We start from the raw sequence: 57,671 nt of genomic DNA on the forward strand, positions 1-57,671 counted from the left end.
TTTCCGTTGGAATGCGTAAATTATCTGCTAGTGATTCTGTCGAACGTGCCTTAAAAGTTTTACGCGGAAAAGCACGCGTTAAACGGACCATGTGGTCACGTCGTGCACAAGAATATGATGCTAAAATCAACTCAGGAGATCTTATTTGTATCGCCGAAGTAGTCCGTGATCTTTTCCGCTCTAATCTACAGCCTGAACAATCTTACTCTGAGCGCCAACTTTATACAGCTGCTCTTGAAAGAATGGCCCGCGAAATTGCGGTTATTAATAGTCTTTCTGAAACAGAAGCTATCAATCTCATAGAGATGCATCTCTCCAACAAGCCGGAACGCGAGTTTAAAACTGAGAGAGAAGAAACAGATGAAAACAGTAAAGCTGTCTACGCTGCATAATACACTCTTTCATCATAATGATGATATTTCGATAAAACCAGCGAAAAGCTGGTTTTATTTTTTAACATCCTCTCTACCCTTAAGGACAAAGTTTCTTAACCAGCGCCAATCTATAAACAATCTAACTTTTCGACAAATTCCTCCTCCTTATTTTCTTTCTTCATAGATAACAAACTGATTAATCATCATAATCTAGCATTATTCATATTAAATTAGAATCTTGAATATGGTAAGATTTCTCATTTCAAATTTCTCTCATGTTGAATTAATCAAATCACTTGCTTGTCAATCACAAGCGGAGCTGATCTGTGGGTAAAAACTGTACAAAAAGAGCGAGACACTGTCTCAAGCACCAAAGGATATACCAACATTGGAATCTGGCAAGATGTGTAAGGGCGGGGCTTGCTTTTTTATTTAAGCGTAAAGATCATAGTGCCGTTTATACACTACACCGAAACTTTACCATTTATTCCCTTCTACAAAACCATTGTAACATTCAAAAACACCGTCATAAAATGGATGCCACAAATATTGAAAAATATTGCTTTAAAAAAATGCGTGACGGTACAACATAAGATATTTTGTCTTGGGCGCTCTATTTTGCATGAGAAGCATTCCCCATTAAAGAACGCGATAAAAAAAGCATGAACTAAAACCATCATCTCCATTCTGTAAAAGGCATTCCAAATACTTTTGAAAGCTGTAAAACTAACTTAAAAAATCACAATAAAAATGAACGTTGGCATTGCCCTTCCAATTTCATATTTTTCCCAAATGAGGTTTCTTATTTCAGAGGAGATATACGCAATATTCTTACTCCAATCGAACACAAAAAATCTAGAATGATTCATAGAACTCTTAAAAGTCTTAATCTCTGTTTCAAACAGACTGCTAAAGATTGGATATTCTCAGCAGGAATTGTCCAGTTATCATCTTCAATCTGATCTTCACGAATATGACGCAAAGGATTAGTACGAACGCCTATCAGGACAAGCAAACGCAAAGCCAGTTATGTTATGTTTTACAGAGTAACTGATAAAAGGCAAAAACATCTCTCCAATCCATTGCTGGTCTATGAGTGGTTTTATGACGTTGTTTGCCTAAGAGCGCGCGTACTTTTGCACTGCTTGTAAATCAACATCCACACCCAATGCAACCGCATGTTTAAGACAAAGATTAAGACGCTTCAGTGCTGTCTGAGCTGTTCCAGCTTTTGCATGCCAAATAGAGGCAAGGGTATTGCGTATCTCTGTTTGCGTAATCTCTGAAACAGGCAGACAGCCTAATTTGGGGAGAATATAAAGGTGTAAGGGTGAAAACCAATCACAAGCCTCACCATCATTTTTTAATTCAGCTTTACGGCTTTCAAAAGCATCCAACACGATATCTTTTAAATAATGGAGATTGCGCATTGCCTCACGCTTTTGTTTCTCACGTTCTTTAATGGGATCACGCCCCTCACGTAAAACAGCCTACCACCCAGTTGCCAATTCACGGGCTTGTTTAAAAAAAACATCTCGCAAGGCACCCAAGCCCATTTCACGGCGCCGACCATGAATGGTATAACGATAAAGCCATTGAGCACCACCATCTTTACGTTTGTGAAGAAGCAAGCCGGCACCATCATTATATTTGCTAGCCCCCAATGTTGTGACAACCCTTGGCTCTTAAGACTCTTCATAAGAACCATTTTTAGTTCTTTCTTATACAAATTTTATCCACACACTCATCCCACGTGTGACGTGCAAACGAGTGGTTTGGATTGATTCTAGATAGAGAGATTTGAAATGAGTGAATCTTACGTTATTCGGGGTTCTAATTCAATATGAAAAACAATGAATTATATATATAAATCAATATGTTGTCTAGTGATGAACAGATAACAAAAAAAATCATAAACTTAGGTAAGCAACACTATAAAATCATTCATAAACCAGCTATGAACTGGAGAATCGTACCGGCTTTGATAAAATACTTTGCTCACCCCCACACATAACATATCTGGTTTTAAGTTTACTTATTTTTACAAGCTGTTCGCAACAAATCCCTTATATTCACAAAAATAAGAAAAATATATAGACAATTCTTAGTTCAAAAACATGAAAATACAGCGTGATATTCATAGAAAAGTCTCATGCACTTTTATCATAAAAAGTACTAAAGATTATTGAATGTGTACACCTTCTGTCTTGTAACGGTTTTCTCTTTTCTGCTCATAAGAAAGCGCGCTGGCATCAGCATACACTTAACCCCAATGTTACAACAATTCTTACATTTGAAAATATTCATTATAAACATTTTTCCTTTTTTATAGAGTTTTCACCCACATGCCAGCCCCACTTGTGACCGAAAAGCAAGTGATTATCATTGATTCAACATAGGGAAAAATTTGAAATGAGAAAATCCTACGATAGACCTTCCATTCAAGGCGCAAAACAACAAATGATCTTTATAAATCAATATGATGTCGATCTCTATTTTTTTTTTAAGGAGAATCACATGTCACAATATAAGCCTATAGACAAACCATTGCCTTAAATATTCTCATAAAAAACACCGGAAAACACCGATATGCTTAAATCCTTACATAGATCAACCGCCTTAAACGATGATATTTTACGGTCTAATAGGATTCTCTCTATAGTCAATAAAGATTAAGTGCGATACAAAATGATTCTATTACTGAGCTAACTTATATCAATACCCAAGCTCTTAACGAAGTCATCATAAAAGACACTGATACAAGTAGCCCTTTATAGCCTCTCAAGAAAACAAGAAAATCATCTCCCACAATAGAATCATTTCTCTACAGCACAACTTTATCCCACACATGTTCTCAAGAAAAAGTGAAAAACGCATCTTACCCAATGCATTCATTAATGAAACAAAAGAAGTTCACCACTAGAAAAGAAAGAAAACGCTAAAGTTTTAACCACTAAAACAGAACGTCCACGATACATTCCCTGTTCCACATCGATAGAAGACGATGCAAGAGAACCTCAACATTCATCTTAAAGCGAAAATGCACGCCCCAAGCGTGCATTGATCGATGCAATAAAAGAAGTTCACCTCTGGAAAAGAAAGAAAACGCTAAAGTTTTAACCACTAAAACGGAACGCCCACGATACATTCCCTTTTCTATATCAATAGAGGGCGACGCAAGGGAACCCCAACATTGATCTTAAAGCGAAAATGCACGCCCCAAGCGTGCATTGATCGACGAAATAAAAGAAGTTCACCACTGGAAAAGAAAGAAAACGCTCAGTCTTTAACCACTAAAACGGAACGCCCACGATACATTCCCGTTTTCAAATCAATGTGATGAGGACGACGTAATTCACCAGAATTTTTATCTTCGATATAAGTCGGCGCCTTCAGAGCATCAGCCGAACGGCGCATGCCCCTCTTCGCTGGAGAGGTTTTTCGTTTAGGTACAGCCATAAAAAGACACTCCAAATCCATTAAAACAGAAAAAGCAATGTCAAAAATGACAATGCTTCATTTAAAACACCATAAAATTTGAGGATATTATACACTGATAAAAAAGAAGAGGCAATGTCAAAATGATCCTCCTCTTACCAAAAATGACCTTCCTGTTATCAAAAATGGTGTCACAATAATCAAATGAATATCAAAAACACTGCAAAATTTAAGAATTTTATACACCAATGAAAGCTTTTTTATAAGCCCTTCATTCAATTTTTATTTGGTTTAAAAAGGGATTTGCGCATACAGTAGAGATACGGATAAAAAGAGAAGTTGATTTTTAATAAAAAACGACGCCAATTTATGAAAACAAGAAAAAGCGACAACCTTTCTCTTTAAACTTCATAATTTCATTTTTGTAAAAACAAAGGAAGCAAGAATGCACGAATTTACCACCCTTCTTGCAAAACATAGAGACACCGTTGAAAAACGGCTTGATACCCTGTTAAGTGATCAAATCCAAAATGGTGAAATTTCACGCCCTAAAAACTTAATCAAAGCCATGCGCTATGGTGTGCTGAACGGTGGAAAACGCTTGCGTCCTTTTCTTGTAATTCAAAGTGCTGCACTTTTTGACGTCCCTGTAGAACATTCTCTTGATGTTGCATGTGCCTTAGAATGTATCCATTGTTATTCGCTCATTCATGATGATCTTCCCGCTATGGATAACGATATACTCCGGCGTGGGAAACCCACTGTCCATGTAGCATTTGATGAAGCAACAGCAATTCTAGCAGGCAATGCCCTCTTAACATTTGCCTTTGAAATCATTGCCCATAAAGCTAGTAATCTATCTACAGATATTAGAATCAAGCTGATCACGTCTCTTGCACAATCGGCAGGACTTGGCGGTATGTTAGGTGGACAAATGCTGGACCTTGAAGCTGAAAAAAGACCGCAAGAAAGTACTGACATCATCACTCTACAACACATGAAAACAGCAGCCCTGATAAGCTTTGCTTGCCAAGCAGGTGCCATCATTGGCAATGCATCTAAAGAATTAACCGAAAAGCTTACTGATTTTGGTACCTATCTTGGTTTAGCCTTTCAATTAACCGATGACCTTCTTGATGTCACCGCCAACACGCAAACCCTAGGAAAAACGGCTGGGAAAGATGAAACGGCACAAAAAGCCACTTTTGTTCATCTTTACGGCATTAAAGAAACCCAAAAAAAGCGAGATATACTCATCAGTAAAGCAGAAGCATTCTTACATCCTTTTGGCGCTAAAGCACTCCCCCTCCAACAAGCAGCACACTTTAGTGCAATACGCCAAAATTAAACTTCATCCACCCTATTGTACATAGTGTACACCGTTATATTTATTGAATGCATAATAGACTTTTCCAAGAAACGTTACTATTAATCTCCATTATAGTCCTTATCATGAAATGGGTACGACAAATCTTGAGAGGAATTTCATTAAAACAAGCCGCGTGAATTTATAACACAAATGCATTCTGGGTATCCTATTTTGCATGAAAAATGCCTTCCATTAAAGACTAAAAGAAACAAAATGTAAAAATGCGTAATCACCATGTTTTAAAAGATATTACAGTGGATGCTTTAAAGCCGAATAAAAAACAACCGGAAAGAGGAAAACTCGTTTTCTCCTTTATGTCTTTAATCTTCTAACGATAAGGCAAAAATAAACAGAATAAGTATACAACAAGGCATTTTATAAACCCGCAAAAAACAATAAAAATGCCGATTGGCTTTGTAGCCTTATCAAAGTCATCTGTTGTTTATTGCCAACCCTAGGAGTACACTGCCCTCAGTAAAGAGTCGTAATTTTTATGCCTTTCCACGCTATCTTGTTGTAAAAGATCAAATATGGTTACATTCTGTAAATTCAGTCGTGTATTGCTTGCTCTCTAAAAACACTTTTACAAAAATGCTCGTTGTTTAGTTTAAGCATTATTTTTTTGAAGCTCGTATTTAAAATATCAGAAAAAAATGAACATAATGGCTATTTTGATTTTTATGCCACCCTCAAAGAACAAAGTCTTTTAATACAATCTGCTCTGTAAACAGTCTAGTATCCTACCGAGTAGGTTTCTCTCGCTTTCCACACATGCGATTCACTTAAACTAAAGACGCGATAAGCAAGACTTAAGAATATTCACCATGTACTTCTTAAAATACTTAATGTATCAAACAGGATACCTTCACCACCCCTCAAATGACAGTATATTATAGCATAACAGGATAAATAAAACCACTAATTTCAATAGAACGAAAGACCAAAGCAGTATTATTACCGATCTCTCTTCTCTTAAACTGGAAAGATATAACACATTGATTTATAATGATAATTTGCGGTTATTCAACTTGAATAAGAACCCTGAATACCGTAAGATTCTCTCATTTCAAATCTGTGTATATTGAATCAATCAAAATCACTTGCTTGCACCTCAAAAACAGAGAGAGCCGCGTAGGGCAAAACATCAAAGAAAAGACTAAAAAAATGCCTCTTATGAACCGTCTTAAAAGCCAAGGGCTGTCGCAACATTAGGGGCTAGCAAAGTGAATGATTATGTCGGCATGCTCCTTCAAAAGCAGAAACATTTTTATTTACAAAAGTGTGTAATAACTTCAATTTAATAATAATCATGATCACTGTACAACTTTAATTCATCACGCTCTTTATCTCGTTTATTCAATTCATCACACAAAAAGAGAATTGATAAGATTAAACAGAGAATGATCTTTGCAACAGAAAGATAAAAAAGTCCTTATTATTATATATAATAGCGCAATCTAATTTGTGATAAGTCGTTTTTTCAATCCAAGTGCAAATTTCCTCCTTTAAGTGCAATTTTCTTATTAAGATGAAAAGCATCATTGTAAGTGAACCTATGCCTGTTGCCAACGCTGGAAAATATGGCCACCTTTTGAAGCCATAATAAAAAAACAAGCAACATGGCCAAGAAAATGCCGCAATTATCAAGAGTATTATAGCCATTTAATACCCTTCGAGAGAATTTTTCTCATTACCCATTCAATATCATTTGTAAATTCCTCTTGGTTTCATCATATCATATATCGTGTGGAGTTCTCTGCAAAAACGCGCTATTTGTTTAGTATTGTCATCATGACCAGCTCTCATACTAGACACAAGGTCAATAATTTGTGTTGTTGGGCTAATACCATTTCCACTTGAAGAATTAAGAAATTTTTTCGCATAATCAATCATGGGGTCGGTAGAATTCATAGACATATTATAAGCCCAGATAAAATCGCTTTCTCTCCAATTATAGTCATAACGCAAACTGCTTATGACATTGGGTAGCATTGCCCATGACATCTCCTCATTATAATCACTGCGTAATAAATTAACAAAGCGTCCACATAAAACAATAAGTATGTGTCGATGCCATATAATATCAAATTTGGGCGCTATATTTTGATAACCACGGCTATAGACGAAATTTCTTGCTTGTTCCTGCTTTTGAAAATGTTCAAAAGCCTCGTATTTTTCACTTATATATTCTTCGTAAAGTTTATTGTACTGCTCTAAACTATCTACACGCGTACATCCCAACAATACCAATACAGAAAAAAGAGTTATAAATGTTACAACACACGTTATGGATAACGATTTCATCGCTTTACCTTTATAATAACCATAATTTGTACGGCTTAACAGATTCCTATCAAATATATCAATATGTGCTGGTTTCTTGTGGCTTATTTGTAGCAAATTGTACTCAACAATATTTCTGTACTTGGTTTTATTCCCTCTCAAAGAGGGGGGATGTCATTCAAAGTTTCCATAGATAAGTTTATTATCTGGATCAGAAATTTTCTAACATCAGAAAATACAGAGCTAACGCCACAATCAAAGAGAAAATACTCAAAAATGAGAATGTACAACGTAAAAAATTATCTCAACAAGATAATTGATATTTTAAAGAAAACAGCAATAAAACGCGTTAAATATATCAACAATAAAATCAGTCATGAGGAAAGCCTATTTGAACAGGCTATAAATTGTCCGACTGCTTAAATTAGCTCTAATGAGATAAAGTGTTACCAGTAAGGAACCAATGAAAATGAGAAAACTGCTCCATCACCATTCCTTAATAAGTATATAATCCGGCACAATCATTTTCTTTATCAGCGTCCAATCTTGTCAGCAACCCTTTGTGTAATATTCATGAGCAGCATTTTTATTTCTTTTGTAATGATTGTTATGCCATTTTAATGATTATTATGCCAAGCCCACTTATAACGTACAAGCAGATGACTTTGATTGCTTCAACATACATAGATTTTAAATAAGAATAACTGACACTATTCAGCTTTCTCATTCAACATGCAAAAACAACGATGCGCCTTAATAAATCAAAGCTTTGCCCCACTATGAAACCCTATAAAACACGTATCGTAATAAGTTAATATTTTCACTGAACTTTTTTGAGAGTTCCTTCTAAAAAAAGTACTGCCAACAAGTAAATCAATAAATAAATAGCAAAAATATAAACGAGTGAGAAAAAGCCAAATATATTGACCATATACGCACTCATGTAAAAAAATACCAATAAGCTAAATCTCCCAACGGTTGACAAGAAAGATTCATATGTAGCCCTGAAATGATCACTAATACTATCATGCAAAACAACTTCTACACGAAGATATGTATACTTAATGAGATAAAAAATCATACAAACTAAAATGACAGCCATTTCTTTTCTTGGTTCAAAGAAAGCAACGGTAAAAATCAGTGAAGCCGAAAGAAACAGTAGTAAAATAAAATTCACTCTTTCACTTAGTTTTGTAAAGAGAAAACTAGCCAAGAGCTGAGAGAACAATATCAGTGAAAATGTCACACCAAGATCAAAATAAGTGACATTAATATCATAATCTTTAAATATCCACTGCCAATACTGCGAGAATATATTGAAAAAGATCAATGAAAAATAAAAGCATAAAGAGATATAAGGAACTTTAATAAAAATAGACAATATCTCCTTAGCTTCACAAATGAGAGAATTCGCTTTATTTGGTTTTTTCTCCCCCTTCAAGTCATCAAGAAAAAACAAACCAAATAGTGTCGTCATAAACATTAAAAACGCCGCGATATACCATATATATTGGCTAGAATAATCAGCAAAATATGCGCCGATTAAACTGAATATAAACATGCCGATATAATTATATTGAGAGCTGGAACCAAGCACTTTTTTAGTAGATGTCAATTTTGCTTTTGCATATTGAACAAGTAAAGCATTATAGGATCCAGCAATTAATGTCAGCGATAAGGCATTAAAAGTTTCTGCCAAAAGAAAACCATAAAAGCTTGTAGAAAATCCCATGAGAAAGAGCCATGTGGCAGCAAAAGCCGCTGCCAAAACGATCGATATTTTATAACTTTTTCGATCAGCAAAATATCCCAGAGGAATATCGGTAACCATCATAATAAAAGCCTGAAACGACTTAATGACACCTATATCAATAAGCGTTAAGCCTTTTTCAAGCATATAAAAGACAATAAAGGCGCCGGTTAAAATCCTTATACCGTTAAATAAAAAGCCAAACGCTAATATACTTGTCATGCACTCCCCCAATAACGCCAAAAAAGGCACCCGTATACATCATTTTATATCAATATAAAAGCTTACATTTTACGACAAATAGGACTATAATCGCTATAAGGATTTCCAATCCTATCAATTTGATACCCCAAAAAATGCTGGGAAAATGCCTGAAAAATCAATAAACAATGTTCTTTCTATAATTTGATATTTGAAGAATCCGTTAAATATTTTACTGTCTCAAGAGCAGCCAAAAAACCAGCAACAACATTTACGGATCTATTAAAGTATTCATATCGTTTTGCTTAATAGTCTTAACACACTCAAACTCATTAATATCTTTCATAAGCTTCTGATTCTAAAACAGGCATATCATCTGGTTTTACCTAAAATAATAAGCAACCAACAACAGTATTGACCATAGCTAAAGCAGCAGCATACAACAGCGCCATCTTCACATTGAAGACAGCTTGTTAAAAAAAACGACACACCATTTTTACTTCAACCTTATGCGATTTTTACCTCAACCTTGCCCAAAGCGTGTATGAATATAATCACTCAAAAGTGCTTCAAATTCTTCAGCAATGTGATCACCCCGCAAAGTTTTTACCTTTTGTCCCTCAATAAAAACAGGTGCCGCAGGACTTTCCCCCACTCCAGGCAAAGATATTCCAATATCCGCATGCTTTGATTCCCCCGGTCCATTGACGATACATCCCATCACAGCAACCTTCAAACTTTCAACGCCAGGGTATTTTTTACGCCAAACAGGCATATTTTTGTATAAATCTGCTTCAATTTTTTGCGCCAATTGTTGAAAGACCGTTGAGGTTGTGCGCCCACAACCAGGACAAGCCGCAACAACAGGCAAAAATTGCCGAAAACCCATCACTTGCAAAAGTTCTTGCCCCACCTTTACTTCTCGTGTCCGATCACCACCAGGTTTTGGTGTTAAGGAAATTCGTATCGTATCGCCAATCCCTTGCTGTAATAAAATACCCAAAGCCACCGAAGAAGCAACAATGCCCTTTGTTCCCATCCCAGCTTCCGTTAACCCCAAATGAAGAGCATAATCACAACGCGCCGCCAAGGTGGTATAAACAGCAATAAGATCTTGGACATCACTCACTTTAGCAGAAAGAATAATTTTATCACGCCCCAACCCTAACTCTTCTGCTAAAGTAGCCGAAAGCAAAGCCGACTGCACAACAGTTTCCCGCATCACTTCAGCAACCGATAAAGGATTTTCTTGCTGTGCATTTTCATTCATAAGCCGTGTTAACAACGCATTATCAAGAGAGCCCCAATTCACGCCAATGCGAATAGGTTTATGATACCGACAAGCAATCTCAATAATTTCTGCAAATTGACGATCTTTTTTTGCGCCAAAACCAACATTTCCAGGATTGATGCGATATTTTGCAAGCGCTTCAGCACACGCAGGATGCTCAGATAAAAGCTTATGACCAATATAATGAAAATCCCCAACCAATGGTACAAAAAATCCTAACCTCTCCAATCGCTCCCGTATTTTTGGTACAGCCGCCGCCGCTTCATCGCGATCAACAGTAATTCGAACCAATTGTGAGCCAGCTTGCCAAAGAGCAGCTACTTGAGAAACAGTTGCATCAACATCAGCGGTATCTGTATTGGTCATCGACTGTACAACTATCGGGCTCTGCCCCCCAATGATCACATCACCAACAGCAACACCAACAGATCGACGACGCTCAAGTGGTTTAGATAAAAAATAGGTCGTACTCATCAAGTCCTCAAATTTTTAAAACCTGCGCTATCAATCATTATTTACATTGATTTCCTCCGCGCTTCAAAGGACGAAAATTACACCGCCCACCAATCTTAACAGATTGCTCTCAAAAGGTTCGACCTACTAACACTGATGCAATACAACTCATAGGTGTATTCATTCTATAGACGTACCGGATAAGTTCTACTACTTCTGTTCAAGTTTATACTTCTACACTTGGTTGCTTCAAAAAGAAACTGAAACAAAACAGAGACAATACTGTATTTTTAAGTTGCATGCCGATACCTGACATCAATGTCATCACAAAACAGTGTTTTACAACACAACAAATAACACCCATCAAAGCGCCATTTTTAAAAATGCATGAAAGACATCGCCAAATTAATCCAATATATTGATTTATAATAATCTATTTTTTACAAATTTGAATGGAAAACCCAAATATCATAAGATTTCCTCATTTTAAATCTTCTTAATTGAATCAATCAATACCACTCCCTACAGCCACAAGAGAATAGGTAGATAAAAACTCCTTATAAACTATTTCAAGTGCCAAAAGCTATCCCAACACTTTAAACAAACAAAAAAATGAAGACATCGCCCACCATTTTTATGAATGAATCTTACACCATTTTGTAAAAATTTTTACCTTACATCCTTAACAAACACCATCACGAAATGAACTCGAGTACATTAAGAAATGCCTCATTAAACCCAAACTCTTAACTCTCATCTCACCCACGCACGGCATTATCAATGCAACCTTTCAATTTTCAAGCCGTTATAGCAAAACCCCAAACACAATTCCAACTGTCACACAACAATTTAACACATGAAGGAGTCAATAAATGTGTCTATTTTCACCCCATAGAAAAAATGCTAAAATTAAAAAACGTATAGCACAATTAAAAAGAGAGCTGGTCCCCGTAAATCATTGGAGTTTTCAAAATGATAGCTTTGAAAACATTTCTGAGCTGTTTAATACATGGAAACAAAAAGGCCGTCACGCACTTTATCACCTCAACGAACATGCTACAGAATTAAAGAAAAAAGCGAAAGAAAATCCTAAAAAAACCCTCGCATTAGCAGCAGGAGTCGTTTTAGTAAGCTTCTTGCTGATCCGTAAAAATTAATAACACAACCAATAACCTTCCCTTTTAATGCCCGACTCAAAGCGGGCATTTTTTATGGTTTACAAAATATAAACTTTACGTCTTCCTCCTAACTTTATGCCCTCTCCCAACAGGATAAGTTTCCCACCTATCCGAGCAGTCTATAATCCAGTTTTTTATCTGGCATCCCCCACCCCCATCTTCCAAACATGCGGTGACACCACACCTCAAAGGACAGTGTTGTGCAAAACCACAGGCAAAGCTTCCAATACTCCATCCCCCTACTGAGTTAGTTCAAAAGAAATGGAAGTGAGTAAAGATGCATGCGCTTTAATATTCTAAGGAACATTATTTTACATCATGACATAAAAGTATAAGAAGCCTAAGAGCTTTAAAACATGTAGTATAGCAAACCAAACGAAATCTTCCAACGTAAACAACCACTTGCTATAAGTAAATGACGCAAAAATTAAACTGAAAAAACCCAAAATTTCATCCTCCAGAATCGACTCGCTGCGAAGTATCTACATAGGTAACCACGGACATGCCAGGAATGAGTTTTTCAATCCCTTCCTGCCCAGGATCTAAAGCAATCCGTACTGAAATACGTTGCGCAATTTTGATAAAATTACCAATTGTCGTATCCGTTTTTAACAATGAAAATTCTGAGCCTGTAGCAGGTGCAAAACGAACCACACGCCCTGTTAACTTTTTGTTGTTCAATGCATCAACAGAAAAAACAACCGGTTGTCCCACACGCATCTGAGAAAGTTGCGTTTCCTTATAATTAGCAATAATCCAAATATCATCAGAAATAACAGAGACCAATTGTGTCCCCGGCATAACATATTGCCCTACCCTAGCGCCAACCAATCCAACATAGCCTGTTCTAGGAGATAAAATCTTTGTATGATCGAGATTAAGTTTTGCCAACTCAACACTCACCTTCGCTCCCGAAACTTCTGACTGTAAACTTTGCCGTTCAAGATTTAATTGTTTTTGCAATTGTCGTTTTGTTTCTAGGGCTGCCAAGAGTTGTGAAAGAGGGCGAGAAACAGAAACTGCCGCATCACCAAAGCCTAACTTTTTACTATCAGAAACAACATTAGAGAATGCTCGTGAACGCGCTAATTCCGCTTCTGCAGCATTAACTTCTCCCTGTAAAATCTGAGCTTGCAATTCAATACTTGCCAGTTTTGCATTTTTTGAATCGAGAACAGCCTGTGCCCGTGCAAGCTGCTGACGAAAAAGAGAATCATCAAGCTCAAAGAGCAGCATTCCTTTTTCAACACGTTGATAATCTTGCACATAAATCCGTGCAATCACCCCAGAGATCTGTGAACTCACCAGAGTAACATTACCCTTAATGGAAGCATTATCCGTTATTTGAATGTTATTTACAAAAGGAGGAAGTCTCCAAGCCCACAAAATTAGCAAAACACCCGTAATGCCCGATAGGAATGCAACAATCGTAGCTTTTGACCGTAATGCTTTTATCATTTTTTGCACCCCTCTTCTATAACATCACTCTACTTTTCTAACGCACGCAAAGAGCATGACTTAACAACCATTGTAACAAGAAAAACAACGAATACAGCCATTGAAATATAAAAATAAAGCCGAAAAACGTCATCATAAGCAAAAATATTTGCTGTTAACTTAAATTTCTCTATCAACAGAGAAGTCGCCTGCTCACTTCCAAAGCCATGGGGAACAGAAGCACCATAAGAAGGCGAAAATAAAGTATTTATCTCACCAGAAATAAGCGGATCCGTCACAACAATATTTTGTGTTAAAGACTCAAAGTTCTTATGAGCAAAATAAAACTGTAGAGTGCCAAAAAAAGCCGATCCCATCAATCCCCCTGTCACTTGCGTTAGCAAAAAAACAGCAATAAAACTCAAAACATAACGCGGCCCTCGCTCACCAGCAATCACAAACCCTTTGAAAAGAGCAGGAGGCAAAAAAAGTGCATAACTAAAACTCACCAATCCTTGGCTCAACATCATATCTTGCGGACGCGTTAAATGATTGACACGACTATCTAAATAAGCGCCAAGTGCCAAACAACCCAAAGATAACAAATAAAAATAATCTTCACGCCCCGCCCGTAAAAAAAAGACACAAACAGCCCCCCCTAACAGAATCCCTAATGTCACCGCAAGATACATGGGCGCCATTTCACGATTGAGCAAACCAAAAAGATTAAAAAAACCGACGGGCAAATTGGATCGCTCCAACAAAAAAACATGAAAAATCAATAAAATAAAAACAGATTGTATCATTTCTTTACTGAAAATCCAACGGAGATCAATCAACGGTTTTTCTCTATTAAGCTCAATAATAATAGCAACAGCCAAAGAGAAAATAGCAAGTGCGAGCCCCCAACCAATCCATGGCGCTTCATACCACCAATACAATACACCAACAGACATGATCACAGCATTTAATCCAAGACCAAGAGCAATCAAACCATAGCTTATCCAATCTAATTTTTGAATAACCTTACTACGCACAACAGGAGTAAGAGGTAAAGTATAGATACAGACTAAGCTGATAAGAACCAACCCCATTTCCAGAGCGGAAAGGCTGGAAAAACCACCATTTTCCAGCAAATCAGGAGAAATCAAACGTGATAAAGGTGCTGCTAAAGCTGCATTCATATAATTCAAACTCAGAGCAACAGTAAACTTCTTTGCTGGAGCAAAAGCCTCCATCATATAAAGCAGCGCAAGCGAAGCCAAAGGCGCAGCAGCAATCCCAGCAAAAAAGCGAATAATTAGCGCAGAACGCAAATCCGTAACAAAGAGCTGCAACACACAAACCAAAACAAAGCCAAGGATTGACAGTTCAGCAAAAGCGCGCAGCCCAAATTGATAGCGGATTTTGATCAACATAATCGCTACACTCACATTTGGCGCCATATAAGCCGCTACCAGCCATGTCGTCTCGGCCAAAGTTGCATGAAAATCACCCGTAAGATGGACAATGTTAGACTGAACAATATTAGCCCCTAAACCATAAGCCCATTGCAAAATAAGAGAAGCAAAAATATAAACAAAGCACTTTGGCAAAGGTCCCGCAAAGACACGACCAGGATGAGGAAAAGGTTTTGCACTCCTTTTAGCAGACACAACCGTACTCTTTTTTCCGCTCATGTCATCTTTTCCTGTATACTCTGCTACGCTTCTATCAACACAACACCATCAGCTGACAACTGCTGAAAAAAAGCCTCTATTTTATGATTGTCCTCATCACTTGTCCCTCCTTCTAACGTCGCTTGAATCTGCAAAATCTGCTGTTCTAATACATCAAAAGAAAGATTCTCTACAGCCACAACGTGCTCTACCAATAAAGAGCAACCTGAAAAGGTAATATTTGCAACGCCCCCGCATACAACAAATAATTTTTCACCCAAAGAGGTGCGAACACGAACACTGCCCAACACAATACTTGCCACCAATGGCGCATGATGCGCCATAACTGTCAAATAACCTGAGGCTGAAGGAAGAACAACAGACACTACCTGCTCTGAAAACACAATTTTTTCAGGCGATACAAGCTCAAATAAAAAATGCTCTTCTCTATTGTTTTCCACAAAAGTCTCCACAATACCCGATATAAGGACTCTCCGTTTTCTCCAACGACTCGTCCTTTTTAACGAAAAATACCCATGACAGTTTTCTCTTGAATAAGAAGCTTCTTACTAAGAAGCCTCTGCCATGAGACGCTTTCCTTTTTCAAGTGCTTCATCAATCGAACCAACCATATAAAAAGCAGCTTCTGGCAAATCATCGTAATCGCCAGCACAAAGCCCCTTAAAGCCTTTGATTGTATCTTCCAAAGGAACGAGTTTCCCCGGCGAACCAGTAAAGGCTTCCGCAACATGGAAAGGTTGCGAAAGGAAACGTTCAATTTTACGCGCCCGCCCCACCAGCAATTTGTCATCTTCAGAAAGTTCATCCATTCCAAGAATAGCAATAATATCCTGAAGCGCTCTATAACGTTGTAAAATGGTTTGCACTTGACAAGCAACAGTGTAATGCTCTTCCCCCACAATCAATGGATCCAACATACGCGAGAAAGAGTCAAGCGGATCAACCGCTGGATAAATCCCCTTTTCCGCAATAGAGCGCGAAAGAACAGTTGTTGCATCCAAATGAGCAAAAGACGCTGCCGGCGCCGGATCCGTCAAGTCATCTGCCGGAACATAAATTGCCTGAACGGAAGTAATAGAGCCTGTTTTTGTACTGGTAATACGTTCTTGCAACGCCCCCATATCCGTTGCCAAGGTAGGCTGATACCCAACAGCAGAAGGAATACGCCCTAAAAGAGCAGATACCTCAGCTCCTGCTTGCGTGAAACGGAAAATATTATCCACAAAGAAGAGAACATCTTGTCCTTCATCACGGAAACTTTCCGCAATTGTCAATCCTGAAAGAGCCACACGCGCACGCGCTCCTGGTGGTTCATTCATTTGCCCGTAAACAAGGGCACACTTTGACCCTTCCGTTGAACCATTATTCTCTTTTGGATTCACATTCACGCGGCTTTCGATCATTTCATAATAAAGATCATTTCCTTCACGTGTACGTTCTCCCACACCAGCAAATACAGAATAGCCACCATGTGCCTTTGCAATATTGTTTATAAGCTCCATAATGAGAACGGTTTTTCCAACACCAGCACCACCAAACAAGCCAATTTTACCCCCTTTAGAATAAGGGGCTAACAAATCCACGACTTTAATACCGGTTACGAGAATTTCCGAAACAGTCGATTGCTCAACATATTCAGGTGCCTCTTGGTGAATAGAACGTGTTTTGGTTGAAGCGATTGGTCCCACATTATCCACCGGTTCCCCAATCACATTCATAATACGTCCCAACGTTGCTTCTCCTACAGGAACGCTAATTTGTGTGCCTGTATCCACAACCTTTTGGCCCCGCATCAAACCATCAGTCGTATCCATAGCAATCGTACGCACGGTATTTTCACCCAAATGCTGCGCAACTTCTAATACCAAGCGATTGCCTAAATTCTCTGTTTCCAAAGCGTTGAGAATATTTGGCAATTCACCTTCAAATTGCACATCAACGACAGCACCAATAATCTGCTTGATTTCACCAACAGCGCCTTTTGCATGCTCTTCTTTTTTTGCGGATGTATCTTTTTTTACAGGTGTATCTTTAGCTGCATCACGCGCAGGTACAGAGGAAGCCTTTACATCCACTTGAGATTTCGAAGCGGCTTTTTTCACGCCGGAACGAGCAGCTGGTTTCTTTTTTTCACCTTTTTCTGTTCCTTTGCTTGAGGTTACTGCTTTTACCATCAATCCTTACCTTCTCCATTTAAAGCGCTTCAGCGCCCGCAATAATTTCGATCAATTCTGTCGTAATCTGTGCTTGACGTTGACGATTATAAGCCACCGTCAATTTACTAATCATTTCACCCGCATTGCGCGATGCATTATCCATAGCTGTCATCTTGGCGCCCATTTCACCAGCAACATTTTCTAGCAAAGCCCGAAAGATTTGCACCGAAAGATTACGTGGTACAAGAGCCTCTAAAAGAGACGCAGCATCAGGTTCATATTCATAAACAATCGATTGTGAACCTTTGTTATGATCGGTTTGCTCCACAATATCTATTGCCCCAACAGCTGCTTTTGGAGCAACCATTGGAATCAAATCCAAAGCTGTTGGACGCTGATTAATTACGGAAACAAATTCAGAATAAAACAGCGTACAAACATCAAAAGCACCTTCATTGAATAAATCAACAATCCGTTGACTAATCATCACTGCCTCTGCAAAACCAATTCGCTTTACAGCATGCAAATCGATATGATCAATTATCAAGCCTTTGTAATCACGCGATAAAATATCCGCGCCTTTTTTACCCACAGTGATAATTTTTACTATTTTATCAGCCGCCAACAATGCCTTAATCTGTTCACGTGCACGACGAGCAATTTGCACGTTAAAAGCACCACACAAACCGCGCTCAGCAGTACACACCACCAAAAGATGCACATCATCGCGCCCCGTACCACGCATAAGAGTAGGCGCATCAACACCATCTACATCAGCAGCAACACTGGTCAAAATATCAGCCATTCTCTTCGCATAAGGGCGTGCAGACTGCGCTGCCTCTTGAGCACGATGCAACCTTGCCGCTGCAACCATTTGCATAGCTTTGGTAATCTTTTGTGTTGCTTTAACCGAAGCGATACGGTCTCTAAGATCTTTTAGTGAAGCCATTCAAGCATTCCATCAATTCATCACGAGAAATTTTTCGCATAAGTATTAAGAACAGTTATCAACTTATCTTTCAGCTCATCTGTTATTTGCTTTTGCTCAGCAATTGCCTTTAAGAGATCTTGATAATCACTACGCAAAAGCACCAAAAGTCCCTGCTCAAACCGCGCAACATCAGAAACCGCCAAAGCATCAAGATAGCCATTCACACCCGCGAAAATAACCACCACCTGTTCTTCTGTTTTGAGTGGAGAAAATTGCGGCTGCTTCAACAGCTCTGTCAAGCGCGCACCCCGATTTAACAGACGCTGGGTTGACGCATCCAAATCAGAGCCAAACTGCGCAAAAGCTGCCATTTCACGATATTGCGCCAATTCACCTTTAATCGAGCCAGCAACTTGCTTCATCGCTTTAATTTGTGCGGCAGAACCAACACGCGACACAGAAAGACCAACATTTACAGCAGGACGAATTCCTTGATAAAATAAATTAGTCTCTAGAAAAATTTGCCCATCAGTAATCGAAATCACATTTGTAGGAATATAGGCAGAAACATCATTTGCTTGCGTTTCAATAACCGGCAAAGCTGTCAATGACCCAGATCCATTTTCCGCATTCAACTTCGCAGCCCGCTCTAAAAGACGCGAATGAAGATAGAAAACATCTCCCGGATAAGCTTCACGACCTGGAGGACGACGCAATAAAAGAGACATTTGACGATACGCCACCGCCTGTTTTGACAAGTCATCATAACCAATCAAAGCATGTTGCCCATTATCACGGAAATACTCACCCATAGCACACCCAGCAAGAGGTGCAATAAATTGCAGTGGTGCTGGATCAGAAGCGGTCGCTGCAACAATAATAGAATATTCCAGCGCTCCACGTTCTTCTAAAACTTTAACGAATTGTGCCACCGTCGAACGTTTTTGACCGATAGCCACATAAATACAATAAACTTTGTCTTGCTCTCGTCCAGCCCCTTTTTCATGAAAAGGTTTTTGATTTAAAAATGTATCGAGCAAAATTGCTGTTTTTCCTGTTTGGCGATCACCAATCACCAATTCACGCTGCCCCCGTCCAATAGGAATAAGTGCGTCAATCGCTTTCAATCCGGTCGACATCGGTTCATGCACTGACTGACGCGGAATAATCCCTGGCGCCTTAACATCAACACGACGACGCTCCGTTGCTTTAATGGGACCCTTCCCATCGATAGGGTTTCCCAACGCATCAACCACACGTCCCAGCAAAGCGGGGCCCACAGGAACATCGACGATAGCGCCTAACCGCTTTACACAATCACCTTCACGAATATCACGATCTGAGCCAAAAATGACCACACCAACATTATCAACTTCCAAATTGAGTGCCATACCACGCACACCGTTTGGAAAAGCGACCATTTCCCCTGCTTGGACATTATCCAAACCATAAACGCGAGCAATACCATCCCCTACAGAGAGAACCCAACCAATTTCTGAAACCTCAGCCTTTTGGTCAAAGTTTTTGATTTGCTCTTTTAGAATTTTTGAAATTTCAGATGGTCTAATATCCATCAGCTGACCTCTTTTTTCAATGCAAGCTTAAGTGAAGACAATTTTGTGAGAAGAGACGTATCAATTTGAGACGACCCCACACGAACGATTAATCCACCAAGAATTGTTGGATCCACAATGATGTGCAGCAAGACTTTTCCTCCAACAACACCTTCCAAAGCCTCACACAACTCTTGTCTTTGTTGAGAACTTAAGGGGCGCGCAGAAACAATTTGCGCAGTAACCTGCCTACGAGCGCGTGCAACACAATGCTGGAAAGCACGTAAAATACCAAATACGGCACTAAGCCTACGGTTTGTTGCAATAACGCGTAAAAAATTACCAATGACCTGCCCTGCGTTTTTATCAGCAAATTTGATGTTTGCACAAACAGATTGCATCACCTTAATTTGCTCTTTAACTGAAAAGAATCGACTAAGCACAAAGCGTTTTAAATCCTTATGCTCCAAAACAAGCAAAAGATCCTCTACTGCCTTTTCAACCTTTTCAACGTTCCCAGCTTCTTGAACGCAATCAAAAAGCGCTTGCGCATAGCGTTGATCTACCAACGGCAGCGGTATGAGAGAAAATGAATCCGACACGAAATACCGCCTCTTTCCCTTGAGCGACTCTCTGATAGTTATCAGATGAAATGAAACAGACATTCTCAATCTTAAGAATCTTTTTCTTAAAACCTAGAACAAAAATCACTTGGTTTCTAGCATAGACATAGCCGACTCGCAACACTACAAATCGCTGCTTTTTAAAAATTTTAATAAAATATTCAAAATATTTTTGAAAAGCATTTTTTTTAGATATACAGGATGGCATCACAGTTTTTTTATGCCTCTTTTTGACATTCTCTGAGCGATTTTTTCACTCTCTTTGATTTTTCTTCAAATGCCCTTGCCACCATAATAAAACACTTCTTCTCTAAAAAACACTCCCTTTATCACCACAAGACCTTTAATGAGATGCAGCTGCGATTGAAAAAGTCTATTATTTCAAACTGATAAGAAAGAAAAAAACAATGAATATCCTCCTAAAAATTAAAGAAAACATTGATCTTTTTTCTTCAAATACCCACTCCTTTTAAAAAATTTCACCAAGTAATATTTTCTTGTAAGCACACTCTTTAAATATACAACACATTGATTTATAATGATAATATATCATTTTTCATACCGGATAAGCTTCAAATATCGACAAATTCTCTCTTTTCAAATTTTTTTATCAAAATCACGCCCTTCATTAAGCCCGCGTAGCTTCACTTTATATGGCACTATATTGCACTGATTTTAGAAGAAGCATAGATCAATATTAATTTGAACCCGAATAGAATTGGATACTTTTGGTGTACAGCTAAGCATTTTCAGCCCTTATAAAAAGAATCCGCCTATCAAAAGAATACTGTCCCTAACACAAAAAAGGAGTAAAAGCCGAAATGATAGCGCCCTCAAAGAAGAGAGGCGCTTCTGCTGGTTCTATCACAAAGATATTTTTTCCCGTGGCTCTACTTAATGCAATGTACATATATCATATTTTGCTGCCTGGATGCTTATTCTGAATAATACTAAGAGTTCAAGTAAAGCACCTTAAGCAAAGAGATCTTTACTTTATGCGATACTGGTTTTAGAAAAAACTTTGCGGATCAATATCAATTTGAACCCGAACGGAACTGGGCATTTTGGGTGTACCGCTAAGCATTGCATGTATAAACCCTTGTATATCAAAAGAACGCTGTCCCTGCAACAAAAGCCGAAAACGATAACGCCCCCGAACCAAAGCCAAAGGCGCTTCTGCTGGTCCCATAACCGAGATATTTTTTTCCCGTGGCGCTGCCTGACGCAATGCGCGCGCATAATGTTCTGCTGCTTGGCGCTGTTGTGCAGAAACAATCAAAGAGGCAAGCCGCCCATAGGGGGGCAAATGATAATGCTGACGTGCTGCAATCTCACGTGTGTAAAAATCTTCTGGCTGGCATGCAAGTAAGGCTTTGATGACCGGATGATCTGGTTGATAAGTTTGCAATAATCCTAAACTTTTCAATCCCACACGCCCTGCTCTTCCGGTAACTTGAGAAAGCAGCTGATAGGTACGTTCACTTGCGCGTAAATCGCCATTGGCAAGACCAAGATCAGCATCAATAACACCAACCAGAGAGAGCTTGGGAAAATGATGTCCTTTAGCAACCAACTGTGTTCCAATAATAATGTCCACATCGCCATTGGCAATGGCTTGTAATTCGCTTCGCAACTGCCCAATCCCTCCTTTGAGATCCGTTGAAAGGATCAATGATCGCGCTTGAGGAAAAAGCATTTGTGTTTCTTCTGCAATTCTTTCCACACCCGGTCCACAAGCTACGAGATGATCTAATGTCCCGCATTCAGGACAGGCTTGAGGAAGTGGTTCATGATATCCACAATGATGACATTTCAGTTGCCCTTGCGCACGATGTTCTACCAACCAACTTGAACAATCAGTACAATGAAAACGATGTCCGCAAATTCGGCATAAAGTTAAAGGTGCATAACCACGACGATTAAGAAAAAGAAGAACTTGTTCGCCCTTATCAAGCGTTTGTTTTAAAGCCCTTTCAAGAGCAAAGGAAATAAAGCGCCCCTTTTGCACCCCTCCTTGGCGCATATCAACCACCCGCAACTGTGGAAGTGCTACTTCTTTAAAACGGGAAGGTAAATGTACCTTTTGATAACGCCCTCTTAAAACATTGGCTTGGCTTTCAATCGACGGTGTTGCTGAAGATAAGATAACAGGAAAACGCTCAAAAGAGCCCCGTGCAACAGCCATATCACGCGCATGGTAAAAAATGCGCTCTTCTTGTTTATAAGCGCTATCATGTTCTTCATCGACAACAATCAAGCCAAGCTCATGAAAGGGAAGAAAAAGCGCTGAACGAGCCCCCGCAACGACACGCACCCGCCCTTCTGCAACTTGCCGCCAAACGCGCTCTCTACGACGTGGCGTCAAATCAGAATGCCATTCCGCTGCCGCAGCTCCAAAGCGTGCATAAAAACGATCTAAAAACTGCTGTGTTAAAGCAATTTCCGGCAATAAAATTAAAACCTGCTTGCCCCCTTTGAAGGCTTGAGCGACCGCTTCAAAATAAACCTCTGTCTTTCCTGATCCCGTAACACCATCAAGCAAAAAAACTTGAAACTGAGAAGATAAAACACCTTCCCGCAACATTGTTGCTGCTTCATTTTGCGCTCCCTGCAACTGAGGGGAACAAAAATCAGGATCAGGCATGCCCACAAGATCAGGAGCAGGAACCTTAACATCTTCAAAAATTCCTAGCGCTTTTAAACCTTCAACAACAGAAACCGAAGTTCCAGCCGCATGTGCCAGACCAGAACGTGTCCATATCTTCTCACTGCGCACCAATTCCAAAACCCGTGACCGCGCTGGTGTGAGACGTTCTACATTTCCACCACAATATCGCAAACCCAGCATCTGCGCTTCCGGCTCTAAAGCAGCCGGTACAGACAAAACCAATCGTGCAACAAGACCAAAAGGCGCCATTGTATAGCGACTAACAAAACGCAAAAATGTGATCATTTCTGCCTTTAATGGGGGGCAATCAAAAACATGAAGCAGAGAGCGTAATTTTTCACGCGCCACCAAACCAGACCTTTGCCCATCTGCTGTCTTCTCTCCAACATCCACAACAAAACCGCAAAGCTCACGCCCCATCACCGGAACCCGAACAAAGGAACCAACGTTCACCTCCATAGAAGAGGGAACTTTATAACTATAAGCGTGAGCAACAGGAAGAGGAACCAATACAGATACAATCTCTTCCTCTATCACGTTTGAATGCATCTTTTAAACCAATCTACGACCTCTTGAGCACCAACAGGTCTACACCTTATCTTTAAACACTCTTATAAAATTCATTGCAGGATTCAATCTCTCCCCCCTATCACAACATTTTTCTCACAAAAATTCTTTTTAATACTCATTTCATCACCAAAGTGCCAATAAAAAAACCAATCTCATCGTCTATAATAAAAAACTCTATAGCAAAAAAAACAGCGCCATTCTTCTGTGCAAATAAAGCTCATCACTATAAGCATTCAACATGATATTGTAAGTGCGCTCTTCAACAAAGCTATCCCATAGTGTAACTTCTTCCCAACACACACGTTTATTTTTTTACCGCCTCATATCTCAATTTATCTTCAACAAACTGATTTATAAAGATATAATCATCATTTTACCTATTGTAATAAAACCCTCAATACGATGAATTTTTCTCATTTCAACCCCATCGAGGAACATTTGTAAATCCTTATTAATGAGAGAGTCTCCCATGATTTTAATTACAGGGAGAATAATATCGCAAATGGAACCGTTACAATATTCACCTTGGCTTTGTGCCAAAACGTGGAAACACATGCGTACATCTTTCAGCTTGATTGAGAATCAAGCAACAATACAAGTAGCACAAAAGCGTATTGTTGAAGAATGGGTAACACAGAATAAATCAATGTATTGACCATAAAAAAACACTTCATGTGTAAAATTTACATGCCTTCTTCAATGGTGTTTTACGATAAAATAAATCCATTCGCTTCTATCAAAAATGAGGTTAAATGTCCCCCCCTGAAAAAGGGAGGTATCTTATGATGCTCTCTCAAATATCAAGAGCAATCGCAAATAGGAAATGAGCAAAGTGTTTGATAATGCTAGCTTATTTCCATAAATATAAAAACACCGCTACGCAAAGATGCCAATACGCAAAAATGTTGATACGCAATGAATTCTATGCCTTATCACGAGTAACACTATGAAATGGGTGTGGAAACGATAAATCATATTTCTTTACCGAAAACGGGTACATGATTAACACCATAGCATTCTTGTTCTTTACACAGATATTAATTCTTTCTCTTGCTTTTACAGTCAACAATAGCGCATAACAAAAAATAAGATAAAAGCTAAAAAGAAGAGGTTAGATATGAAGTTTTTTGTGGATAGCGCCAATATCGAAGAAATTCAAGAGTTACAGAATTTAAGCCTTGTTGATGGTGTTACCACCAATCCCTCTCTTATCCTAAAATCAGGACGCAATATTCTTGATGTTACAAAAGAAATTTGTGCTCTCGTTAGCGGACCTGTTTCTGCTGAAGTTGCAGCAACGGAATTTGAAAGCATCATGAAAGAAGCAGCTGTTTTAGCAAAGGTTGCCGACAATATTTGTATCAAGCTTCCTTTAACACTCGATGGATTAAAAGCCTGTAAAGCCCTCACAGCAGCAGGACTAAAAACAAATCTCACACTTTGTTTTTCTGCCAATCAAGCCTTATTAGCCGCCAAAGCAGGTGCAACATTCGTTTCACCTTTTATTGGTAGACTTGATGATTGTGGAAATGATGGAAGTGAACTGCTTCATGAAATTCGCACAATTTATGATAACTATAACTTTAAAACACAAATCTTGGCCGCTTCAATCCGCACCGTTAATCATGTCAAAGAAGCAGCACTCAGAGGTGCTGACGTTGCAACAGTTCCACCAACAATCTTAAAAGCACTGGTCAAACACCCTCTCACCGACAAAGGGTTGCAAATATTCCTCGACGACTGGAAAAAAACAGGACAAAATATTGCTTAATATCTAGAATTTTTATTGGAAAGATCTTTTGAAAGTAACAAAAAGATCTGTTCAGCCAACTCTTCCGCAACACGTTTTTTTGCATCTTCTTCTGCTTGCAGCGTTGCATATTCTTGACGAAGTCGCTCAAAAGATGCATTCATCATTGCTGTTCCTTTTGCAACAAGAGTATTTTTCATATCCTGCAAAGTGTAAGAAGCTCTGCTCATAACAGTTCCAACAGAAGGTCGTCCCTTTCTCTTTTTCTCGAAATCAACCTCTATCTGCATCGATTCTCTTGTAAAGACGGATATCTGCAATGCCAATCGATAAGCAGGTAGAGAAGGTTTACCACCATTTCCATACAAAAGAAACAGCAGATGATTGCGCACCATTTGACCAAAACGATCCGAAGGTTCTTCCACAACAATAGAAGCAAGCTTTTGCGCTAACCCCAAAGAAAATTGTTCAGAAGAGTGCCCAGAAGCAGAATTCATTGTCATTGCACTCTGCAACTCTTGACGGTAAAGCGGTTCAACTTTGCATCCACACAACAGTGTAAAGACACAAGCTAAAACAACAAGCAGAAAACTTTTAAAGAACGACATTCACAATCCTTTTTGGAACAACAATGATTTTTTTCATAGGCTTTTCAAGCAGCTGCGCCTTTACAAAGTCTAAAACCAAAACTGCTTCTTTAATCATCGCCTCATCGGCAGTTGCAGCAATAGTTACCTCACCACGTTTTTTACCATTAATTTGTACCGGCAAAGTATAGCATTCTTCAACAGTTAACGTGGGATCATAAACAGGCCAAGCAAGCGCAGATATTAATTTTTTCCCCCCTAAAGCAGCATGACATTCTTCTGCTAAATGGGGCATCATTGGTGCAATCATAGAAAGAAAAAAATCCATGGCTTGACGTAAAGAAGCTTTCATTTCATCGTCAACACTTTCTATCCTATTTAACAACGGCGCCATAATATTCAAGAATTCATAAAGGCGTGCAATAGCCCGATTAAAAGCGAATTTTTCCAAATCATCTTCTACAGCGCAAAGCGTGCGATGTGCAACCTTTGAGAGTTCCAAAGCTGCTCCCTGATGCCCTGCACAAGGCGCCACATCCTTTAAAATAGAAGCACTCACAGCTACATGGCGCCAAACACGCTGTACAAAGCGATGTGCACCTTCAACACCAGATTCTGTCCAAATGACATCCCGCTCGGGGGGAGAATCTGACAACACAAACCAGCGCACAGTATCAGCGCCATAGGATGCGATAATATCATCAGGATCAACGACATTCTTTTTTGATTTTGACATTTTCTCAATCGAACCAATTGTCACTTCACTTTGATCGGTTAATTTATAAGCACACCGCTTTCCATCTTTTTCAACAATGGAAATATCCGCTGGAGAAACCCACCCTTGATCATCTCGATAGGTTTCATGCACCACCATCCCTTGGGTAAAAAGCCCCTTAAAAGGCTCATCTACCGTCACATGACCGACCAATTTCATAGCACGCATAAAAAAGCGCGCATAAAGAAGATGCAAAATCGCGTGCTCAATTCCACCAATATATTGTTGCACAGGCAACCATTCAGCTGTTGCTTGTTTATCAACAGGTTCCTGCGCAAAAGGAGCCGTAAAGCGTGCATAATACCAAGAAGAGTCAACAAATGTGTCCATGGTATCGGTTTCGCGTTTGGCCGGTTGACCACAGGAAGGACAAGTAACATTTTGCCATGTTTCATGCCGTGCAAGAGGATTTCCTGGTTGATCAAAAGTAACATCATCAGGCAACACAACCGGTAAATTAGCACGTGGAACAGGGACAACCCCACAAGTTGTACAATGGATCATCGGAATGGGGCACCCCCAATAACGTTGACGTGAAATCCCCCAATCACGCAAACGAAATTGCACTGTTTTCTTCCCTTGCGGTTGCCCATTGAGCATTTGTTTTTCAAGCTTTTTAGCAGCTTCTTCAAAAGCTTGTTGGGGTGTTAAACCATCCAAAAAGCTGGAGTTGATCATCACCCCATCACCCGTATAAGGTGTTTCAGTAATAACAAAATCTTCTGCTTGCTCTCCTTTTGGTAAAACCACCGGTTTTATTGGAAGATCATATTTACGCGCAAAATCGAAATCTCTCTGATCATGAGCTGGACAACCAAAAACAACCCCTGTCCCATAGTCCATAAGCACAAAATTCGCGATATAAACAGGAATATGTACTGTTGAATCGAAAGGATGAACAGCCAAAAAGGGCGTGAGAAATCCTTGTTTTTCAGCTGTTTCAAGTGCTGCCGTTGTCGTTCCACCACACCGACAATTTTCAATAAAAGCACTCAACGCTTTGTCTTTTTTTGCCAAAGCTTGTGCAATAGGATGATCGACAGACAGAGCCAAAAAGGAAGCACCCAAAAGTGTATCAGGACGCGTTGAATAACAAACAACCTCATCAAATTTCTCACAAACATCATCAGCATCACCCGTCGACTTTAAAGCCCAACGAATCAGCAAACCTTGTGATTTTCCAATCCAATTTTTTTGCATGGTGCGAACTTTTTCTGGCCATTGGTGCAGCTCTTCAAGCCCTGCCAAGAGATCTTCACTAAAGTCGCTAATTTTGAAAAACCACTGCGTCAACTCACGTTGTTCCACCAACGCACCAGAACGCCATCCCCGCCCATCAACAACCTGTTCATTGGCCAAAACAGTATGATCAACAGGGTCCCAATTCACCTTAGCCACTTTACGTGCTACCAACCCCTTTTGATAGAAATCAAGGAACAACATTTGTTGGCGGTGGTAATATTCCACATCACAAGTTGCAAATTCACGCGCCCAATCTAATGAGAGTCCTAATTGTTTTAATTGCCCGCGCATGACCGCAATATTTTGATAGGTCCAAGTTTTAGGATGCACTTTACTTTGCAGAGCAGCATTTTCAGCCGGCATACCAAAAGCATCCCACCCCATGGGATGAAGCACATTAAATCCCTTTGCTCGTTTATAGCGTGCAACCACATCCCCCATGGCATAATTGCGCACATGCCCCATGTGAATACGGCCAGAAGGATAAGGAAACATTTCTAAAACATAATATTTTTCACGAGCATCTTCTTGAACAGTCTGAAAAATTTTCTTTTCATCCCAAATTTCTTGCCATTTTTTTTCTCTCGCACGTGGATTATAGCGTTCGCCTATATTATAATGTTCAATCGTCATTCCCATTATACTCTTTTAATAAAACAGAACCAAAAACTTGTTTTATTATGCTTGACCATGGATTAACCTCATCGTCAACATTTTCGTGAAATATTTCCCTAAGTATTTTATAAAACTTTTAAAAAAACGACCAACTCTTGAACAAAAACGGTAAAGCACAAAAACATGAATACACAAACGCCCCTCGATACCCCTTCCATTGAAGCATGGCAAAACCTTCAAAAAGACATTGCAGCAATATGCCAAGAGTTACAACGCCCTGTAGAAGAAATTGAACTTATCGCTGTTTCAAAAACTGTTTCTGCCGCTGATATACGTCCCCTTTTGCAAGCAGGACAATCTTTGTTTGCAGAAAACCGCGTACAAGAAGCGGCACAAAAATGGACTGCTTTACGTCAACAATTTGAAAATATTAAACTTCATCTCATCGGTCCCCTACAATCAAATAAAGCCGCCGAAGCTATCAAAATTTTTGATGTCATTCAAACGGTTGATCGTGAAAAAATAGCCAAAATTTTATCCGAAGAAATGCAAAAACAAAAAAGGCATCTTCCTTGCTATGTTCAGGTTAACATTGGCTTAGAACCGCAAAAAAGTGGTATCTCACCGCAAGAAGCGACATCTTTTGTCAACCAATGCAAAAACAACTATGGACTTGATATCATCGGTCTTATGGGCATCCCCCCTGTCGATGAAAACCCCGGACCCTATTTCGCGCTCTTAGCAAAATTAGCAAAACAAGCAGGTCTTTCAAAGCTTTCCATGGGTATGTCCAGTGACTTCAAAACCGCTCTACAGTTTGGCTCTAACGTCCTTCGCATTGGCTCTGCTTTATTTGGAAAACGCCCTGTGTAAAGCAATTTCCCCTCATATAAATTCATTCCCCCCTTCATATAAATTCCCATTGAAGATTCTACGAACAAGCCAAAAACAGCAGAAATGAGAAAAAATATTTCCTTCAATATCAATAAAAGAGCAATTCTAGCAAAAAAGATTTCAGTCCCTCTTTCATCCTGTTAGCAAAATAAGCAAAAAAGCTGGTCTTCTCAAAATTCTCACCGGCACATCCACAACACGTACAATAGATTTAAGATAGCATTGCAATTTGGCTCTCATATTCTCGCACATTGGTTCTACTTCACCTCCCCTCTGACCGCCTCTCCAGCAAAAGCAACGTAAAAAATAAATCCTTATATAAAGGCAAAATGATAAGAGAGGCGTTGCACATGAATGAAAAAACTATCGCGAAATAAATAATTGCAAAAGAATATTCAATACGATTATCGCAATGATTTCCATTAAAAATCATGAATTCTCTTAAACTTCTCTAACACGCGTAAACAATTTCCCCACATGCAAATGGCGTAAAGCAGGCAAAAAGAGGCTTATGGCTGCATAATACAGTAACAAAACTCTTTCATGTAAGCCACTTGAGCAAAATAAACATCTTAAATGCTCAATAGAGCACCAAGAACCGCGCTAAACAACATGAATAGCAATCTATAAAGTCCAACGATAGCATAAAGGCTTTCTATGCTCTACAAAGCGTAACATACGATCAATATTCGCCTGAAACATAAAAGAACAAATCCCAAGCATATGCGCATAATACATGCAGGCAAAACAATGGCAATGAGATAGATCCCAATAACGATATTTCTTTATCGTTCTCGTAAACAAAGAGAAAAACTTCAACTTTTCATATACGCAATTTTTCTAAATTTAAAATTTAATTAAGAAAAAATATGGTGTAATTTCTTATATTTTAAAATATTAAAATTAATATTATTATCTTTTTAAGAAAAAACTTCATATATACATAATATAGTTATTATTTATAAAGTATTTTTATTGTTATTTTTAAAGTTTATCTTTGACATTTTTCTAAAAATACGTGATACCAATTTGAAATGTATCATTATGATACTATTTTTAATGTAGATAATTAATATGTTTGGTTCATTCAACACATTCGGTCATATGGCGACAAAGCCTTCTTTTGGTCATTCGCACAATTCAAGACCTTTTCATGGAATATCAAAACATACTCATGGAAATGCATGTAGCTTTAATGGTTTTGCTAATAACATGATTTCACACGCCTCTACACTAGGAGCTCAGGGAGGGCTAACAGGAGCAGCAGGGGGAGCTCTGTTTGGAGGACTAGGAGGTGCTCTTACAGGTGGAACTGTAGGTTTGGGAGGGGGGCTCATTGGAGGTGCTATTTATGGCTTTGGACAGTCAGCTTGGAATTGTTGGTTCTAATTTATAAAAAGTAGCTACAAAGATATCTCTGAAGATAAATAATTCTGTAAATATATTCGAAAGAATATACCAAAATTAAATATCTACATCTGTGGATAAAATAGTTTTCGGAGATATCTATTGTGAATCACATCTTATAATCAGGATTTTGTTATAATGAATATTCTTTATGAAATCATAAGACTGTTTTGCATTCTCATTGTATTCATCCCTATATATGCTATTGGTTTAAAAAAAATTGGTGGCTACAGTTGGAAACTATCTATAAAATCAACATTATATACAGTAATTCTGTTCATTATTTCTGATAGTTTATGTAGATACTTCGGTTTATATTAATTATTTATCGGATGAGTTTCGAGTATACTGAACAAATTTTTTTCATAATTATTTATTAATCTCATTACTATAACTAGGATTTTGTTATAATGGATATTCATTATGAAGTTGTAAGAATGTTTTGCATGTTAATTATAATTACTCCTATAATTGCCATTTCTTTTAAAATATTCAATGGCGTAGGTTGGAGATTGTCTATTATAATGGCATTATCGTCATTTATTATGTTCTTTATTTCTAATTTTTTGCGTAGATATTTTGGTTTATATTAATATTTAGTAAATTTATTCTTTTAAAAAGCATTCTCATTCCCTCTCCTTTATAGGGGTATTTTTTTAATATCTTTATGCTTTTATAAAAAGCTCTATACCGCAATAGTCTTTGCCATATTTGAATATCCTAAAAGCATAAAATACCTTTTTAAGAAAAACGTATCAGATTTAAAAATTGACTATTCTAATCTTTGTCATTTAGTCTAACCTCATAATGAAAAGCTTTTGGGAAAACTCTGCCACAAATATAACCATACAAAAATACAGAGGCAGATTTTTCCAAACAATAAAAAGAGGGAAACATGACTGAAAAAATTTATCCAATATCAGAAGAGATCAAAAAAAATACTTTACTCGATGAGGAAACTTATCAACAATGGTATCGAGAAAGCATTAATGATCCAGAAAGCTTCTGGGCAAAACATGGTCAACGCATTGAATGGTTTAAACCTTTTACAAAAGTAAAAAACACTTCTTTTAACGGAGATGTCTCCATTCAATGGTACGAAGATGGGATAACAAATGTTACCTATAATTGCATTGATCGCCACCTGAAAACCCATGGAGACAAAATCGCGCTCATTTGGGAAGGAGATAATCCTTATCATGATAAAAAAATAACCTATAACGAACTTTATGAACATGTTTGTCGTTTTGCCAATCTTTTGAAAAGTCGTGGCATTAAGAAAGGCGATAAAGTAACCATTTATCTTCCTATGATTCCCGAAGCAGCCTATGCTATGCTCGCCTGCGCCCGCATTGGTGCTGTTCATTCGGTTATTTTTGCTGGCTTTTCTGCTGAGGCAATAGCAGGACGCCTTGTCGATTGTGAATCAACCTTCATTATTACCGCTGATCACGGCTTGCGTGGCAGCAAACGGATCAACTTAAAAGACAATGTTGATCATGCTATTGAGATAGCAGCGCGCCAAAACGTGCATGTGGACCAAGTCATGGTTATACGGCGGACTTGTGGACCCATTCAATGGATAGAGGGACGTGATTTTTGGTACCACGAAGAGATAGCTCATGCCAAAACAGCTTGTCCACCAGAACCAATGAACGCTGAAGATCCGCTTTTTATTCTTTATACTTCAGGCTCAACCGGCAAACCCAAAGGTGTTTTGCATACCACAGCGGGCTATCTTGTTTATGCCGCGATGACACATCAATATGTTTTTGATTACCACCCCGATGAAATTTACTGGTGTACAGCTGATATTGGTTGGATTACCGGTCATTCTTACTTGGTTTATGGACCTTTATGCAATGGTGCGACCACTTTAATGTTTGAAGGCACACCAACCTTTCCTGACAAAGGAAGATTTTGGGAAATTGTCAACAAGCATCAAGTCAATACACTCTATACCGCACCAACAGCTATCCGCGCCTTAATGGGAGCTGGAAATTCGTTTGTTGAACGCTCAGACAGGACATCGTTGCGCCTTTTAGGAACAGTAGGAGAACCTATTAACCCAGAAGCATGGGAATGGTTTTATCATACAGTTGGAAATGACCGTTGTCCGATTCTCGATACATGGTGGCAAACGGAAACAGGAGGGCATATGATCACGCCCTTGCCTGGTGCAACCCCCCTCAAAGCAGGATCAGCCACACGTCCTTTTTTTGGTGTTCAACCCCAAATTGTTGATGCCCAAGGCAATATTTTAGAAGGTGAAGCAGAAGGCAATCTTTGTATCAGTGATTCATGGCCAGGACAAATGCGCACGCTTTATAAAGATCATGAGCGCTTTATTCAAACTTATTTTTCCTCCTATAAAGGAAGATATTTTACAGGCGATGGTTGTAGGCGCGATAGTGACGGCTATTACTGGATTACAGGGCGGGTTGATGACATTCTCAATGTCTCGGGACACAGGTTAGGAACTGCTGAAATTGAATCAGCCCTTGTTTCTCATCCCGCTGTATCAGAAGCAGCTATTGTGGGTTACCCGCATCCCATTAAAGGACAAGGAATTTATAGTTTTATCACCTTAATGGAAGGGACAGCGCCGAGTGAAGAGTTACAAAAAGAGCTTATTAAACATGTAAGACAAGAAATAGGTTCTATTGCCATATTGGATAAAATTCAATTTGCCCCACAGCTTCCCAAAACGCGATCAGGAAAAATTATGAGACGTATTTTACGAAAAATCGCCGAAAACGATTTTGATACTCTCGGAGATATCTCAACTCTTGCCGAACCACAAGTTGTTGAAGATCTGATTGCTAACCGACAAAATTAAAGAACCCACGAAGAAATATAACATACGGTGGTTTTTGTTTTTTTTTGCTAAAATTATCTCAGCATTATTACGAAAACCACCGAGGAGAATAAAAAACAAAACAATTCATGAAAAGCTCAATCATTCTAACAACAAACGCTTTTCTTCATGAGAGGTAAGAAATAATTTAAGCAAAAACCTCAGGATTGGGATACGAACAAGAATAAGAAAGTAAGATAAAAAGAGCAACATAGCTTTTTAAAATCACCTAATGTCCACTCAATGCAAAAAAAGCCTCTGAGTAAGAAGGAAAAATAGTTCTGATGTTTATGCTAGAATCCCTTTGAAATTCCTGCTAAAATCATAAATAAGGCTAAAAAAAGAAAGTATAAGTGATAATATTCTTGAGCAAAAATATTTATCTATAACGAGGGTGTATAAAAAATATTGAAAACCATGAAATCTAAAATAAACAAGCTTACAACAAAAATCTAAAGCAATGAAAGTAAGAGTTATTAGAATAAATGATGCAATATAAAATCAGGAGTAATAATAAAAAGTGATTCATTTTGAAAATGTCGGCCTACGCTATGGAATGGGCCCTGAGGTCCTTCGTGATATTAGCTTTCATATTCCTCCTGGATCATTTCAATTTCTCACAGGTGCCTCTGGAGCAGGGAAAACGTCGCTGATGCGTCTTATGTTTTTAGCACTCAAACCCACCCGCGGTCATATTGATCTCTTTGGAACAGACACAGCATTACTCAAACGACAAGAGCTCCCTGCGCTGCGACAACGTATCGGGGTGGTTTTTCAAGATTTTCGTTTACTCGACCACATGACCACTTATGAAAATGTTTCCTTACCTTTACGCATTAAAGGACAAGAAGAAGCAACCTATCGCAGTGAAGTGGAAGATCTTCTCTGTTGGGTAGGTCTTGGAGATCATATTCATGTTTTACCACCGGTTCTTTCCGGTGGGGAAAAACAAAGGGTAGCCATTGCACGCGCACTCATTGATCAACCTGAAATTCTACTTGCCGATGAACCCACCGGAAATGTCGATCCGCCCTTGGCAAAACGCCTCCTGCGTTTGTTTATTGAATTAAACCGTTTTGGAACGGCTGTTATCATTGCCACCCATGATATTGCCTTAATGGAACAAGTTGCAGCACGGCGTATGCTTCTCCATAACGGACGGATGACGATTCATGAATAAATTTTTCTCCGTTTTTACCAGCAATAAAAAAAATACAACAGCGATTATTCCCAGTGGTAATATTTCTGGAAAAGCATTGGTTGCCGTGATTGCTATTATGACATTTCTTTCAAGCCTCACCTTAATCGGAGTTGATTTGGTCCAACGTGCCGCCGAAAATTGGAGTAATCAGATTAGCTATGAAGCAACAATACAGATACGCCCCATTGACAATGTTGATATCAACAAAGCACTCCGTGATGCCGTACAATTGGTTAAAACATTTTCTGGTGTACAAGATGCAAAAATTGTTGACCAAAAAGCTACAGAAAAATTACTGGAGCCATGGCTTGGAACAGGCTTCAATGTCAATGAACTACCCCTTCCCCGCCTCATCATTGTGACCCTGAAGAGAGATGAAAAAATCAATTTTGCAGCCATTAATCACGCCATTAAAACCCAAATTCCAGGAGGTCAATTTGATGATCACCGTGTTTGGGTTCATCGTTTTGCGACCATGGCACACACCACTGTTTTCATTGGTTTTTCAATTTTAGCATTGGTTTTAGGCTCTCTTATCCTCACCATCATTTTTGCCACCCGCAATGCATTGGCAGAAAATACACATATTATCAATGTCTTATATTTCCTTGGTACTGAAACTCTTTTCATTGCTCGCCAATTTGACTGGCATTTTTTTAAAACTGCGCTGCGTGGTGCTTTATATGGTGGTCTCACAAGCATATTTCTATTTTCAGCCTTTTGTCTCTGGACGAATTATAACTTGGGAAGAGTAGAAGCTAGCCAAGTAACAGCTTTGTTTGGACATCTTTCCATAAGTTCCATCCCCTACGGAAAAATCATTTTTCTTATTATTTTCGTTTCTTTTCTTACCACCCTTACAAACCGCATGACTATTTTAGCGCAACTGAAAAAAATTGATCAATGTGAAAACGGTTTATTTTAATTTTATGACTCACAACACTTTCAACTCATTGACGCAAAACAATTTAGAACGTCCTCTTCCAAAACGGCCCCACTATAATAGTTGGTCTCCCTGCTTTTTATTTCGCTATTTTCCACCGACAACCCTTACTCTTTCAATCATTGTTTTAATTTTCTGGGGCGGTTTTATTATTTTTTCTGAAAAAACCGAACGACTTGTCCCCCCAACACCTCTTCCCAAAGCCGATGCTATCATTGTGCTTACAGGTGGAGAACACCGAATAGAGACAGGACTTCATCTCTTACAAAAGGGGCTTGGTTCACGACTCCTCATCAGTGGCGTAAATACCTCAACAAACCTGAAGAGTTTCATGCATAACATGCATATTAACCCACAGCTTATCTCCTGTTGTATTGACATTGGGCATCAAGCGATTAACACCAGAGGAAACGCCGAAGAAAGCGCTGCTTGGATCGAAAAGCATCACTATAAAACCCTTTATATCGTCACCCATGATTACCACATATGGCGCTCGATGCGTGAACTTAAATATCTCATGCCTGATATCCATTTCATTGCTTATCCTGTGAAGAAGAGCAAAGCTGAAAGCACAATACAACAGATCAAGCAAGCCCGTATTCTCATATTCCAATATATTAAAACACTGCAAGTCTATATCAGAACCGCCTTCTGACCTTTCTCCCTGATCTTTATTCTTGTGACTTTAAACCTTGCTACCCTCTGACTGCTTTACCCTTCTCTCCATACCTTTCCACACGAATTACCGCCATAAAAGCCCGCCAGAACTTCCCCCCATACAAAGCACAACGCCCCGATACACGTGTCACTGTCTTGCACATTAACCAAAAAACATCTCTTACATCCCAAACATATCTCACAACACGTGATCTATCTAATGCCATCCCCAATATAGAAGACAGCTCTTGTAAATAAATCTTCCCAGATAGCTATAAGATCAAACTTGTCATAAAAATCTATTTACACCACTGTCTTACCCTTCATAAAAAATGCAAACCGCCCCACCCTATATTTTGCCACCCCCAAGTATTACGATAGCTCTTACGCCACTTGGGATGATTGGTAAGAGAAATGCTTTACGCCTTTCTTAAACACGCACATACCAACCTCATATGACATGCAAAGAAGTAATTTTAATAGATTTAAAATAAGAAAATTTATAATACTTAGATTTCTCATTTAACAGAGAGAACATTAAACTATCATTATAAATCAATATATTAGTAACTACTTCTTCATTCTACAAAGCATCTTCATAAGAGCATTTTAGATCACAGATAGGAATAAGCTCAAAACGCACACCGCGACAAATACCCTACATTTTTTATCGCAATCTTTTTTGAAATCATTTCGCTCTCTAAGATCACTTTTTGTCTGGTTTCCTCCCTAAAAAAGAACGAAAATTTTTAAACTCTATTGATCTGTAAACAATAATAACTCAGCTTCTTGTCTAACGCGTTCTCCCTGCTCACTTCAATATCAGAACACCTCAAAGGACAGATTTCATGAGAATTGTGATTTCCTCTCAACATCTCAAAGGACGATGATTCCTATCAGCAACGATTTGTAAACAATCCACTTTCTCTGGACAAGTTCCTCTCAGCTTCCCCATTTATATGGTTTACTCACATAAAGCTCGACAAGAAAACCCTGCCTGAGAATATTCATCACTGCCGCTAAAGCTCATGCGTCATAATTTTAGCGACCTCACTGCCTAAGGTGCTTTATCACATACAATATATTGATTTATAATGAAAATTTATTACGCTTCAACTTGAATGAGAGCTCTCAATATCATCAGATTCTCTCATTTCAAATCTGCTCTCTATTGAATCAATCAAAACCATTTTCTTGCACATCACATAGGACTTGCACATCACAAAGGAAGAGAGCCTGCGCAGCGTAAAACTGTACAAGAAAGGCACGCCTCTTATGGACTGTCTCAAGTGTCGAGGGCTTATAGCAAAACCCACGAACGAGCAAAGTATATGAGAGTGCCAGCTTGTTACGACTCGAGACTATTTTACCGCACGATGGATAATTTAACCCTTTCAGTTTCTCTCACTTCCAATTTTGGAAGATTGCGCACAATTTTCATCGTTTCTAAACTTACCGTAATAACCCGTTGAAACAATTCCAATGGATAAGCTGGATTACCCACCGTTTCAACAGCATAGCGATTAGCATCATTAACAAGTCCATTCGCTTTATCCGTTTTGACAACCTGCCGCTCCATCACCCATTCAAGAGCAGACCTGCCATTGACCACATACTCATAAGCTTCAAGAGGAATATTCTGTATCGTGATATGCGCATTATAAACCACTGTGCTTTTATCAATAGCACCACGCTTACCAGCAAATTTCATCGCTTCAACACGATAGAAACTCTTCTCATCAGAAATCACCCAAGTTCTTGGATCACCCTGTTTATAGGTAACGGGATAGGGTTCAACCTCTTCATAATTCATATGCAAATTACCAAGCTTGCGCCCCGCTGTCACAAAAGCCCAAAAATCCTCTACTCTTTTGACCGTTGGAATACGCGGCAATTGTTTAGATAAATTATGCGCATAACGAGCACGATAATCTTCAGAATGCAAAATCCCATAAACATAATAAAACAAATCATCCTTTGTTATCATTTCACCAGGATAAGCTGCCTTAAAATAAGCCAATCCTTCATCCGTAAGAGCATCACGCCGCTCTAAACCAGTTTCTTTGCTTTCCTCTGCAAAATTTGCAAACAAATGAACCTGATTCTCTTTTTTAGCTCCCAAGGACACAGCATCTTCATAAACATACCGTGGAAAACACTGACCTTTTTCCATTGCATCTAAGCTAGGCAAAACCCTGCTCATAAGGACAGAAAAACCACTGCTTGCTCCTATACCGGTAACTTGTATTACCCTATTCTCAACCGCTTGCTTCATAGGAAATATACGCGGCATTTGATAAACTCTCTCATTAAAGATGCGGTTATAATAAAGCCATTGCTGTGTAAAAGGACGATGAAGACCTTGAATTAAGCAATCACTTTCAAATTCAGAAAACTTTCCTCTTACCAGTTCTTCTTTAAGACTACTGCTCCAACTAATTTTTTTGGCATCCGTGTTAACAAAATCATTCACGGCATTCGCACGCACCTTGCGATCAGCATGTGTGTAGGCATTATTAAAACGCTCTACTTCACCGTTATAAAAAGTAATCATATTGCTCATATTTTTCGCTAAAACTTCACGGCTTGAGTTGTATGCCCAAGCATCACGACCAGTTTGTATACCACGAGAAAAAGTTTTGAATAGCTTTTTATCACTGCCCTTCTTATCACCTAAGGCTAGAAATTTTTCAAAATCATTGTTGCGCTGATCCAGCCAATCACCATGCTCATCTGGTGTAATCATCTGCCAACCGTGTTCACACTTGATACCACCAACACTACTCAACCGCTGAAGTTGAGATAATTTCTCTTTTGTCGTGAGATTATCACCAATATCGTAATAATGAATTTTGCAATGCTCCGTAACATTTGGATTTTTAACAAATAGTGTCACAGCAATTCCTGTCATGCTTCCACTGCCGAAAACATTTTGCCCTTCTTGAGCACGTCCTTTGCTCAACATATTTTTGCGAATATCACCACGCAAATTGAGAACATAAATACTTGAAAATTCTTCATTCAATTCTTTTCGTAAGCCATTCGTAGAGTATCCATTGATAAAACCTGAATTTGTCACAAAACCAATAACACCACAGTCTTTTATGCGATCACTTGCCCAGCGAATAGCACGAATATAACTGTCATAAAGTCCATTAACATTGCTCGCTTTAGATTGAGCAGCATAAGTTTCACGAATGCGGTTATCCAATTTAGGATAGCCAATATTTTGTGCATTGTCGTTTTCGCTTTTTTGTCCAGAAGAATAAGGAGGGTTGCCAACAATAACACGAATATCCAGTTCCTTCTGGCGTGATCGACGTGTGCTGTTATCCACCAGCAAATCACTTATCAAGTCTTTTTCTTGCTCATAGAGCTGGAATGTATCGGTTAAACAAATTCCCTCAAAAGGAACATAATCTCCCCCCATCAGACCTTGATAGGTCGTCTCAATATTAATGGCTGCAATATAATAAGCTAAAAGCATGATCTCATTGGCATGAATTTCATGACAAAATTTATGTTTCATCTCCTCTGGTTTTATCAAACCCGATTGTAAAAGCCGCGTGATAAAAGTTCCCGTTCCAGTAAAGGGATCCATGATGTGCACACCCGATGAGCCAAGCGTTTGCCCAAATTCTTGCTCTAAGACATCATTGACAGAGTGCAAAATAAAATCCACAACCTCAACGGGAGTATAAACAATCCCTAATTTTTCGACCGTACGTGGAAAAGCATAACGAAAAAACTTATCATAAAGCTCTACAATCAACCTCTGTTTTGCTTTTGGATCCGTAATGCCACTGGCGCGTAATTTTACACTTGCGTAAAATTTTTCCAGATCTTTGGATTCCTTATCAAGATTCGCCTTATCAAGCACATCAAGAATACGCTGCATAGCACGCGAGACAGGATTTTCACGTGTGAACTGATACTCCTCAAACAACACCTGAAAGACAGGACGCGTGATAATATGTTGTGCCAACATCTCAATCGCATCAGCCTCTGTAATCGCATCATTTAAATCATCACGAAGTTCTGCCATAAATCTGTCAAAGGCTTGACGCGCCTCAGTCTCTGGCTCTGCCAGAATACCTGTTAAACGCGTAATATGATTCTTAGCAATTTCAGCAATGTTGCTCGCCCAATCTTCCCAATAATCACGTGTCCCACATTTCTTGACAATCTTTGCCATGATGGCACGAGAAATCTCATCCACAGGGAAAGCAAGCTCCCCTTGTCCATCTGTAAAAAGGACATCACGCTCCGCTGTACCAATGCCCAATCGTGCTGGTTGTGCGCGTAGTGGAAGATTGTCTACAACAGCCGTAATAGCCTTTAATTCAGTGCTCTGTGTGACACCAATAATCTCAATCACATTGCTAATATCTTGCCCGAGGGATGCCTTATTAATCGTCGCATCAAAACGATCATCATGCGCACGCAAAGCATTTAAAATTTGCCAGATAACCCGATATTTATCATTGTTGTTCAAAGCCTGTTCCGCTGGAGTATCAGGAGGAATACCAATTGGCAAAATGACATATCCCATCTTTTTACCCTCAGAGCGACGCATCACCCGCCCAACCGCTTGCACAACATCAATCTGGCTTTTGCGTGGATTTAAAAACATGATCGCATCAAGAGCCGGAACATCCACCCCCTCAGACAAACACCGAGCATTGGTCAAAATACGACAAACATCATCCCCACTATCAGCTTTCAACCAGTCAAGTAATGCACCACGATCCTTCGCATTGAAAGTGCCATCAACATGCTCAATTTCACACTTCAGAAAATGCTCATTTTCTGTATCCTCTTTCGTATAATCAAGATATTCTCTAACAACCGCAGAAAACTCATCACGCACAAGTTCAGAACTTTTAATAGTTTTACAAAACGCTAAAGCACGATGCATAGGATATAAATCCGCACCAACATCAGCCTTCATATTTTGTTTTGTCAAAGCCTTATAACAGCCAATAATCTTTGTTGCATCATCAAGAATAAGCTCAGAATCGCTATCACTAAGGCGCTTCTGAACAGCGGAACTGACCAATTTTTCGTCCATTGCTAAGACAATAACCTTATAATCTGTTAAAAGATCATTTTGTACTGCCCATGAAAAACCCCGATAAAAAAGTGTTTTACCAAAAAGTTTTTCATCATCCATCGAAGCAAGAACGGCATTAACTTCATTCGCGCGACTTTTTGCGTTATCACCAAAAATGCGTGGTGTCGCTGTCATATAAAGGCGTTTCTTGGCGCAAATAACATCATTAGAATGCACCTTAACAAAATTGGATTCACCATCGCCCACCAGCGTTGCCCCTGTTGTACGGTGCGCTTCATCACAAATGATAAGATCAAATGTTGGCAAACCATAGTTTTTCTGAGCATCAGCAATCACCTGAATAGATTGATAGGTTGCAAACACCACGGTCATCTTATCTGCAACACTCTTCGCCACCTGTTCTGCAAGTTTAGCAGCATCGGTTGTCGCCGGAAAAGCAAGATCAAACACATCAATTTCAGCAACATCATCACTATTTTTACGACGCTTTCCCACTTGTGTATCGGAACAAACAGCAAAAGATCTCAATCCGATTCCTGCATCCGTTGTCCATTCACGAACCGTCTGTGACATCAGTGCCAAGGAAGGAACAAGAAACAAAACAAACTTGCCTTCACCCGCCAAATCCTCAGCAATTTTAAGACTGGTAAATGTCTTACCAGTACCACAAGCCATAATAAGCTTCCCCCGATCTGCTTGAGCAAGCCCAGCACGCACATCACGCAATGCTTCCAATTGATGTGGACGCAACTTCTTTTTATCCTCCAAAACAACTTTGCCCTGGGCTGCAAAAGTTTCCCAACAGATCGGACTTTGTTGTATATCGGAAAGATTAATCCGTATAACAGGAATATCCTGCCCCCGTATCATTGTTTCAGCGTTATCACTCCAAGCACTTTCAGTACTATCTATAATAACACGCCGCTTGAATGGAGCTTTCCCTGATGCCGAAATAAAACTATCAATATCTGCTTTTTTAATTCGATAGGCTGCATCATAAAATTTACATTGGATTGCTGCAAACCCCTCTTCATCACGAAGCTTTGCCACAAGATCAATACCGGTATCCCGACCATCCCAACCATTTTCATGAGCCCAATCTTTAAAGGTTTGAACCTTTTCATAACACCCAAACTGAAGAGGATCATATATTAGATAAGCAAGAGCAAAACGCTCAAAATATGTACCTTTATCTCGTTCGGTACGCGCTTCATCACGATATGTCTGTAAAAGCGATTGCAGCGTCATGCTTCCCCCCAATGAAAAATACCTTCAATTATCGAATCTAAACCAATTCGTCAATGCCTCTTGTTCTACCCAAAAAACTTAAAATTGCTTGATTTTAAGACATTTCTTCTATGCTTAATTAAATCAACAATAGAGAATCTTTTGATCCTTTTGAGTATCCCCCAAATCATATGATGCATTTATTGATGTCTGTATCCCTATGGAAATAAACGGTAAGGCGTGATGATTTTGAAAATATTTTTTGCCTTTTGTTAAGAATACAAAATAAAGTGCGCAATAATTTTAGGATTTAGCTTAGGAATGAGAGGGGGGAAATGGATACGACACCTGCGAACACACAAGACACCAAGGAAGAAACTCCACACACAAAACAGCGCATTTTACGAACGATCATGCATATAATTTCACTATAATACGCAAAATATTAGTCGTGATATTCAAAATATTGATTTTTGAAATATTTCTTTATCTTTTGTTCTTTCGTAGACTAATTATTCGCTTCTTATACTTTATAGCGGGTGGCTTTAGAATTCTTTTTTATCTGTATCGGACTTGTAGCAGGAGGGAGAATACCATACCAACTAGACATACCATTGCTCATCACTAGCGCCATTATGTTCTTTAGCAGCATAACTGCAGCTTGGTATTACGATGTTCTCTTACTTCATCTCATACCTGCTGAATATGAGCTTATTCTTTTTCAATGAATGAAAACCCTTTTCATTCATACATCATTCAAAATAAGAAGCGATCCGCCTCTCAAACTTTTTGTCGTCCTCACCAAACTCATGAAATAAGGCAGAAAAAAGCGATACCTTAAACAAAATATTCTAAAGAAGCTACGTTACTTAAATAAAGGAACAGAAAATGACAGTGTCTTAGGTCACATTTTAAAACTTGAGCAAGATCATAATTTATTTGCATAAACCTAAACACCTATAATTTGCACCACCCTCTGCAAAACCAAAAGTGAGAAATCCACATAACCTCTTTTCCGAAAATCTTAAAAAGACTAAACGAAACCTCTTAAACTGCTCAGCTATCTCGATACCAGTTCATTTTTTTGGAAGAACGGAGGTTTAAGCTGTTTTTGGCATCAACCTTCTTTTTTGTTCTTTTGTTTGTTAGCAGATATACTATTCACTACCCCGCCTCTTTTTAAATTAAATCTTAAGAATCGTCGCGCAATATATTTCATTTGTCCTCCTCTTCATATCTCAGAAGACAAAGATTTTTAACAAAATTCAGTCTGCAAGCAATCTCATTCTAACGGGTTCCATTTAACTTCTCCTTAATAGGATTTACTTCCATAAGACTTGACAAGAAAGATTTAAAAATATTCATCATGCATTCTCAAAACATTTAATGCCTCAAGAAGGCTTATATGCCTACCACATCTCACATGATGTGGTGCGCTATAAGAAACGTTCACCTCTAGTGGTACGCTCCACTTAACGAACAAAGCGTTTTCTAAAATAGAGCAGCAAATAATGCTAAACTTTTCCCATTCATGTTTTGCTTCATAAACGCTTCATCCAAGTGGAAAGCATCACGAACAAACATGCCCAAATTGATAAAGTCTAATCGCGTGAAAGAGCGACAACAGGGTCAAGCCGTGAAGCTTGCCGCGCTGGAGAAAAGCCAAAACATATTCCTATAAGGGTTGAAAAAGTAAGAGACATAATGATCGATTCAATGGTATAGATAAGATGGATAGGTGCCTTAAACAGAAGGAACAAGCCACCGATAGAAAGCCCAAGCAAGATCCCCAAACCACCACCAATGACACAAACCAACACCGCTTCAATGAGAAACTGCTGCAAAATATCACTTTGGCGTGCACCAACTGCCATACGCACACCAATTTCATTGATCCGCTCAGAAACGGTGACCAGCATAATATTCATCACCCCAATACCACCTACAATCAGGGAAATCGCTGCAATTGAAGAAATTAAAAGTGTTAAGATATGTGTACTCTCCATGATACGTTCACGAAAGAATTCTGAATTTCTAATGAAAAAATCTTCTCCACCATGCCGCATAATGAGAAAACGTTTCACCATGTTTTCCGCTAAATGTGAATCGACATCATCAGCAATCCTAACAGTAATTGCACGAACTTCTGTTGTACCAAGAAAACGCGTTTGCACTGTTGTATAGGGCAAATAAAGCTGTAATGTATTTGATGTGTTTCCATTTGCGTGATTTTGCGAATCAACAACACCAATAATACGCGCTGGAACATTACCCACATGCACCACTTTGCCAAGAGGGCTTTCATGGCTATGGGGAAAAAGAACAGACAATGCTTCTTTTTCAATCACGAGATCAACCGCCCGATCATGCACACTTTTTTGATCAAAAAACTGTCCTTTGAAAACTTTAAGCCCCTGTGTCTGAAAGAATTGTTCTCCCACCCCCACAATGACAGCATTGACTTCAACTGCACCAAAACGCACTTTTGAGCTTGTTGAAATCTGAGGTGTTACACCAGAAACATAAGGTAACCCAGACAAGGCTTCTGCATCAGCTTCAACCAAACTGGTTATTTTTTCTGCTTGTGGATCAGAAAAACTTTTGCCAGGAAAAATGGTTAATGTATTAGCACCCAAACTTTTAAAATTTTCCAGAATTTTCTCTCGTGTACCATTCCCTAAAGCCACCATAGCAATAATCGCCCCAATACCGATAATCACCCCAAGCATTGTTAGAAAAGTCCGCATGCGATGTGCATTCATTGCCAACAGAGCCATCACAAACGCCTCACGGAATCGCTCAACAAAAGAACGAAAAAAGCCCAGTTTTTGTTGGCCTTTTAGATTTTGTTGTTCCTGAAGAGATTTTCCACCAACTTTTGTTTTTGCAACCCTTGACCGCTTATCAGCAATAATTTCCCCATCACTGATTTCGATAATACGCTCTGCTCTTTCAGCCACCTGCATATCATGGGTTACAATGATAATAGTACGTCCCTCTTGATGAAGTTCATCCAAAATATGCAATACTTCTTGCCCACTCTTTTTGTCCAATGCACCAGTTGGTTCATCTGCAAGAATGACCTCCGCATTATTCATGAGCGCCCGAGCAATAGAAACACGTTGTTGCTGACCACCGGACAGCTGATTTGGACGATGATTTATCCGATCACCCATGCCCAAACGTGTTAAAAGATCCTGTGCCCGCTTTTTCCTTGCTTCCACGGCACTTCCCGCATAAATAGCCGGAATTTCAACATTACCAAGAGCTGTCAATTCATTCAACAAATGGTAACGCTGAAAAATAAAACCAAAATGATTACGTCGCAAAGCCGACAATTCATCCGCAGAAAGGGAAGCTATTTCTTTACCAGAGATCCAATAACGGCCAGAAGTTGGACGGTCAAGACAGCCTAAAATATTCATCAAGGTAGATTTACCTGAACCGGAAGCACCTACAATTGCCACCATTTCACCACGTTTAATGGTAAGATTGATGTTTTTCAAAACGGTAACAAACGCTTCGCCCGCAGGAAATTTACGCACAATATTTTCCAAGACGAAGACAGCATCTGCTTGATTTGTGCTCATGCTTTAACTCTCGTCTTCGCTATGCATGTTAGAAGACTCGGGCATCACTCCATCAGACGAACTGGTGACGACGACATCACCCTCGTTAAGTCCTGAAATAATCTCTGCCATAACCTTATTATTCAACCCAACGCTCACCTGTTTAGTAACCAACTTATTTTCCCCCACCAAAACAGAAACCCATGCTTTACGCTCTCTTGTCTCATCGCGTAAAGCATTACTTGGAACCAACAAGACATTCTGTGCGCGCCCTAAGATAATATGAACTTGAGCAGTCATATAGGTTCGCAAAAAATTGTCCGCATTATCAACATGTAGAATTCCGTTATAATAAATAGCCGATGAGATTAAAGCACTAGAACCACTCACCATACCAGGATTAATACTCACATCAGCACGAATTGTTTCAGGAGCCGGCTCTACTTTTTCTAAAACGCCTTCATAACGACGCTGTGAATTACCTAGAACTGTAAAATAAAGTGGTTGTCCAGCTCGGACTTTAAGAACATCTGCTTCTGAGATTTGCGCCTTGATCGTCATCTTTGATAAATCACCCAAAATAACAATTGTTGGCGCCGACTGAACCGCATTCACATTCTGCCCTTCTTCCACAACTGTTGCCAAAACCGTTCCCGCTGAAGGGGCAGTGATGCGTGTATAACCTAAATTAACCTCTGCACTCTCCACATCAATTTGTGCTTGCACAATCTGCTGACGAAGTTGTTCAATTTGCGCCTCGCGTATTTTCACCTGTGTCGTAGCCTCATCGAGGTTCGCACGTGAAACCGCACGTGTTTCAATCATTTTTTTCTGACGCTCTAAATTTTTCTGTGCAAGAGAAAGATAGGCTTCTTGTTCTACCAAACTCGCATAATAATGCGATAATGCTGCTTTTTTTCTTTTTAAATCATTTTCCTGATCTGTAGGATCAATTTCTGCTAAGAGATCGCCTTCTTTCACAACACTCCCAGGGGAAACATGCATTGACACCACACGCCCTGTTGCTCGCGCACCAACTGCCACCAACCGGTAAGGACGTACAAGACCAGAAGCTAAAACACTTTCCTCAATATCCCCACGCTTCACCACCGCTGTTATATAAGTTGGAGTAGATGTTCCAAAAAAAACAGAACGCAACCATAAAAACAAGAGAATGAGAAATATAGCAGTTAAAAAGAAGGAAAGTTTTTTGTGTTTTGTAATGAAATTTTTGAGTAAGTTTTTTTTCATTTCCCTACCTTTGCACGCGAACGAGGTGCACCATCAACGACTTCCGGACGTGATACATCAACAACGCCATCCCAGCCCCCCCCCAATGCTTTCATCAACGTGATATATTGTGTAACCAAAGAAACACGGCTATCTTTAAGTGCCATTTGTGCAGAATAATAAGAGCGATCAGCATTTAACAATTCAAGAAAACTGGTATTTCCATTCTCAAAAAGACTCCGTGAAAGTTTTAAGGAATGAAGAGAAGCTTTATTCGCAATGATTAGCTTTTCTAAGCGTTGATGTTCTTTAGTTAATCTTACCAACGCATTTTCTACATCTTCTAAAGCTCCCAAAACAGCAGCCCGATAAGTAATAAAAGCTTGATCACACTGTGCACGCGCGACAGCAATAGAAGCCTCAACCTGACCTCCATTAAAAAAAGGAAAACGCAGACCAGGTCCAAAAGACCAGCCAATCGTTGAATTTTTCCATAACTGATCTATCGCCGTTGCGGCTGTCGAAATATTACCTGTTAAAGTAAGTGATGGATAGCGATCTGCTTCACGTTGACCAATCCGCGCTGTCGCTTGCGCATATTGACGCTCTGCCCGTCGTAAATCCGGACGTGTTAACAAAATATCAGCTGGAATTCCTGCTGGTATCGGCCAGCGCGGTTGTGGAATCTTTGCATACTTAGCATTTTTTTGTAAAAGAGCCTTCAATGCCGTAGGCACACGACCAATTAAGACAGAAAGGCGATGAACGCTCATTGCTAAATTCGCTTCCATCTGTGATATATCTGCTTCTGTATTTGCCATTTGTGCTTGCGCATTTGAAACATCGAGCTCAGAAACATCACCAGCTGTTAATCTAGCACGCATCAATTCATAGGTTTTACGTTGTGATACAGCAATTTGACGCACAATCAACAATTTCTGTTGCCAACCACGCATTTGTACATAATTTGTTGCCACATCTCCTAACAATGTCACCATGGTAGCACGCATATCTTCCACAGCCGCATCAAGACCATAACGCGCTGCTTCAACCGCTCGTTTATGCCCACCAAAAAAATCAAGCTCCCAGCTTGCATCAAAACCACTACGGTATTGGTTTAACAATGCATCAGACTGTGCAGAATGACTACGGGTTCCTGAAATTGAATTGGACACATTTGGCAAAAGAGTTCCCACAACCTGTCCTAAACTCGCACGCGCCTCACGTACCCGAGCTTTGGCAACAGCAACATTATTATTTCCAGAAATCGCATAATCCATTAATGCATCTAGAACAGGGTCATTCAAACGCCGCCACCATCCGGCAAGCGCAACTGGCTGTCCAGCAGTCTGTGCAGATTTTTCTCCCCAAACTGCTGGAACACGAAAAGATGTTTTCTGGTAATTGGGACCAACCATACATCCTGACAAAAGCAACCACAACAAGACAATAGAAAGTAATCCACGAGAAGCGCCCCTTTTGAGATTTCTGATATACATCTAGTCTCCCGCATTCTTTCAGAATCATTATTTAATATTAATACTTTATTTACCTCTTATTTCAAACTTGACGTGAAAAATCAAATACAGTTTGCACAGGAATATGATCTGAAGGGCGTTCCCATCCGCGCGCATCACGAAAAATCGAAAGATCTACAACAAAAGGTGCTAAATCAGGAGAAGACCAAACATGATCAAGCCGCCGCCCATAATCGGTAAATGCCCAATCGCGTGCACGATAACTCCACCATGTATAAAGCTTGGTAGGAGCAGGAATATGCAACCGCATCAGATCAACCCATCCACCTTGACAACACAAATCCTGTAAACGCTCGGTTTCAATAGGAGTATGGCTTACAACCTTCAACAATTGCTGATGAGACCAAACATCCTCTGCCAAAGGAGCAATATTTAAATCGCCCACCAAAAGAGAAGAAAGACCATCTCCTTGATCCGCACGTATGGAAGACATTTCTTCTAAAAAATCAAGCTTATGACGAAATTTTTCATTCACATCAGCATCTGGAATATCTCCCCCAGCAGGAACATAAAAATTATGAATCCGCAAGCTTCTCCCATGGGCTTCCACAATAACTGAGATATAGCGACAATCTTGGTTTTGGCAAAAAAAACGCTTTTCTACCTTTTTAAAAGGCAAACGAGAAACAATAGCCACCCCGTTATAAGATTTTTGTCCACTCAATGCGATATGCTTATAACCCGCTGCTTCAAAAGCCTCCACTGGAAATAAAGCATCTGGACATTTTGTTTCCTGTAGACACAAAACATCTACGGAAAAGAGATCCAAATACTGAAAAACCTGTGCAAGACGCAAACGAATAGAATTAATATTCCAAGTTGCAATACGAAAGAACATTTGTTTTAATCCCAATGACGTAACACTCTTTCTTCATTTCTTCGAAGGAAGTGTGAACATCCCATTAGCGAACCGGACGTCTGTCCGCACATTCATAATCTGCACAGTAGTTTCCAAATTTTGTTGGTCAACAATTGTCCACTGTCGCAAAGCAGAGCCTTTAGAATCAAAAACCATCCTTATTTGCCCTGCCCCAATCGTTTTATCATGCAGAACAATCGTTACAGCCCCTGGATCTTCGCGAAATGCGAACAAGCGCCCAGAAGATACATCAATTTTATCATCCAACAAAAATTTCATTGGCGTTTGCGAAAGTTGTGAAAAGTTCCAAGTATTCAAAGCCCGATTGTTAATACCTACAAATTGGCCATCTGAAATAATCTGTAAAGGCATTTTTTTGTAAATGAAACGAATTTTCCCTGGGCGCTCTAAATAAAATGTCCCCTGAGACATTTTTCCCTTTGGACTAAACTGAATAAAATCACCTGTCATTGTTTTGATTGCCGCAAAGTGATTCACAACATTTTGCGCCTTTATCACTTTATTAGATGCTTGCGAAAAAACAGGAACAGTTAAACACCAAAAGATAATAATTCCCACCAACCCAAAGACTCTTCTTTGCGGTAAAAAAGACGTTTTCATAAAAAATGCTCCCAAGCAATACTTAATTGACTTTATAATTCATAACTTAAGTGATCAACGACGAATAAATACCCTTCTTTATAAGATAAAGATATTGTTTGAAAAAAATATCAAAAGATTTTTAAAAGTATTCTTCTTCGACAATCTCCAACACTTTTCGCTTACCCATATCATTAGCTGGACTAATGATGCCTTCTTCTTCTATCCTTTCGATCAATGTGGCGGCACGGTTATAACCAATGCCTAAACGACATTGAATATAAAAAGTTGAAGCCTTACGATCACGAAGCATAATAGCAACAGCTTGACAATAGGAATCATCTGCTAAAGAAAAAGCTAAAGAAACATCCTTTTTTATTTTTTGCGGTATCGTTTCCAAATAATCAGTCTGCGTTTAAGTTTCCGAAAGCATCCAAATTTCCTGCTTTTCTAAACGCATAATATATTCTTTTCCACCCCTAATCTATGAAGCAACATAAATTATAGTCAAGACATAATGGATTAAGGACTAAACATATTACTCGCAAACCTGAAAGCTCTTTTAAGTATCAAAAATACTTTTTTGACTTCCTTCTCACCCAAAAGAATAAAAATTTTCACCACAACCGCTCTGTAAACAGTTTGGAGTTTAGCAAATTTCACTTAGCTTCCCACCCCATATAATTCATTTATATTAAGACTCGACAGATCAGCCTTGCCCTAAATATTTAGAGCGCACTTAAAAAGACACTTAAATATCAAGTCTTACATGCTTTTACACCCCTACATTCGCAATAACATTATTTTATACCAAGATATTGATTTATAATAATTTATCTTTTTAACTTAAATCATAACGCCAAATACAATAAGATTCTTTCATCACATACTCTCTCATATTGAATCAACTCAAATCATTTGCTTGCACATTACAAGCAAGGTTGGTGTGTGGATAAAAGTTATATAAGATAAAGAATCCCCTTATAAAGAGTTCCAAGTGCCAAGGAGCTATCGCAAATCGAGAACTGGTGTATGAAAATGCAGACTTTCTACGATACAGTAAACAAACACTTGTTTTATAAGATATTATAAAAAACAACTATAAAGATTTTTCAAAAGCGCTCTTCTTCAGCAGGCACTAAAATTTCTCGTTTCCCTGCGTGATTTGCTGGACTAATGATACCTTCTTCTTCCATCCTCTCAATCAGTGTCGCAGCACGATTATAACCAATGCCTAAACGGCGTTGAATATAAGAAGTCGAAGCCTTACGATCACGAAGCACAATAGCAACAGCTTGACTATAGGGATCATCTTCTGAAGGAGAAGCCAAAGAAACATCAGCACCATCCTCTTCAACTTCTTGCGTAATTGTTTCCAAATAATCAGGTCGTGCTTGCGCTTTGAGATGCGCAACAACCTGCTCCACTTCATCATCCGCAACAAAAGGACCATGCACACGTTGAATACGTCCTCCTCCCATCATAAAGAGCATATCTCCTTGTCCCAATAATTGCTCGGCCCCCTGTTCACCTAAAATTGTTCGGCTATCAATTTTTGAACTCACAGAAAAAGAAATACGTGTAGGAAAATTGGCTTTGATCGTCCCAGTAATAACATCGACGGAAGGACGCTGTGTCGCCATAATCACGTGGATACCGGCAGCACGTGCCATTTGTGCCAAGCGTTGAACCGCGCCTTCAATGTCTTTACCAGCAACCATCATCAAATCAGCCATTTCATCAATAATGACAACAATATAGGGCATAGGACTAAAATCAAGTGTTTCCGTTTCATAAAGAGGCTCACCGGTCTCGCGATCAAATCCAACTTGAATTGTCCGCACCATTGTCTCTCCCTGACTTGCAGCTTCCCTAAGACGTGCATTAAACCCATCAATATTACGAACGCCTAGTTTTGACATTTTACTATAGCGTTCTTCCATTTCACGAACAGCCCACTTTAAAGCAATCACGGCTTTTTTAGGATCTGTCACCACGGGTGTTAATAAATGGGGAATGCCATCATAAACCGAAAGCTCAAGCATTTTCGGGTCCACCATAATGAGACGACATTGTTCAGGTGTCATACGATAAAGCAATGATAAAATCATTGTATTGATAGCAACAGACTTTCCCGATCCTGTTGTACCAGCAACCAAAAGATGGGGCATTTTTGCTAAATCTGCAACAACAGCTTCCCCCCCGATTGTCTTACCCAAAGCAAGTCCTAGCTTGGCTTTGCTGTCAATAAATTCTTGCGCCTGCAACATTTCTCGTAAATAAACCATCTCACGCTTTGCATTAGGCAATTCTATTCCAATAACATTACGTCCTGGAACCACCGCAACACGCGCCGAAATCGCACGCATCGAGCGTGCAATATCATCTGCCAAACCAATGATACGGGAAGACTTAATGCCTGCAGCCGGTTCAAATTCATACAAAGTTACCACCGGTCCAGGACAAGCATCTATAATTTTTCCTTTGACCCCAAAATCTAACAAAACCCCTTCAAGCTCTTGAGAATTTGCTCTTAAAATAGCAGGAGAAAGTTTTGCATCCTTAACAGACGGTGGTGGAACCGAAAGATAATCTACAAGAGGAAGAACAAAACCACCCTTTGAAGAAGCTGTTAAAGACTTTCGATTTTTAACAGGAGAAATATAGGCTTTATTTTGATTTTCCTCACACTTTACTTTTTCACCTAAAAAAGTTGGCTCAATCCGATCAAATGGCTTTCCTTGCCCTTTACTCTGAAAACGCCTTTTGAAACAGAATAAACGAAAAAAACGCGCTTGAAAAAAATAAAAAAGATGCAAAAGAGCGCCACAAGTTGTCGCAAAAAAACCATGATTTTCACGATCCTCCTCTGCGGCATATTCCGTATCTTCTTCCAACTCAAAGACTGGATTAACGATTTCGTCTTTGGGAATGCTTTTTTCTTTTCTTTTCTTTGTTCGACGCCGCCATATCACATTACCAGCAAAAGCAGCGGTGAAAAAACCTAAAAGAATAAAAACAACACTGAAAAACACCGTGTAAGGAGGAGAAAGAAAAAGAGGAAAGACTGAAGAAGCAACACTTAAAACTTTATCTCCTAAAACCCCTCCTAATCCCATTGGCAATGGCCAATAAGTAAAAGAAGCAACAGGTGACATAAGGGCAAAAGCAATTAAAAAACAAATCGTTGATAGCACCCATAAAAAAAAGCGCAAAGTCAAATTGTAGATATTCTTTTGCGCCAACAAGAGAAAAGACCAAAATAACGGTGGCAACAAAACAGAAAGACTTGCCAAGCCAAAAAACTGCATAATAAAATCTGAAAAAATTGCCCCCATCCACCCCATAAGGTTTGTAACCTCATTTGTACTTGCATGGGTTAAAGATGGATCCTCAACATTCCACGTCGCCAAAGCAAACACACAAAAAATAATAAAGCCCAAAAGCCCAAGCCCAATAAATACCCCTATCTGACGTAAAAACATCTCAATAAGACGCGAACCTTGAGAATTTCGCACTTCTAATGAATCATAAGGAGAAGAACTTCGGTGCATCTATCAATTCCAAATACAAAACTTTCATATTTTAAAGAGTTATAACTCCCTCTCTCTCTTAAAAAAGGATGAAGCTTAAAACTCTGTACCGATCTGTAAACAAATAGCCTGTAAACAATCCGACGTCTTATCTAGCGCGTTCTACCTTCTAACCACTTCATATCACTCATATATCACCACCCTAAGAGACTATCCTTCATAAGGCACACAAAAAGCTCTCCCAAGATATTTATCACACGATCAACCAAAAAACACCTCATGTGTTAAAATGTCACATGGGTCCTATAGGCACCTTCCTCAACAAATAATATTTTTTATGCTACATCATGATAACGGCAAAATATGAATACTGTTTTAACCATCACGAATGACAACAATTTTTTATCTATCATACTAACTAAATATCCCCCTTCAGGACAGGCATACTGAAGTAACTCACACAACTTAAAAAATACACGACCATCTTTGTTTATTTTTAGTTTTCTTTTTTATCAACCAAGTGTAAAAAGAATTGAAGAGGAATATTCAAAAAAGCTTATCCGATAAATCTGTAAGATGAATCACATAAATGATTAAGCAGAAAAACTCTGAAAAACCAATCCGTCATCAGATTGGCGCCAAAAAGAAACCTCGTTCTTGTAAAGCAGAGAGAAAAGTAAAAGTTAAGATATTTTAGGCAATGTAAAAAGATATTCTTTTTAAAAGAAAGCAAACTATAAACAATGGAAGAAGTATTGTGTGTTCTAATCGCAATAAAAACGTACAACCCAATAAAAAAATTAAATCTCATAAAACTAAACAATGTGATCTGCTCATTGCAGGGGGGGCAGCTGTCGGTTTAACCCTAGCGACAGCACTCAAGCAAACAGCCCCTAATCTGAAAATAAAAATCGTTGATGCTGCTCCACAAGGAGATACCCCTGCTTCTAACATACGAACCATTGCCCTTGCTGCTGCTTCTATTCGTATGTTAAAACAATTACAATGTTGGGAATCTATAAAACCCTATGCGCAACCCATTCATTCAATGATCATCACAGATACAAGCACAAATGATCCTGTCAAACCCACTCTTTTAACCTTTGAAGGCGACATTAATCCCGGCGAGCCCTTTGCTGCTATGGTAGAGCATAGAGAACTCATCAACACTTTAAAAAAACGTGTCAAAGATCTCAATATCCCTGTTATTACAAACACCCGTGTCATTGATTTTCATCAAGAAGACCAACATACAACCGTTACTTTAAATAATGAAGAGGTTTGGCAAACAAAATTGCTTATTGCAGCTGACGGAGCCCATTCGAAATTACGCCAAAAAGCAGATCTTAAAAACTTTTCTCATCCCTATAAACAAACAGCAATCATCTGCACAGTTGAACATGAAAAACCCCATAATGGTCAAGCAATTCAACATTTTTTACCTGCCGGTCCTTTTGCTCTTCTCCCTCTCAAAGGCAACCGATCCGCCATTGTGTGGAATGAAGATCATAAAACTGCGCAATATTATCTCAAAGCTGATGCACTTATTTTTGAAACAGAACTCGAAAGACGCATTGGCCATCGATTAGGCAAACTCTCTTGGGATGGCGAACGTCAAGCTTTTCCTTTGAGTCTTTCTTTAACACGTCAATGCGTTAAACCACGTTTTGCTCTCGTTGGCGATGCCGCCCATACCATCCACCCCATTGCAGGACAAGGACTCAATTTAGGATTACGCGATAGCGCTGCCCTCGCTGAAGTGATTATTGAAACAGCACGACTAGGTCTTGACATTGGCTCCCTCACGGCTTTAGAGCGCTATCAAAGCTGGAGACGTTTTGAAATTGTCCGTATGGCTTTAAGCAATGATTGGCTTAATAAACTCTTTTCTAATGATAGCCTTCTTTTACGGATGCTCCGCGATACCGGACTTGGAATCATTAATCAAGCACCAAAAATAAAAAAATACTTCATTCAAGAAGCTGCCGGACTCTCTCCAAATGCTCCACGTCTTCTACACGGCTTCCCACTTTAAGCAAAAATTCATACTATTTCACTTTTTTTACAACCTTTGCCTTCCTCCTTCAAAGAACAAAAAATTCCTATCTCATCCAATCTGTTTACAAACCGGATTCCTGTCGAGTAATTTTTTCTTGACTTCCTCCTCCCATATTTCATTTAATATAAAACTCGACAAGCAAGCTACATTCTAAGAATATTCACCATGCACTGAAAAAACGTTTAATGTCTCAAAGAGGTTACCTTATATCACCACACCTTAAAAGAAGCCATCTCACGGCATAACAAAATAAACAAGACTTTTTAGCACACAACACTTTTATTTATAATAATAAGTTCATTGTTCTCATATTGAGTGAGAAATCTAAAGATCATAAAATACCCTTATTTCAAATCTCTCTCATGTTGAAGCAATCAAAATCATTCGCTTGCACATCACAAGCGAAAGTGTCGTATAAATAAAAACAATTAAACAAAGCAACAAAAAGTCTCCCCCTCTCGAGAACTAAGGACTTTAGCAACATTGGAGGCGAGTAAAGTGTATAAGGACGCCGGCTTACACTTTTTATTGAAGTACAAATGGTGCTGTACAATGGATTTTATATGATCATAGGAACTTTTACGTTATACTATTCACGAAAAGCGCTATAAAATAAGCTTAGTTGCATTGAAAAATTTTTCTTTTAAAAAAGTGCGTAAATTGGAAACATAAATGTATTCCGTTTGGGGCATTCTGCTTCTCAGACAAACTCTTTAACTTATTGTGGAAATACCACACGACTTTAGAAAAAATATTCCAATATATAACAAAGTTTTCCGTACTCTATACCATCATACACAATTGTAAACCTGCATATCACCCCCTATTTCACACCATAAAAGAAGATAAACCGCAATAGAAATGATCCAATCCTTTTATTTTCAAATACGCTCTTTATTCATTATTCATAAACGCTCATAAATGAATTTTAATCACAAACGCTCAGAAATATGTCATAAATTCTATAAAACCCATAACAGCCATAGAAATTTTCCATTTTTCTATATACTCACTCATCTCAACTAAACGAACGATAAATAAAGTAAATGCCTCTTATATAATCTTACAGAAAAAAGACCAAACAAAATCTATAACATCAG

The 57,671-nt window shown here is 39.0% G+C and carries 33 protein-coding genes and 2 pseudogenes (1 of these 35 cut by a window edge); 12 read left to right on the forward strand and 23 right to left on the reverse strand.

From position 1 onward, the window contains the following. Positions 1 to 392, forward strand: partial view of a CarD family transcriptional regulator gene (locus tag ACFIJW_RS04520; RefSeq protein WP_375633451.1) — the 3' portion only. The gene continues 193 nt to the left of window position 1, outside the view; only the last 392 of its 585 coding nucleotides appear in the window; its start codon lies off the left edge, out of view; it ends in the stop codon at positions 390 to 392. An 898-nt stretch (positions 393 to 1,290) separates the two neighbouring features. Here the strand turns inward: ACFIJW_RS04520 and ACFIJW_RS04525 are convergent. Continuing rightward, a pseudogene (locus ACFIJW_RS04525) lies at positions 1,291 to 2,038 on the reverse strand (tyrosine-type recombinase/integrase); the annotation flags it as partial. Positions 2,039 to 3,653: 1,615 nt separating this feature from the next. Then, positions 3,654 to 3,833, reverse strand: a complete 180-nt coding sequence (gene rpmF, locus ACFIJW_RS04530; RefSeq protein WP_005774555.1) for a 50S ribosomal protein L32 — start codon at positions 3,831 to 3,833, stop codon at positions 3,654 to 3,656. Between the two features lie 424 nt (positions 3,834 to 4,257). Here rpmF and ACFIJW_RS04535 point away from each other — a divergent pair, with 424 nt between their 5' ends. Continuing rightward, positions 4,258 to 5,160: a polyprenyl synthetase family protein gene (locus tag ACFIJW_RS04535; protein ID WP_375633452.1), complete on the forward strand. Its 903-nt coding sequence runs from the start codon at positions 4,258 to 4,260 to the stop codon at positions 5,158 to 5,160. A gap of 1,725 nt (positions 5,161 to 6,885) precedes the next feature. On the opposite strand, the gene ACFIJW_RS04540 is transcribed toward ACFIJW_RS04535, so the two are convergent. The 3 genes from ACFIJW_RS04540 to ispG all read right to left on the reverse strand — a co-directional run bounded on the left by ACFIJW_RS04540 (position 6,886) and on the right by ispG (position 11,180). Then, positions 6,886 to 7,485 carry a hypothetical protein gene (locus tag ACFIJW_RS04540; protein WP_375617843.1) on the reverse strand — a complete coding sequence of 200 codons (600 nt, stop codon included), beginning with the start codon at positions 7,483 to 7,485 and terminating at the stop codon, positions 6,886 to 6,888. 799 nt (positions 7,486 to 8,284) lie between these two features. Beyond that, positions 8,285 to 9,436 (reverse strand): MFS transporter, encoded by a 1,152-nt coding sequence (locus tag ACFIJW_RS04545; RefSeq protein ID WP_375633453.1) that lies wholly within the window; start codon positions 9,434 to 9,436, stop codon positions 8,285 to 8,287. Between the two features lie 502 nt (positions 9,437 to 9,938). After that, positions 9,939 to 11,180, reverse strand: a complete 1,242-nt coding sequence (gene ispG / locus ACFIJW_RS04550) for a flavodoxin-dependent (E)-4-hydroxy-3-methylbut-2-enyl-diphosphate synthase (protein ID WP_375633454.1) — start codon at positions 11,178 to 11,180, stop codon at positions 9,939 to 9,941. 851 nt (positions 11,181 to 12,031) lie between these two features. Between ispG and ACFIJW_RS04555 the strand changes: the two genes are divergently transcribed. Then, positions 12,032 to 12,316 (forward strand): hypothetical protein, encoded by a 285-nt coding sequence (locus ACFIJW_RS04555; protein ID WP_375611728.1) that lies wholly within the window; start codon positions 12,032 to 12,034, stop codon positions 12,314 to 12,316. 471 nt (positions 12,317 to 12,787) lie between these two features. Here the strand turns inward: ACFIJW_RS04555 and ACFIJW_RS04560 are convergent, their stop codons facing one another. From ACFIJW_RS04560 to ACFIJW_RS04595, 8 genes are all read right to left on the reverse strand, one after another. Continuing rightward, the gene (locus tag ACFIJW_RS04560; RefSeq protein ID WP_375617840.1) at positions 12,788 to 13,795 is read right to left on the reverse strand and encodes an HlyD family secretion protein; all 1,008 of its coding nucleotides are present in this window, start codon (positions 13,793 to 13,795) and stop codon (positions 12,788 to 12,790) included. Positions 13,796 to 13,824: 29 nt separating this feature from the next. Next, a complete protein-coding gene (locus ACFIJW_RS04565) occupies positions 13,825 to 15,453 on the reverse strand; it encodes an MFS transporter (RefSeq protein ID WP_375633455.1) in 1,629 nt (542 codons plus the stop codon). A gap of 23 nt (positions 15,454 to 15,476) precedes the next feature. Then, positions 15,477 to 15,893, reverse strand: coding sequence for an ATP synthase F1 subunit epsilon (gene atpC / locus ACFIJW_RS04570; RefSeq protein WP_375633456.1), 417 nt, complete (start codon positions 15,891 to 15,893; stop codon positions 15,477 to 15,479). Between the two features lie 108 nt (positions 15,894 to 16,001). Continuing rightward, positions 16,002 to 17,627: a F0F1 ATP synthase subunit beta gene (gene atpD, locus ACFIJW_RS04575; RefSeq protein WP_375633457.1), complete on the reverse strand. Its 1,626-nt coding sequence runs from the start codon at positions 17,625 to 17,627 to the stop codon at positions 16,002 to 16,004. 19 nt (positions 17,628 to 17,646) lie between these two features. Further along, positions 17,647 to 18,558 (reverse strand): F0F1 ATP synthase subunit gamma, encoded by a 912-nt coding sequence (locus ACFIJW_RS04580; RefSeq protein WP_375628700.1) that lies wholly within the window; start codon positions 18,556 to 18,558, stop codon positions 17,647 to 17,649. Positions 18,559 to 18,578: 20 nt separating this feature from the next. Continuing rightward, entirely contained in the window at positions 18,579 to 20,114 is a 1,536-nt protein-coding gene (atpA, locus tag ACFIJW_RS04585; RefSeq protein WP_026500438.1) for a F0F1 ATP synthase subunit alpha, read from the reverse strand. Next, entirely contained in the window at positions 20,114 to 20,695 is a 582-nt protein-coding gene (gene atpH / locus ACFIJW_RS04590; RefSeq protein ID WP_375633458.1) for an ATP synthase F1 subunit delta, read from the reverse strand. Before atpH ends, atpA begins: the two co-directional genes overlap by 1 nt. A gap of 1,030 nt (positions 20,696 to 21,725) precedes the next feature. Continuing rightward, positions 21,726 to 23,933, reverse strand: coding sequence for a primosomal protein N' (locus ACFIJW_RS04595; RefSeq protein ID WP_375633459.1), 2,208 nt, complete (start codon positions 23,931 to 23,933; stop codon positions 21,726 to 21,728). 490 nt (positions 23,934 to 24,423) lie between these two features. Here ACFIJW_RS04595 and ACFIJW_RS04600 point away from each other — a divergent pair, with 490 nt between their 5' ends. Next, positions 24,424 to 24,609, forward strand: a complete 186-nt coding sequence (locus ACFIJW_RS04600) for a hypothetical protein (RefSeq protein ID WP_375633460.1) — start codon at positions 24,424 to 24,426, stop codon at positions 24,607 to 24,609. 462 nt (positions 24,610 to 25,071) lie between these two features. Beyond that, entirely contained in the window at positions 25,072 to 25,725 is a 654-nt protein-coding gene (fsa, locus tag ACFIJW_RS04605) for a fructose-6-phosphate aldolase (protein WP_375633461.1), read from the forward strand. Here fsa and lptE read toward each other — a convergent pair. After that, positions 25,722 to 26,312, reverse strand: coding sequence for an LPS assembly lipoprotein LptE (gene lptE / locus ACFIJW_RS04610; RefSeq protein ID WP_375633462.1), 591 nt, complete (start codon positions 26,310 to 26,312; stop codon positions 25,722 to 25,724). The genes fsa and lptE overlap by 4 nt on opposite strands. After that, complete coding sequence (leuS, locus tag ACFIJW_RS04615; RefSeq protein WP_375633463.1) at positions 26,299 to 28,941, reverse strand: leucine--tRNA ligase; 2,643 nt, start codon at positions 28,939 to 28,941, stop codon at positions 26,299 to 26,301. The genes lptE and leuS overlap by 14 nt, the downstream gene beginning before the upstream one ends. Before the next feature lie 165 nt (positions 28,942 to 29,106). Between leuS and ACFIJW_RS04620 the strand changes: the two genes are divergently transcribed. The 6 genes from ACFIJW_RS04620 (at position 29,107) to ACFIJW_RS04645 (ending at position 36,880) form a co-directional block, all read left to right on the forward strand. After that, positions 29,107 to 29,796, forward strand: a complete 690-nt coding sequence (locus tag ACFIJW_RS04620; protein ID WP_375633464.1) for a YggS family pyridoxal phosphate-dependent enzyme — start codon at positions 29,107 to 29,109, stop codon at positions 29,794 to 29,796. 1,095 nt (positions 29,797 to 30,891) lie between these two features. Next, positions 30,892 to 31,206 carry a hypothetical protein gene (locus ACFIJW_RS04625; RefSeq protein ID WP_375633465.1) on the forward strand — a complete coding sequence of 105 codons (315 nt, stop codon included), beginning with the start codon at positions 30,892 to 30,894 and terminating at the stop codon, positions 31,204 to 31,206. A gap of 913 nt (positions 31,207 to 32,119) precedes the next feature. After that, a complete protein-coding gene (gene acs / locus ACFIJW_RS04630) occupies positions 32,120 to 34,063 on the forward strand; it encodes an acetate--CoA ligase (protein WP_375633466.1) in 1,944 nt (647 codons plus the stop codon). 538 nt (positions 34,064 to 34,601) lie between these two features. Then, positions 34,602 to 35,261 carry a cell division ATP-binding protein FtsE gene (ftsE, locus tag ACFIJW_RS04635; protein WP_273723097.1) on the forward strand — a complete coding sequence of 220 codons (660 nt, stop codon included), beginning with the start codon at positions 34,602 to 34,604 and terminating at the stop codon, positions 35,259 to 35,261. Beyond that, the gene (locus ACFIJW_RS04640; protein WP_375633467.1) at positions 35,254 to 36,207 is read left to right on the forward strand and encodes a cell division protein FtsX; all 954 of its coding nucleotides are present in this window, start codon (positions 35,254 to 35,256) and stop codon (positions 36,205 to 36,207) included. The genes ftsE and ACFIJW_RS04640 overlap by 8 nt, the downstream gene beginning before the upstream one ends. A 4-nt stretch (positions 36,208 to 36,211) precedes the next feature. After that, positions 36,212 to 36,880: a YdcF family protein gene (locus tag ACFIJW_RS04645; RefSeq protein WP_375633468.1), complete on the forward strand. Its 669-nt coding sequence runs from the start codon at positions 36,212 to 36,214 to the stop codon at positions 36,878 to 36,880. Between the two features lie 1,368 nt (positions 36,881 to 38,248). Here ACFIJW_RS04645 and ACFIJW_RS04650 read toward each other — a convergent pair. The 8 genes and pseudogenes from ACFIJW_RS04650 to ACFIJW_RS04685 form a co-directional block, all read right to left on the reverse strand. Then, positions 38,249 to 43,204 carry a DEAD/DEAH box helicase gene (locus tag ACFIJW_RS04650; protein WP_375633469.1) on the reverse strand — a complete coding sequence of 1,652 codons (4,956 nt, stop codon included), beginning with the start codon at positions 43,202 to 43,204 and terminating at the stop codon, positions 38,249 to 38,251. 1,580 nt (positions 43,205 to 44,784) lie between these two features. Beyond that, positions 44,785 to 46,773: a MacB family efflux pump subunit gene (locus ACFIJW_RS04655; RefSeq protein ID WP_375633470.1), complete on the reverse strand. Its 1,989-nt coding sequence runs from the start codon at positions 46,771 to 46,773 to the stop codon at positions 44,785 to 44,787. 3 nt (positions 46,774 to 46,776) lie between these two features. Further along, positions 46,777 to 48,003: an efflux RND transporter periplasmic adaptor subunit gene (locus tag ACFIJW_RS04660; RefSeq protein WP_375633471.1), complete on the reverse strand. Its 1,227-nt coding sequence runs from the start codon at positions 48,001 to 48,003 to the stop codon at positions 46,777 to 46,779. Then, on the reverse strand, positions 48,000 to 49,481 hold the full coding sequence (locus tag ACFIJW_RS04665) for an efflux transporter outer membrane subunit (protein ID WP_375633472.1): 1,482 nt from the start codon (positions 49,479 to 49,481) through the stop codon (positions 48,000 to 48,002). The genes ACFIJW_RS04660 and ACFIJW_RS04665 overlap by 4 nt, the downstream gene beginning before the upstream one ends. Positions 49,482 to 49,542: 61 nt before the next feature. After that, the gene (locus tag ACFIJW_RS04670; protein ID WP_375617894.1) at positions 49,543 to 50,358 is read right to left on the reverse strand and encodes an exodeoxyribonuclease III; all 816 of its coding nucleotides are present in this window, start codon (positions 50,356 to 50,358) and stop codon (positions 49,543 to 49,545) included. 33 nt (positions 50,359 to 50,391) lie between these two features. Next, positions 50,392 to 51,000 carry an outer membrane lipoprotein carrier protein LolA gene (locus ACFIJW_RS04675; RefSeq protein ID WP_375633473.1) on the reverse strand — a complete coding sequence of 203 codons (609 nt, stop codon included), beginning with the start codon at positions 50,998 to 51,000 and terminating at the stop codon, positions 50,392 to 50,394. Positions 51,001 to 51,121: 121 nt separating this feature from the next. Beyond that, positions 51,122 to 51,385, reverse strand: a pseudogene (locus tag ACFIJW_RS04680) (DNA translocase FtsK); the annotation flags it as partial. Between the two features lie 706 nt (positions 51,386 to 52,091). Then, entirely contained in the window at positions 52,092 to 54,533 is a 2,442-nt protein-coding gene (locus ACFIJW_RS04685) for a DNA translocase FtsK 4TM domain-containing protein (protein WP_375633474.1), read from the reverse strand. A 736-nt stretch (positions 54,534 to 55,269) separates the two neighbouring features. On the opposite strand from ACFIJW_RS04685, the gene ACFIJW_RS04690 reads away from it, so the two are divergent. After that, positions 55,270 to 56,547 (forward strand): ubiquinone biosynthesis hydroxylase, encoded by a 1,278-nt coding sequence (locus tag ACFIJW_RS04690; RefSeq protein ID WP_375633475.1) that lies wholly within the window; start codon positions 55,270 to 55,272, stop codon positions 56,545 to 56,547. Positions 56,548 to 57,671: the final 1,124 nt, after the last annotated feature.

This window comes from Bartonella sp. MM97QHHN (assembly GCF_042194285.1).
Taxonomy (GTDB): Bacteria; Pseudomonadota; Alphaproteobacteria; order Rhizobiales; family Rhizobiaceae; genus Bartonella.

Excerpts from the sequence above, each read along its gene's own strand:
- ACFIJW_RS04660 (WP_375633471.1), bottom strand. The coding sequence starts at position 48,003 with ATGAAAAAAAACTTACTCAAAAATTTCATTACAAAACACAAAAAACTT.
- ACFIJW_RS04545 (WP_375633453.1), bottom strand. The coding sequence starts at position 9,436 with ATGACAAGTATATTAGCGTTTGGCTTTTTATTTAACGGTATAAGGATT.
- leuS (WP_375633463.1), bottom strand. The coding sequence starts at position 28,941 with ATGACGATTGAACATTATAATATAGGCGAACGCTATAATCCACGTGCG.
- ACFIJW_RS04650 (WP_375633469.1), bottom strand. The coding sequence starts at position 43,204 with ATGACGCTGCAATCGCTTTTACAGACATATCGTGATGAAGCGCGTACC.
- atpD (WP_375633457.1), bottom strand. The coding sequence starts at position 17,627 with ATGGTAAAAGCAGTAACCTCAAGCAAAGGAACAGAAAAAGGTGAAAAA.
- ACFIJW_RS04580 (WP_375628700.1), bottom strand. The coding sequence starts at position 18,558 with ATGGCTTCACTAAAAGATCTTAGAGACCGTATCGCTTCGGTTAAAGCA.
- ACFIJW_RS04670 (WP_375617894.1), bottom strand. The coding sequence starts at position 50,358 with ATGTTCTTTCGTATTGCAACTTGGAATATTAATTCTATTCGTTTGCGT.
- ispG (WP_375633454.1), bottom strand. The coding sequence starts at position 11,180 with ATGAGTACGACCTATTTTTTATCTAAACCACTTGAGCGTCGTCGATCT.
- lptE (WP_375633462.1), bottom strand. The coding sequence starts at position 26,312 with ATGTCGTTCTTTAAAAGTTTTCTGCTTGTTGTTTTAGCTTGTGTCTTT.
- ACFIJW_RS04685 (WP_375633474.1), bottom strand. The coding sequence starts at position 54,533 with ATGCACCGAAGTTCTTCTCCTTATGATTCATTAGAAGTGCGAAATTCT.
- ACFIJW_RS04665 (WP_375633472.1), bottom strand. The coding sequence starts at position 49,481 with ATGTATATCAGAAATCTCAAAAGGGGCGCTTCTCGTGGATTACTTTCT.
- ACFIJW_RS04540 (WP_375617843.1), bottom strand. The coding sequence starts at position 7,485 with ATGAAATCGTTATCCATAACGTGTGTTGTAACATTTATAACTCTTTTT.
- ACFIJW_RS04600 (WP_375633460.1), top strand. The coding sequence starts at position 24,424 with ATGATTTTAATTACAGGGAGAATAATATCGCAAATGGAACCGTTACAA.
- ACFIJW_RS04620 (WP_375633464.1), top strand. The coding sequence starts at position 29,107 with ATGAATACACAAACGCCCCTCGATACCCCTTCCATTGAAGCATGGCAA.
- ACFIJW_RS04560 (WP_375617840.1), bottom strand. The coding sequence starts at position 13,795 with ATGATAAAAGCATTACGGTCAAAAGCTACGATTGTTGCATTCCTATCG.
- rpmF (WP_005774555.1), bottom strand. The coding sequence starts at position 3,833 with ATGGCTGTACCTAAACGAAAAACCTCTCCAGCGAAGAGGGGCATGCGC.
- ACFIJW_RS04555 (WP_375611728.1), top strand. The coding sequence starts at position 12,032 with ATGTGTCTATTTTCACCCCATAGAAAAAATGCTAAAATTAAAAAACGT.
- atpA (WP_026500438.1), bottom strand. The coding sequence starts at position 20,114 with ATGGATATTAGACCATCTGAAATTTCAAAAATTCTAAAAGAGCAAATC.
- fsa (WP_375633461.1), top strand. The coding sequence starts at position 25,072 with ATGAAGTTTTTTGTGGATAGCGCCAATATCGAAGAAATTCAAGAGTTA.
- ACFIJW_RS04625 (WP_375633465.1), top strand. The coding sequence starts at position 30,892 with ATGTTTGGTTCATTCAACACATTCGGTCATATGGCGACAAAGCCTTCT.
- ACFIJW_RS04565 (WP_375633455.1), bottom strand. The coding sequence starts at position 15,453 with ATGAGCGGAAAAAAGAGTACGGTTGTGTCTGCTAAAAGGAGTGCAAAA.
- ACFIJW_RS04535 (WP_375633452.1), top strand. The coding sequence starts at position 4,258 with ATGCACGAATTTACCACCCTTCTTGCAAAACATAGAGACACCGTTGAA.
- ACFIJW_RS04640 (WP_375633467.1), top strand. The coding sequence starts at position 35,254 with ATGAATAAATTTTTCTCCGTTTTTACCAGCAATAAAAAAAATACAACA.
- ACFIJW_RS04655 (WP_375633470.1), bottom strand. The coding sequence starts at position 46,773 with ATGAGCACAAATCAAGCAGATGCTGTCTTCGTCTTGGAAAATATTGTG.
- ACFIJW_RS04595 (WP_375633459.1), bottom strand. The coding sequence starts at position 23,933 with ATGCATTCAAACGTGATAGAGGAAGAGATTGTATCTGTATTGGTTCCT.
- acs (WP_375633466.1), top strand. The coding sequence starts at position 32,120 with ATGACTGAAAAAATTTATCCAATATCAGAAGAGATCAAAAAAAATACT.
- ACFIJW_RS04645 (WP_375633468.1), top strand. The coding sequence starts at position 36,212 with ATGACTCACAACACTTTCAACTCATTGACGCAAAACAATTTAGAACGT.
- ACFIJW_RS04675 (WP_375633473.1), bottom strand. The coding sequence starts at position 51,000 with ATGAAAACGTCTTTTTTACCGCAAAGAAGAGTCTTTGGGTTGGTGGGA.